Origin of the sequence: Herbidospora galbida (genome assembly GCF_005233835.1) — a bacterium.
Taxonomy (GTDB): domain Bacteria; phylum Actinomycetota; class Actinomycetes; order Streptosporangiales; family Streptosporangiaceae; genus Herbidospora; species Herbidospora galbida.
This window is the reverse complement of sequence record NZ_SZQA01000051.1, coordinates 1-42,196: the sequence shown is the minus strand read 5'-3', so window position 1 is coordinate 42,196 and position 42,196 is coordinate 1. Positions and strand designations below refer to the sequence as shown.

The 42,196-nt window shown below is 71.2% G+C and carries 42 protein-coding genes and 1 pseudogene; 21 read left to right on the top strand and 22 right to left on the bottom strand.

Going from position 1 to position 42,196, the window contains the following annotated elements; translation table 11 throughout:
• The 6 genes from FDA94_RS34760 to FDA94_RS34735 all read right to left on the bottom strand — a co-directional run.
• Positions 1-359 (bottom strand): biotin/lipoyl-containing protein (locus tag FDA94_RS34760; protein WP_342778561.1); only part of this gene is annotated, 359 nt, incomplete at its 3' end.
• Between the two features lie 29 nt (positions 360-388).
• Positions 389-1,771, bottom strand: a complete 1,383-nt coding sequence (gene lpdA / locus FDA94_RS34755; RefSeq protein ID WP_137251295.1) for a dihydrolipoyl dehydrogenase — start codon at positions 1,769-1,771, stop codon at positions 389-391.
• Positions 1,772-1,838: 67 nt separating this feature from the next.
• Positions 1,839-3,365, bottom strand: a complete 1,527-nt coding sequence (locus FDA94_RS34750; RefSeq protein WP_137251294.1) for a leucyl aminopeptidase — start codon at positions 3,363-3,365, stop codon at positions 1,839-1,841.
• 37 nt (positions 3,366-3,402) lie between these two features.
• Positions 3,403-4,179 (bottom strand): adenosylcobinamide-GDP ribazoletransferase, encoded by a 777-nt coding sequence (locus FDA94_RS34745; RefSeq protein ID WP_246060321.1) that lies wholly within the window; start codon positions 4,177-4,179, stop codon positions 3,403-3,405.
• Positions 4,176-5,147 carry a bifunctional adenosylcobinamide kinase/adenosylcobinamide-phosphate guanylyltransferase gene (locus FDA94_RS34740; protein WP_137251293.1) on the bottom strand — a complete coding sequence of 324 codons (972 nt, stop codon included), beginning with the start codon at positions 5,145-5,147 and terminating at the stop codon, positions 4,176-4,178. The genes FDA94_RS34745 and FDA94_RS34740 overlap by 4 nt, the downstream gene beginning before the upstream one ends.
• Before the next feature lie 80 nt (positions 5,148-5,227).
• The gene (locus FDA94_RS34735) at positions 5,228-5,884 is read right to left on the bottom strand and encodes an SCO2322 family protein (RefSeq protein WP_137251292.1); all 657 of its coding nucleotides are present in this window, start codon (positions 5,882-5,884) and stop codon (positions 5,228-5,230) included.
• A 117-nt stretch (positions 5,885-6,001) separates the two neighbouring features.
• Here FDA94_RS34735 and FDA94_RS34730 point away from each other — a divergent pair, with 117 nt between their 5' ends.
• Positions 6,002-6,211 carry a hypothetical protein gene (locus FDA94_RS34730; protein ID WP_081898196.1) on the top strand — a complete coding sequence of 70 codons (210 nt, stop codon included), beginning with the start codon at positions 6,002-6,004 and terminating at the stop codon, positions 6,209-6,211.
• 34 nt (positions 6,212-6,245) lie between these two features.
• Here FDA94_RS34730 and FDA94_RS34725 read toward each other — a convergent pair whose 3' ends face one another.
• Both FDA94_RS34725 and FDA94_RS34720 read right to left on the bottom strand, forming a co-directional pair.
• Positions 6,246-7,250, bottom strand: coding sequence for an aldo/keto reductase family protein (locus FDA94_RS34725; protein ID WP_137251291.1), 1,005 nt, complete (start codon positions 7,248-7,250; stop codon positions 6,246-6,248).
• Positions 7,251-7,280: 30 nt separating this feature from the next.
• Positions 7,281-7,841, bottom strand: a complete 561-nt coding sequence (locus FDA94_RS34720) for a DUF3043 domain-containing protein (protein WP_246060320.1) — start codon at positions 7,839-7,841, stop codon at positions 7,281-7,283.
• A gap of 211 nt (positions 7,842-8,052) precedes the next feature.
• Here FDA94_RS34720 and FDA94_RS34715 point away from each other — a divergent pair, with 211 nt between their 5' ends.
• Genes FDA94_RS34715 through FDA94_RS34690 form a run of 6 tightly spaced genes read left to right on the top strand, consistent with a single transcriptional unit; the run spans position 8,053 to position 12,097 of the window.
• Complete coding sequence (locus FDA94_RS34715; RefSeq protein WP_083949962.1) at positions 8,053-8,847, top strand: PspA/IM30 family protein; 795 nt, start codon at positions 8,053-8,055, stop codon at positions 8,845-8,847.
• Positions 8,847-9,125 carry a PspA-associated protein PspAA gene (pspAA, locus tag FDA94_RS34710; protein ID WP_062342430.1) on the top strand — a complete coding sequence of 93 codons (279 nt, stop codon included), beginning with the start codon at positions 8,847-8,849 and terminating at the stop codon, positions 9,123-9,125. Before FDA94_RS34715 ends, pspAA begins: the two co-directional genes overlap by 1 nt.
• A gap of 4 nt (positions 9,126-9,129) precedes the next feature.
• A complete protein-coding gene (gene htpX, locus FDA94_RS34705) occupies positions 9,130-10,023 on the top strand; it encodes a zinc metalloprotease HtpX (RefSeq protein ID WP_281286680.1) in 894 nt (297 codons plus the stop codon).
• Entirely contained in the window at positions 10,023-10,571 is a 549-nt protein-coding gene (gene pspAB, locus FDA94_RS34700; RefSeq protein WP_137251289.1) for a PspA-associated protein PspAB, read from the top strand. Before htpX ends, pspAB begins: the two co-directional genes overlap by 1 nt.
• 18 nt (positions 10,572-10,589) lie before the next feature.
• A complete protein-coding gene (locus FDA94_RS34695; protein WP_137251288.1) occupies positions 10,590-11,327 on the top strand; it encodes a maleylpyruvate isomerase family mycothiol-dependent enzyme in 738 nt (245 codons plus the stop codon).
• A 56-nt stretch (positions 11,328-11,383) separates the two neighbouring features.
• The gene (locus FDA94_RS34690) at positions 11,384-12,097 is read left to right on the top strand and encodes an SIMPL domain-containing protein (protein ID WP_137251287.1); all 714 of its coding nucleotides are present in this window, start codon (positions 11,384-11,386) and stop codon (positions 12,095-12,097) included.
• 3 nt (positions 12,098-12,100) lie between these two features.
• On the opposite strand, the gene nadA is transcribed toward FDA94_RS34690, so the two are convergent.
• Positions 12,101-13,255, bottom strand: a complete 1,155-nt coding sequence (nadA, locus tag FDA94_RS34685; RefSeq protein WP_137251286.1) for a quinolinate synthase NadA — start codon at positions 13,253-13,255, stop codon at positions 12,101-12,103.
• A 160-nt stretch (positions 13,256-13,415) separates the two neighbouring features.
• Here nadA and FDA94_RS34680 point away from each other — a divergent pair, with 160 nt between their 5' ends.
• Entirely contained in the window at positions 13,416-13,769 is a 354-nt protein-coding gene (locus tag FDA94_RS34680; protein ID WP_030450477.1) for a HesB/IscA family protein, read from the top strand.
• Between the two features lie 144 nt (positions 13,770-13,913).
• Positions 13,914-14,900 carry a carbohydrate kinase family protein gene (locus tag FDA94_RS34675; RefSeq protein WP_137251285.1) on the top strand — a complete coding sequence of 329 codons (987 nt, stop codon included), beginning with the start codon at positions 13,914-13,916 and terminating at the stop codon, positions 14,898-14,900.
• Positions 14,901-14,937: 37 nt separating this feature from the next.
• Here FDA94_RS34675 and FDA94_RS34670 read toward each other — a convergent pair whose 3' ends face one another.
• A complete protein-coding gene (locus FDA94_RS34670) occupies positions 14,938-15,228 on the bottom strand; it encodes a sulfurtransferase TusA family protein (RefSeq protein ID WP_425460194.1) in 291 nt (96 codons plus the stop codon).
• Positions 15,228-16,361, bottom strand: a complete 1,134-nt coding sequence (locus FDA94_RS34665; protein WP_137251284.1) for a cysteine desulfurase family protein — start codon at positions 16,359-16,361, stop codon at positions 15,228-15,230. The genes FDA94_RS34670 and FDA94_RS34665 overlap by 1 nt, the downstream gene beginning before the upstream one ends.
• A gap of 239 nt (positions 16,362-16,600) precedes the next feature.
• Between FDA94_RS34665 and ctaC the strand changes: the two genes are divergently transcribed.
• The 4 genes from ctaC (at position 16,601) to FDA94_RS34645 (ending at position 20,747) form a co-directional block, all read left to right on the top strand.
• The gene (ctaC, locus tag FDA94_RS34660) at positions 16,601-17,368 is read left to right on the top strand and encodes an aa3-type cytochrome oxidase subunit II (protein WP_246060317.1); all 768 of its coding nucleotides are present in this window, start codon (positions 16,601-16,603) and stop codon (positions 17,366-17,368) included.
• A 23-nt stretch (positions 17,369-17,391) separates the two neighbouring features.
• Positions 17,392-19,041: an aa3-type cytochrome oxidase subunit I gene (ctaD, locus tag FDA94_RS34655; RefSeq protein WP_425460193.1), complete on the top strand. Its 1,650-nt coding sequence runs from the start codon at positions 17,392-17,394 to the stop codon at positions 19,039-19,041.
• Entirely contained in the window at positions 19,038-19,433 is a 396-nt protein-coding gene (locus tag FDA94_RS34650; RefSeq protein WP_062342447.1) for a cytochrome c oxidase subunit 4, read from the top strand. The genes ctaD and FDA94_RS34650 overlap by 4 nt, the downstream gene beginning before the upstream one ends.
• A gap of 249 nt (positions 19,434-19,682) precedes the next feature.
• Positions 19,683-20,747 carry a L,D-transpeptidase gene (locus FDA94_RS34645; RefSeq protein WP_246060316.1) on the top strand — a complete coding sequence of 355 codons (1,065 nt, stop codon included), beginning with the start codon at positions 19,683-19,685 and terminating at the stop codon, positions 20,745-20,747.
• Here the strand turns inward: FDA94_RS34645 and FDA94_RS34640 are convergent.
• Positions 20,744-23,995, bottom strand: a complete 3,252-nt coding sequence (locus tag FDA94_RS34640; protein WP_137251280.1) for an ATP-binding protein — start codon at positions 23,993-23,995, stop codon at positions 20,744-20,746. The two genes, FDA94_RS34645 and FDA94_RS34640, sit on opposite strands and share 4 nt — an antisense overlap.
• Positions 23,996-24,076: 81 nt before the next feature.
• Here FDA94_RS34640 and FDA94_RS34635 point away from each other — a divergent pair, with 81 nt between their 5' ends.
• From FDA94_RS34635 to FDA94_RS34620, 4 genes are all read left to right on the top strand, one after another.
• Complete coding sequence (locus FDA94_RS34635) at positions 24,077-25,330, top strand: FAD-binding oxidoreductase (protein ID WP_137251279.1); 1,254 nt, start codon at positions 24,077-24,079, stop codon at positions 25,328-25,330.
• 102 nt (positions 25,331-25,432) lie between these two features.
• On the top strand, positions 25,433-28,150 hold the full coding sequence (locus FDA94_RS34630; protein WP_137251278.1) for a TIR domain-containing protein: 2,718 nt from the start codon (positions 25,433-25,435) through the stop codon (positions 28,148-28,150).
• On the top strand, positions 28,147-30,180 hold the full coding sequence (locus FDA94_RS34625; protein ID WP_137251277.1) for a serine/threonine-protein kinase: 2,034 nt from the start codon (positions 28,147-28,149) through the stop codon (positions 30,178-30,180). The genes FDA94_RS34630 and FDA94_RS34625 overlap by 4 nt, the downstream gene beginning before the upstream one ends.
• A gap of 36 nt (positions 30,181-30,216) precedes the next feature.
• Positions 30,217-30,963, top strand: a complete 747-nt coding sequence (locus FDA94_RS34620) for a phospholipase (RefSeq protein WP_212735643.1) — start codon at positions 30,217-30,219, stop codon at positions 30,961-30,963.
• Between the two features lie 61 nt (positions 30,964-31,024).
• On the opposite strand, the gene qcrB is transcribed toward FDA94_RS34620, so the two are convergent.
• From qcrB to ctaE, 4 genes are read right to left on the bottom strand one after another with little or no spacing between them, the layout of a single operon-like run.
• A complete protein-coding gene (gene qcrB, locus FDA94_RS34615; RefSeq protein ID WP_137251276.1) occupies positions 31,025-32,668 on the bottom strand; it encodes a cytochrome bc1 complex cytochrome b subunit in 1,644 nt (547 codons plus the stop codon).
• Complete coding sequence (gene qcrA, locus FDA94_RS34610) at positions 32,665-33,741, bottom strand: cytochrome bc1 complex Rieske iron-sulfur subunit (protein WP_137251275.1); 1,077 nt, start codon at positions 33,739-33,741, stop codon at positions 32,665-32,667. The genes qcrB and qcrA overlap by 4 nt, the downstream gene beginning before the upstream one ends.
• Positions 33,738-34,550, bottom strand: coding sequence for a cytochrome bc1 complex diheme cytochrome c subunit (gene qcrC / locus FDA94_RS34605; RefSeq protein ID WP_137251274.1), 813 nt, complete (start codon positions 34,548-34,550; stop codon positions 33,738-33,740). The genes qcrA and qcrC overlap by 4 nt, the downstream gene beginning before the upstream one ends.
• Positions 34,551-34,567: 17 nt before the next feature.
• A complete protein-coding gene (ctaE, locus tag FDA94_RS34600; RefSeq protein ID WP_137251273.1) occupies positions 34,568-35,188 on the bottom strand; it encodes an aa3-type cytochrome oxidase subunit III in 621 nt (206 codons plus the stop codon).
• Positions 35,189-35,314: 126 nt separating this feature from the next.
• On the opposite strand from ctaE, the gene FDA94_RS34595 reads away from it, so the two are divergent.
• The 3 genes from FDA94_RS34595 to FDA94_RS34585 all read left to right on the top strand — a co-directional run bounded on the left by FDA94_RS34595 (position 35,315) and on the right by FDA94_RS34585 (position 37,539).
• Positions 35,315-35,704 carry a response regulator transcription factor gene (locus FDA94_RS34595; RefSeq protein WP_030450462.1) on the top strand — a complete coding sequence of 130 codons (390 nt, stop codon included), beginning with the start codon at positions 35,315-35,317 and terminating at the stop codon, positions 35,702-35,704.
• A 24-nt stretch (positions 35,705-35,728) separates the two neighbouring features.
• On the top strand, positions 35,729-36,775 hold the full coding sequence (gene trpD, locus FDA94_RS34590) for an anthranilate phosphoribosyltransferase (protein ID WP_137251272.1): 1,047 nt from the start codon (positions 35,729-35,731) through the stop codon (positions 36,773-36,775).
• A 71-nt stretch (positions 36,776-36,846) separates the two neighbouring features.
• Positions 36,847-37,539 (top strand): sensor histidine kinase, encoded by a 693-nt coding sequence (locus FDA94_RS34585; protein WP_137251271.1) that lies wholly within the window; start codon positions 36,847-36,849, stop codon positions 37,537-37,539.
• Here the strand turns inward: FDA94_RS34585 and FDA94_RS39610 are convergent.
• Genes FDA94_RS39610 through FDA94_RS34560 form a run of 6 tightly spaced genes read right to left on the bottom strand, consistent with a single transcriptional unit; the run spans position 37,536 to position 41,386 of the window.
• The gene (locus tag FDA94_RS39610) at positions 37,536-37,691 is read right to left on the bottom strand and encodes a hypothetical protein (RefSeq protein ID WP_170991251.1); all 156 of its coding nucleotides are present in this window, start codon (positions 37,689-37,691) and stop codon (positions 37,536-37,538) included. The genes FDA94_RS34585 and FDA94_RS39610 overlap by 4 nt on opposite strands.
• 46 nt (positions 37,692-37,737) lie before the next feature.
• A complete protein-coding gene (locus FDA94_RS34580; RefSeq protein ID WP_137251270.1) occupies positions 37,738-38,484 on the bottom strand; it encodes an SDR family NAD(P)-dependent oxidoreductase in 747 nt (248 codons plus the stop codon).
• 39 nt (positions 38,485-38,523) lie between these two features.
• Complete coding sequence (locus tag FDA94_RS34575) at positions 38,524-38,811, bottom strand: Lrp/AsnC family transcriptional regulator (RefSeq protein ID WP_030450459.1); 288 nt, start codon at positions 38,809-38,811, stop codon at positions 38,524-38,526.
• A gap of 27 nt (positions 38,812-38,838) precedes the next feature.
• Positions 38,839-40,569 carry a DEDD exonuclease domain-containing protein gene (locus FDA94_RS34570; RefSeq protein ID WP_137251269.1) on the bottom strand — a complete coding sequence of 577 codons (1,731 nt, stop codon included), beginning with the start codon at positions 40,567-40,569 and terminating at the stop codon, positions 38,839-38,841.
• Positions 40,570-40,596: 27 nt separating this feature from the next.
• Positions 40,597-41,148 (bottom strand): GNAT family N-acetyltransferase, encoded by a 552-nt coding sequence (locus tag FDA94_RS34565; protein WP_137251268.1) that lies wholly within the window; start codon positions 41,146-41,148, stop codon positions 40,597-40,599.
• A 28-nt stretch (positions 41,149-41,176) separates the two neighbouring features.
• Positions 41,177-41,386, bottom strand: a complete 210-nt coding sequence (locus tag FDA94_RS34560) for a hypothetical protein (RefSeq protein WP_137251267.1) — start codon at positions 41,384-41,386, stop codon at positions 41,177-41,179.
• Positions 41,387-41,555: 169 nt separating this feature from the next.
• On the opposite strand from FDA94_RS34560, the pseudogene FDA94_RS34555 reads away from it, so the two are divergent.
• Positions 41,556-42,196, top strand: a pseudogene (locus tag FDA94_RS34555) (NYN domain-containing protein); the annotation flags it as partial.

Below are 42,196 nucleotides of genomic sequence, written 5' to 3'. Positions count from 1 at the left end.
AGTACGGCGGGCTCGGGGGCGGCGGCCTGGACGGGCTCGGGCTCCGGCTCGGGCTCCGGTTCCGGCTCGGGAGCCGCGGCGGGCGGCTCCTCCTGCGCGGCCGGCGCACCGCCGTTGGCGGCGTTGGCGTCGATGACGGCGAGCTCGGCGCCGACCTCGACCGTTTCGTCCTCGGAGACCAGGATCTTCGTCAGGTACCCGGCCGAGGGCGAGGGGATCTCGGTGTCGACCTTGTCGGTCGACACCTCAAGCAGCGGCTCGTCGGCCTCGACGTGGTCGCCCTCCGACTTCAACCAGCGGGTGACGGTGCCCTCGGTCACGCTCTCGCCGAGCTGGGGCATGGTTACGGAGACAGGCATGGTGAGTCTTCGTCTTCCTTAGAGGGCAGTTAGTTGTGGACGTGGAGGGGCTTGCCGGCCAGGGCCAGCATGGCCTCGCCGAGGGCCTCGGACTGCGTCGGGTGCGGGTGGATGAGCTGCGCCACGTCGCCCGCCGTCGCCTCCCAGTTGTAGATGAGCTGCGCCTCGGCGATGAGCTCGCCGACCCTGGCGCCGACCATGTGGACGCCCAGCACCCGGCCGCCGTCCTTCTCGGCGACGACCTTGACCTCGCCCTGGGTCTGCAGGATCTTGCTGCGGCCGTTGCCCGCGAGGTTGTAGCTCAGCTCGACGATGTCGTGGCCGCGCTCCCGGGCGGTGGCGGCGCTGATGCCGACCGAGGCGACCTCGGGCTCGGAGTAGGTGATGCGCGGCACGCCGTCGTAGTCGATCGGCACGACCGGCAGGCCCGCGATGTGCTCGGCGACCAGGATGCCCTCGGCGAAGCCGACGTGGGCCAGCTGCAGCGTGGGGATGAGGTCGCCCACGGCGTAGACGCCCGGGACGCTGGTCTGGCAGAACTCGTTGACCAGGACGTAGCCCCGGTCGACCGAGATCCCCTGCTCCTCGTAGCCGAGCCCGGCCGAGACCGGGCCACGCCCGACGGCCACCAGCATGAGTTCGGCGTCGAGGGTCTTGCCGCCCTCCAGGGTGACGACGACCCCGGTGTCGGTGGTCTTGACGCTCTCGAAGCGCTGACCGAGTTCGTACTTGATGCCGCGACGGCGGAAGGCCCGCTCCAGCAGCTTGGAGTTGGACTCGTCTTCCAGCGGGAGCAGGTGGGGCAGCGCCTCGACGATGGTCACCTCGGCGCCGAAGGAGCGCCACACGCTGGCGAACTCGACGCCGATGACGCCGCCGCCCAGGATGATCACCGACGACGGCACCCGGTCGAGGACCAGGGCGTGGTCGCTGGTGATGACCCGCTGGCCGTCGATGTCGAGGCCGGGCAGCGACTTCGGCACCGAGCCGGTGCCGAGCACCACGTTGCGCCCGGTGTAGACCTCGCCGTTGACGGTGACCTGGTTGGGACCGGTGAGCCGGCCCTCGCCCTCGACCACGGTGATCTTCTTGCTCTTGATGAGACCCTGCAGGCCCTTCCAGAGCCCGCTGATCACCTTGTCCTTGTAGGCGAGGACGCCCGGCACGTCGATCCCGTCGAAGCGGGTCTTCACGCCGAAGGACTCGCCTTCACGCGCCTGGTCGGCCAGCTCCGCGGCGTGCAGCAGCGCCTTGGTGGGGATGCACCCCTGATGGAGGCACGTGCCGCCCACCTTGGCCTTCTCGATGAGAACGACGCTCTTGCCGAGCTCGGCCGCCCGCAGGGCGCAGGCGTAGCCGCCGCTACCGCCGCCTAGGACAACGATGTCGAAGGGGCCGCTGCCTTCAGCCACTGGAAAGCTCCCTAATGAATACTGCCGTGGTACGGCATCTTTTCACTTGTCTTTGATGATCGTGCGCTCAGCCCGCATAGCGCTCGGCGATGGCGACGAGCGTGCGGGTGATGGCTCCGGTGCCGCCCTTGGGGGTGTAACCGTAGGGCTCGCCCTTGTTGAAGGCCGGTCCCGCCATGTCGATGTGGGCCCAGTCAACCCCTTCGGGGACGAACTCGCGCAGGAACACGCCCGCCGCCAGCATGCCGCCCCACCGCTCGGGGTGGAGGTTGGCGATGTCGGCCACCTGCGAGTCGAGCCCCTTGCGCAGCTCGGCGGGCAGGGGCATGCCCCACACGCTCTCGCCCTGCGCCCCGGCCATCTCGACCACGGCGCCGCGCAGGTCGTCGTCGTTGGTCATGACCCCGGCCGTACGCCACCCGAGGGCGACGATCTGGGCGCCGGTCAGCGTGGCGACGTCGACGATCAGGTCGGGCGAGTCCTCGGCGGCGCGGGCGATGCCGTCGATGAGCACCAGGCGTCCCTCCGCGTCCGTGTCGAGGACCTCGACGGTCTTGCCGCTGTAGGTGTGGAGCACGTCGGAGGGCCGCTGGGCGGTGCCCGAGGGCATGTTCTCGGCCAGGCACAGGTAGCCGACGGCGTTGACGTGGAGCCCGAGGCGGGAGACCGCCAGCAGGGCTCCGAGCACGGCGGCCGCGCCGCCCATGTCGGACTTCATCCAGTCCATCGACGCGGACGGCTTGAGTGACAACCCGCCGGAGTCGAACGTGATTCCCTTGCCGACGAACGCGATCGTCTTGGCGGCCTCCGGGTGGGAGTAGGCCACCCGGACCAGCCTGGGCGGCCGGGACGAGCCCTGGCCCACGCCGACGATGCCGCCGTAGCCGTTGTCCTTCAGCGCGACCTCGTCGAGCACCTCGACGGTCAGCCCGTTCTTGCCGCCGATCTCCTCGGTGATCTCGGCGAACCGGGCCGGCCACAGGTCGGACGGCGGGGTGTTCACCAGGTCGCGGACCAGCGTGACCGAGTCGGCCAGCGTGGCGGCGCGCCGGATGGCGCTCTCGGCCTCGGGGGCGGAGGTGACCAGCTCCACCTCGGCCAGCGGCGCCTTCTGCTGCCCGTTGGTCTGGTAGCGGCTGAAGACGTAGGCCCCCAGGAGGCTGCCGATGGCCACCGCCTCGACCTCTTCGGTCGTGGTGGCGGGCAGCGCGACGGCGGCCGACGCCGTGCCGGCCAGCGCGCGGGCGGCGGCGCCCGCGGCGCGGCGGAGGGTCTCCAGTTCCAGGGACTCGCCGTCGGCGGGCGGGGCGCCGAGCCCCACCGCCACGACGAGCGGCGCCGGGATCGCGCCGAACGTGGGGAACTTGGCGATCTCCTCGGGCTTGCCCGCGAAACCCATCGCGGTCAGCGTGGCGGCGAGCCGTCCGCCGAGGGCCTGATCGAGCCCGGCGGCCCCGGACGCGGCCTGTGGGCCCTGCGGGGTGGCGTGGATGCCGATAACGAGGGCATCGGTCTCTATGGAGACCGTGTCAGATGCATTGACGCGCACTGTGGTCACGTGAGCCGATGCTAGCTGTGCTTTCTCCGTACTCATAAACTCGGGTTCGTCCTACCAATAGGTTGGGGGATGTTTACGGGCCGGTGAACGTCACCGCGCCGGCGAGCAAGCACGCCGCGGTCGCGACCTCGGCGAGCGCCCCGAGCACATCCCCCGTGATCCCCCCGAGCCGCCGAACGGCGGTGGCGAGGATGACCCAGGCGACGGCCAGCCCGATTGGCACCGCGCTGACCAGCACCGGAACGTCGCGAAACGCGATCATAGCGACGATCACCAAGGTGCCAGTAGACGCCAACGCCTCCGGCGCCCGCACTGTTCCCGCGACGAGGCTGCCCAGCCCCTCCTCTCTCGCTGCCCGGAAAAAGGGCGTGCACGCCCACGTGACGGCCAGCCTTCCGGTCGCGACGGCCACGGGCAACGTCCACAGAGCGTGGGGCCCCACCTCGCTCAGCGCGCTGACCTGGAGTCCCACGCAGAAGATCAACGCGACCACCCCGAAGGGCCCGATGTCGGACCGCTTCATGATCGCCAGCGCCTCGGGCGCTCCCTTCCGGCTGCCGAGGCCGTCGGCCAGGTCGGCGAGCCCGTCGAGGTGCAGCGCCCGGGTCAGCACGGCGAGCGTCCCGACGGCGAGCAGCCCCGCCGTCACCGGCCCGAGCCCGAGCCACGAAGCGCCCTGGAAGACGAGCGCCGCGATCACCCCGAGCAGCACCCCGACGAGCGGCGCGAGCGCCATCGCCCGCCCGGCGACGCGCGGGCCGACCGGCGAATGCCGGGGGACCGGTAACACGCTCAGCAGGGAGACCGCCAGCCACCAGGCGTTCCCCCACTCGCGAAGGCGCTCCTTCACGGCAGCGGGGTGACGCGGCCCGCGACGACCAGGGCCGCCTCCTCCGACTCGTCGGCGAGGCGGCGGTTCAGCTCGCCGAGGGCGTCGCGGAAGATCCGTCCCGAGGCGTGGCCGGGCACCACGCCCAGGCCCACCTCGTCGCTGACCAGGACCACCCGTGCCCGGGTCGCCCGCCAGGCCGCGACCAGCCCGTCGCAGGAGCCACGGACGCGGCCCGGGTCCTCCCAGGCGCCGAGGTCGTCGAAGACGCCCGCCAGCCAGGTGCCCAGCCCGTCGATGAGGACCGCGCCGGTCTCGGCCGTCAGCACGTCTTCCAGGTCGCGCGTCTCCCGGGTCCGCCAGTGGGCCGGGCGGCGGTTCCGGTGGGCGGCGATCCGGTCGGTCCAGGCCGCGTCTCCCTCCGTGTCGCCGGTGGCGACGTAGAGGACGTCCGGTTCCCCGGCCAGGCGCGTCTCCGCCTCCTCCGACTTCCCCGAGCGGGTCCCGCCCAGCACGATCGTCCGGTGGGGACCCGCCGGGTCGTGGGCCGCCCGGTCGGAGGTCCGCAGCACCGTTCCGTCGGGCACCTGCGCCGCGCCCCAGTAGGCCAGCCGCCGGTCGAGCTCGGCCTCCGACCTGACCCGGTGGTCGAGCCCGACGGCCACCACCTGGGTCGCCCGGTTCACCAGGCCCCGCCCGCGCAGCGCCCCGAGCCGGAAGGGGTCGTCGAGCAGATCGATCAGCACCAGGTCGAACGCCGGCCCGGGACCCGTCCCGCCGGGCCCGTTGGCGAACAGCAGGCTGCCCCCGTCGGGCCCGACGACGATGTCTCCGTCGTCGGTACGGGTGAGCTCGTAGCCGTCGAGGGGGGCGTTGTCGTCGACGACCACGGACAGCGGCCGGCGTTCCCGCCGCACCGACCGGCACGAGGCGCACCCGTCGGACGGCCACCCCCCAGGCCCGCCGGTCCCGCTCAGCTCGACCTTCAACCCCGTCTCCCCTCATCCGCACGGCCGGACCGCCGCCCGGAAACCCTAAGGGGCCGGACGGCGGTCGCCGTGCGCGGGACTCAGCCCGACCGGCGGCGCAGGAGGAGGAAGACGCCCACCCCCGCCGCGACCGCGACCACGCCCCCCGCGACGAGCAGGACGGGAGCGCCGCCCTCCTCCGGCGCGGGAGCCGACGGTGCGCCGGCGGCCCGGCTGATCGGGAGTTCCCTGCCGGTCGCGTTGTTCTTGGCCGGGTAGCCGCTGACGGCCAGGACGTTGCCGGTGTCGTCGACCCGGGGCCGGGTCGTCTCCGACGAGAGCAGCTGGAGTGACGTCGCCGCCGAGGGGGCGACGACACAGGTCACGGTGCTCTGGGGCGGGGTGTCGCCGGGGTAGGCGTCGACCTCGCCGTCGCCGAAGTCGACCGCCAGGACGACGCGCTTCTGGCCCGAGGTCGCGGCCTGCGTGCCGCAGACGTCGTCGAAGAGGGGGACCTCGCGGGGCGAGTCGGTGCCGGCGCCGTCGGGGGAGACGCCGAAGCGCCAGCCGATGACCGAACCGTCTTCCGGCACCGCGCCGGTCTCCGGCGCGAGCCAGGCGAGGCCGTCGCTCTGCCAGAAGGTCCACTGGCGGGGGGTGTCGGGCCCCGGCTGGGGCGCGAACGCCGAGACCGCGGCCAGGGCCAGCGCGCCGAGTATGACGCGGATCAGTAGTTTGGGCAGGTGTGAGGGCAGCATGGAATGGCCTCCGTGCTCGGGTGATGACGCTCGGGGAGATCTCGGGGAGATAGGGTTCCCAGGCACCCTTCGGATTTCCCCTTGAGGGAACGACCGGCCGCGAACAGGAGCATAGGCATGACATGGCGCTGGCGTTATGAAAACGCTAATGGTGGTGAGGTATCCGCCGCCGATTTGTCGCGCGAGGTATTTCCCAGTCAGGCCGACGCGGAGTCGTGGCTCGGAGAAAGCTGGCGTGACCTGCTGGAATCCGGGGTCGAACAGGTGACCCTGCTCGACGGCGACCGGGTTGAATACCAGGGAATGTCATTGCGTCCACAGGAATGAAAAAGGCCCGCCGATAATGGCGGGCCTTTTGTTTTCAGGGGCGTTTCTTGGGAGCGTTGGTACTCGTGAGGGAGGGGTCGCGCTCGACGACCGGGCCGAGGATGTCGTCGACCTTCTTCATGACGTCGGCGCCCAGCTTGACCCCGGCCGCCTTGACGTTGTCGCGCACCTGCTCGGGCCGCGAGGCGCCGATGATCGCCGACGACACGTTCGAGTTCTGCAGCACCCACGCCACCGCGAACTGGGCCATCGACAGCCCCAGGTCGGCGGCCACCGGCTTGAGCTCCTGGACGCGGGTCAGCAGGTCGTCGTCGAGCATCCGCTTGATGAAGTTGCCGCCGCTGGGGTCGAGCGCCCGCGAGCCCTCGGGCGGCGCCTGGCCGGGCAGGTACTTGCCGGTCAGCACGCCCTGGGCGATCGGCGAGAACACGATCTGGCCGATGCCCTCCTTCTCGGACAGCGGCACGACCTCGCCCTCGATGACCCGCCACAGCGCGGAGTACTGCGGCTGGTTGGAGACGATGCGGTCGAAGCCCATCTCGTCGGCCAGCTTCAGCGCGGCGGCGATCTGGTCGGCGGTCCACTCGCTGACGCCGATGTAGAGCGCCTTGCCCTGCCGCACGATGTCGTCGAAGGCCCGCAGCGTCTCCTCGAGCGGGGTCTCGTGGTCGTAGCGGTGGGCCTGGTAGAGGTCGACGTAGTCGGTCTGCAGGCGGCGCAGGGAGCCGTTGATCGACTCCATGATGTGCTTACGCGACAGGCCCCGGTCGTTGCGGCCCTGCCCGGTCGGCCAGTAGACCTTCGTGAAGATCTCCAGCGACTCCCGGCGGACGCCCTGGAGGGCGCGGCCCAGCACCTCCTCCGCGCGGGTGCCCGCGTAGACGTCGGCGGTGTCGAAGGTCGTGATGCCCTCGTCGAGGGCGGCCTTCACGCAAGCGCGGGCGGCCTCCTCTTCGACCTGGGAGCCGTGGGTGATCCAGTTGCCATAGCTGATCTCGCTGATGACGAGGCCACTTCGGCCCAAATGGCGGAATTCCATGGGCCAACTCTAGACAACCAGAATGAAGTTCTACTTCTTGGGGGAGCTGTCGGGAACCGGTGCGCCACCCGGCTGGACGGTCGGCTTCGGGAACCGCAGCCGCCGGATCTGCGACGACCGCATGGCGGCGTAGAAGCCGACGCCCTTGAGGTCTTCGTCGGGGAACCGGGCGGCCGCGAGCTTCTTGACCTTGCCCGCGACGTAGAAGGAGCTGCCGACCACGAGCACCAGCACCACCGGCAGCGACATCGTGTAGACGGTCAGCACCCAGCGCCGGATCTCGATCGGGAACGGGATCATCGACAGCAGCATGATGACCAGCACCGCGGGCAGGAAGTACTGCCCCGGAAGCCGCCGGGCGTCGACGAAGTCGCGGGCGAACTTCCGCACCGGGCCCCGGTCACGGGCCGGGAGATACCGGTCTTCACCGCGCATCATGCCCTCTCGGGCCTTGTCGCGGAGCAACCGGTCACGCTCCCGGGCCTGGCGATAGGCCTCTTTGCGGTTCTTCGGAGCGGTGACAGGTGACCGCCGGCGCCCCTGGGCCTCCGCGCGCTTCGGCGTCGGACGGCCCTTCGCCGGGGTCGTCACAGGCTTAGGATCAACATCAGGGACGGGGGTAGCGTCCGTGGTGGTCTGGGTACGACGTCGGAACACGTTGTCCAGCGTACCGGGAGTGCAACTTAGTGACGCCCCCGTGCGTTATGCGTAGGGTGAACCCAGGCGGCCTTGGCCGCCTTTGCGGAGCTTGAAACGGCTGGGGTTACCCACGCACAACCTAAGAAGGGGACGGCCGACGCGCATGAGCGTGATGAAGAGACTTTCCATGATCTTCAGGTCCAAGGCCAACAAGGCCCTGGACAAAATGGAGGATCCGCGGGAAACCCTGGACTACTCATATCAGCGCCAGCTCGAGTTGCTCCAGAAGGTACGCCGCGGCGTGGCCGACGTGGCGACCAGCCGCAAGCGGGTCGAATTGCAGATCAACCAGGCCGAGGCCGAGGCCGCCAAGCGTGAGTCGCAGGCGAAGAGCGCCCTGGCCGCCGGTCGCGAAGACCTGGCGCGCGACGCCCTCTCGCGCCGCACCGCCATTCAGGCCCAGGTGGCCGACCTGCGCATCCAGTACAACAACCTGCAGGGTGAAGAGGAGAAGCTGACGCTCGCGAGCCAGCGTCTCCAGTCCAAGGTCGACGCCTTCCGCACCCGGAAGGAGACGATCAAGGCCACCTACACCGCCGCCGAGGCGCAGACCCGGATCAACGAGGCCTTCTCCGGCATCTCCGAGGAGATGGGCGACGTCGGCCTGGCGATCCAGCGAGCCGAAGACAAGACGGCCCAGATGCAGGCCCGCGCGGGCGCCATCGACGAACTGCTGGCCAGCGGCGCGCTCGACGACTACACCGGGCAGCGCGACGACATCCAGTCCGAGCTCGACCGCATGGGCGCCGGGGGCGACGTCGAGCTGGAGCTGGCCCGCATGAAGGCCGAGCTGGGGCAGGGCCCGGCGCCGAAGAGCGCCATCGAGCAGGGGCAGCCGGCCGCTCAGCCGCAGCCCCAGCACACCCAGCAATACCGTCAGCCGGGGGAGGCACAGTAGTGATCGTCCGAATCATGGGTGAGGGGCAGGTCCAGATCGCCGACGGCGATCTCGGCGTGCTCAACGCCCTCGACACCGAACTCGAGTCGGCCATCGAGGCCGACGACGAGACCACGTTCCGTTCCGCGCTGCACGCGCTCCTCGACAAGGTTCGCCATGTCGGGAAGCCCCTCGCGGACGATGCCCTTGAACCGTCTGAGCTGATTCTGCCCCCCGCGGACGCCTCGATCGACGAGGTCCGGGAGATGCTGGGCGACCAGGGGCTCATCCCGGGTTAGCGCCGTGTCCCGGTTCAGGCCCGACTCCGGGCTGACCCGCCGCATGGTCCTGACCATGTTCCTGCTCGGCCTGCTCTACGTCGTGTTCATGGCGGTGCTCATCGCCGTCGGGGCGCGGGCGGTCGTCGTCCTGGTCATCGCCGCGGGCTTCCTGCTGGTGCAGTACTTCTTCTCCGACAAGATCGCGTTGTACGCGATGGGCGGCAGAGAGGTCTCGCCACAGGAGGCCCCCGAGCTCCACGCCGTGATCGACCGCCTGAGCGCCCTGGCCGACATGCCCAAGCCCCGCGTGGCCGTCGCCGACAGCGACCTGCCCAACGCGTTCGCCACCGGGCGCAACCAGAAGAACTCCGTCGTCTGCGTGACGACCGGCCTGCTCCGGCGGCTCGACCCGCCCGAGCTCGAGGGCGTCCTGGCCCACGAGATGTCCCATGTGGCCCACCGCGACGTCGCGGTGATGACGATCGCCTCGTTCCTCGGCGTGGTGGCCGGGCTGATGACCCGCTTCGCCCTGTACACCGGCCTCGGCCGCAACCGCGACAACCAGGGCGGCCTGCCGATCGGCCTGATCATCGTGCTGGTCTCCACGATCGTCTACTGCGTCAGCTTCGTGCTGACCCGGCTGCTGTCGCGCTACCGCGAACTGGCCGCCGACCGGGCCGGGGCCTATCTCACCCAGCGTCCGTCCGCGCTGGCCAGCGCCCTGACCAAGGTCTCCGGCGAGATCGCCCGCATCCCGACGCGCGACCTGCGCGAGGCGCAGTCGTTCAACGCGTTCTACTTCGCGCCCGCGCTGAACCGGGCGAGCGTGGCGGCGCTGTTCGCCACCCACCCGCCGCTGGAGAAGCGGCTCGAACAGCTCGCCCGGATCTCCGGGGAACTCGGCAGGGAGGCCTGATGGGCTGGTTCGACGCGCTCCTGGGCCGGTCGAAACAGGCCAGGCCCGATCTCGACGCGCTCTTCGCGCTGCCGTCGGCCGCGGTGACGCTGCAGGTCGCGACCGCGTTCGGGCCGGCCGGGGTGGGCTCGGTCTGCTTCCGGGCCGCCGAGGGGGCCGCGTTCGCGCGGCTTCAGGACGACGTACGGGCTCTCGTCGGTACCCCCGAGATCACCCAGGACGACTACGGCTTCACGTGGCTGACCGTGCGCGACGACGAGGTCTCGTCGCTGGTGACCAATCTCCACGGGGCCAACTCCAGCCTGGAGGCCGCCGGGTTCGGCTCCTCGCTGCTGTGCACGACGGTCGTCTTCGCCGACCCCGCCGGGCGGCGGCTCGCCCTGGTATATCTCTACAAGCAGGGCACGTTCTACCCGTTCGCCCCTCTGCCGGGCCAGCGGCGCGACAACGCCCTGGAACTGCAGGCGCGCGGCACGCTCGCGGGCGACCTGCCCATCGAGGCCGACCTGTCCCGCTGGTTCGCGGTGTGGGGAGCGCCCGGACTGTAGCCGAGGACAGGGGAGCCAGTGGACCGACTGGAGTACGCCGACGCCGTCGCCGCGCAGATCACCCGCATGGCCGACGCCATCCGAGGTCACGACCTGGCCAGGCCCGTGCCGACCTGCCCCGGCTGGAGCCTGCGCGACCTGGTCGAGCACACCGGCAGCACCCATCGCAGGGCGGCCGTGGTGGCGGGCGAGGCCCGTCAGGAGCGGCTCGACCGGGCGTCTATCGACCTGGGCCTGCCCTCCGACGACGCCGGCTACGCCGACTGGTTCGCGGCCGGGGCCGAACCGCTGCGCAAGGGCCTGCTGGCCCACGACCCGTCGACGGTCGTCTGGACGTGGTCCGGTCCCCGCCCCGTGGTCTGGTGGGCCCGCCGCCAGCTCTGCGAGAACGCCGTCCACGGCGCCGACGCCGCCATCGCCCTCGGCCACACCCCGCAGATCGACGAGGCCGTGGCCGCAGACGGGGTGAGCGAGCTGCTCGACAACCTCCCCTACGCCGACTGGAAGCCCCGCGACCTGACCGGCGACGGCGAGCGCCTGTCGTGGCAGTCCGACACCGGAGTGGGCTTCCTGGTCACCCTCTACCCCGACGGCTACACCTACGAGCCGTCCGCGATGCCCGGCGAGGTCACCGTCCGCACCTCCACGGCGGCCGACATCCTGCTGCTGATGTGGGGCCGGCGCGGCTACGGCGACTACTCCGTCGAGGGCGACGCCGCCCTGCTCAAGCGGTGGGCCGACAACTCCACGATGTGACCAAGGACGCGTGGCGCGCGGGCCGCGCGGGCCGGGCCGGTGATGGGATCGCGCCCATGATCACCATCAGGTACGCGACCGCGGCCGCCTTCCTCGCCGCCGGACTGCTGACCACCCCGGCGGCGTTCGCCGCCACCCCGGCCGGGTATGCCGGGGTCGTGGCAGACGACGCGAAGATCACCGTCACCGGCAACGGCGCCGTCTCGGCGGCCCCCGACCGCATGCGCCTCCAGGCCGGCGTCGAGGTCCGCCGCGCGACGGCCGGGGCCGCGTTCGGCGACGCCCGCAAGGCCGCCGCGACCCTCCGCACCGCCCTGCTCGCCGCCGGCGTCGACGAAGACGACCTGCGCACCAGCGAGATCTCCCTCGGCCCCGAATACGACGACTACCCGAAGGTCTCCGGCTACCGCGCCGGGCAGGGCGTCGAGGTGCTCGTCCGCGACCTCGACGACGCCGACCGGGTGGTCGACGCGGTGGCCGCCGCGGGGGAGGAGGCCCGCCTGAACGGCGTCTCCTTCGAGATCGGCGACCCGAAGGCCGCGCTGGCCGCCGCCCGCGACGCCGCCTACAAGGACGCCGAGGCCAAGGCCAGGCAGTACGCCAAGCTGACCGGCCGCAGGCTGGGCCGGGTGCTGAACGTCAGCGAAGACGGCGAGGGGCGCGCCCCGATCCCGTTCGAGGGCGTCCACCTGATGGCGGCCGACAAGTCGATCTCGCCGGGCCGCCAGTCGGTGGGCGTCAATGTCAGGGTCGTCTTCGAGCTCCGCTAGCCGTCACGGCAGCGCCAGCATCCGGTCGAGCGCGACCTTGGCCCAGTGGGTGGTCTCGGGGTCGACCGTGATCTGGTTCACGACCTGTCCCGCCGCCAGCGACTCCAGCGAGCGCACCAGGTGGGGCAGGTCGATGCGGTTCATCGTCGAGCAGTAGCAGACGGTCTTCTCCAGGAACATGACCGTCTTGTCGGGGAACATCGTCCCCAGCCGCCGCACCAGGTTGAGCTCGGTGCCCACGGCCCAGGTCGAGCCGGCCGGGGCCGCCTCCAGCTGCTTGATGATGTATTCGGTCGACCCCACGTAGTCGGCCTTGGTGACCACCTCGTGGCGGCACTCGGGGTGCACCAGCACGTTCACGCCGGGGACGCGGGCCCGCACGTCGTCGACGTTCTCGGCGGTGAAGCGGCCGTGCACCGAGCAGTGGCCGCGCCAGAGGATCATCTTGGCGTTCCTGAGCTGCTCGTCCGTCAGGCCGCCGTTCGGGCGGTGCGGGTTGTAGACGACGCAGTCGTCCAGGCTCAGGCCCATCTCCAGCACGGCGGTGTTGCGGCCGAGGTGCTGGTCGGGCAGGAAGAGCACCTTCTCGCCCTGCTCGAAGGCCCAGTCGAGGGCCCTCTTGGCGTTGGACGAGGTGCACACCGCGCCGCCGTGCCGCCCGCAGAACGCCTTGATGTCGGCGCTGCTGTTCATGTACGTCACCGGCACCGTGACCCCGGCGATCCCGGCGTCCTCCAGCACCTCCCAGGCCTCCTCGACCTGGTCGAAGGTGGCCATGTCGGCCATGGAGCACCCGGCGGCCAGGTCGGGCAGAATCACCTTCTGCCGCTCGGAGGTCAGGATGTCGGCCGACTCGGCCATGAAGTGGACGCCGCAGAACACGATGAACTCGGCCTCGGGCCGGGCCGCCGCCTCGCGGGCCAGCTTGAAGGAGTCGCCCGTCACGTCGGCGAACTGGATGACCTCGTCCCGCTGGTAGTGGTGGCCCAGCACGAACAGCCGGTCGCCGAGCGCCTCCTTGGCCTTGCGGGCCCGCGCCACCAGCGCCGGGTCGGAGGCGGGGGGCAGCTCACCGGGACAGTCGACACCGCGCTCACTGTGCGGGTCGACGCCCTGCCCGAGGACGAAGAGCGGAAGACTCGTGGTCGTCACGACCACACCCCCTTCGGGGACTTATCGTCGAACTGACGACTAATAATTACACATCCGCTTTGGGAGGTATTCCCCTGGGGTGTCCGGACCGGGAATGTAGGGACAGCGCCAACGTGTTGCTAACGTTCTAGAAGGACGTCAGATACAGACGCTGGGAGTCACCAAGATGTCGGTTGAGAGCAGCGAGACCACGAAGCAGGGCCTGATCCTGACTGACGCGGCCGCCGCCAAGGTCAGCAGCCTGCTGGAGCAGCAGGGCGAGGAGGGTCTCCACCTCCGTGTCGCCGTGCAGCCGGGGGGCTGTTCCGGCCTCCGTTACCAGCTCTATTTCGACGACCGCTCGATGGACGGCGACGTTGTCTCCGACTTCGGCGGCGTCTCGGTCGTGACCGACCGGATGAGCGCCCCCTACCTGATCGGTGCGACCGTCGACTTCGTCGACACGATCGAGAAGTCGGGCTTCACGATCGACAACCCGAACGCCACGGGTTCCTGCGCCTGCGGCGACTCCTTCAACTAGGAGCGCCCGGCGAGACACCCGCGCACCCTGCTCGGGCGCGCGGGTGTCTCGCCATGTCCCGGGTCAGCCTGAATATCGCGTATTCTTGCGGGGCTCGCGATCCGGCGGGCTTCCACGCGCTGCTGACAACGAGGAGATCACCCCGTGCGCATCGCCGTCACCGGCTCCATCGCGACCGACCATCTGATGACGTTCCCCGGCCGCTTCGGCGACCAGCTGATCGCCGAGCAGCTCGACCGCGTGTCGCTGTCGTTCCTCGTCGACGAGCTGGAGATCCGGCGGGGCGGCTGCGCGGGCAACATCGCGTTCGGCATGGGCGGCCTGGGGCTGCGGCCGATCCTCGTGGGCGCGGTCGGCGACGACTTCGCCGACTACCGGTCCTGGCTGGAGCGCCACGGCGTCGACTGCGACTCCGTCCACATCTCCGAGCTCCACCACACCGCCCGGTTCCTGTGCACCACCGACCAGGACCACAACCAGATCGCGTCGTTCTACACCGGCGCGATGGCCGAGGCCCGGAACATCGAACTCGGCCCGATCGCGGCCCGCGTCGGCGGCCTCGACCTCGTGCTGGTCGGCCCCAACGACCCCGACGCCATGCTGCGCCACACCGCCGAGAGCAAGTCGCGCGGCATCCCCTTCGCCGCCGACATCTCCCAGCAGCTCGCCCGCATGCCCGGTGAGCAGATCCGCGAGCTGATCGACGGCGCGGCCTACCTCTTCTCCAACGACTACGAGAAGGGGCTCATCGAGCAGAAGACCGGCTGGTCCGACGAAGAGGTCCTCGACCGCGTCGGCGTGCGGGTCACCACCCTCGGCCCCAAGGGGTCGCGCATCGACCGCAAGGGCGAGCCCTCGATCCACGTCTCCCCGGCCCCCGAGCGCGGCAAGGCCGACCCGACCGGCGTCGGCGACGCGTTCCGCTCGGGCTTCCTCGCGGGCCTGACCTGGGGCCTGAGCCTGGAGCGCTGCGCCCAGATCGGCAACCTCACCGCCACCCACGTGCTCGAGCGCGTCGGCGGTCAGGAATACGAGCTCGGCCAGGCCGACTTCCTCGAGCGCTTCGGCGCCTGCTACGGCAAGGAAGCCGCCGCCGAGATCGGCGCCCACCTGCGCTGCCTGCGCCCGTAGTCCGCACGCGAAAGGCCGCCCTCGTGGGCGGCCTTTTTCAGTACTGCCGGCGTACGTGGATCGCCCAGCCGCCCTGGGGCAGCTCGTAGCTCTCGACGTGCTGGTGCGACTTCAGGCGGCACCAGGCCGGGATGTCGGTGAAGGCGGCCGGGTCGTCGGCCAGCACCGAGATCACCGCCCCCACGGGCACCTCGCCGACGCGCTCGGCCAGCATGATGATCGGTATCGGGCACTTGCGGCCCAGCGCGTCGATGGTCAGCGCGGCCGGCGGCACCACCACCGGCGCAGGCGCTTCGGCAGGCGGCTCGGGCGACTTCTTACGCCAGATCACTGCACCCCCAGACGCTGGCGGACGCGACGCACGATGTCGGGGAGAACGGTGAGGAACCGGTCGACATCGTCTTCGGGAATCCCACGGGGCAGCGATACCCGGACGTTTCCATGCGTAAGCACGCCCATCGCCTCCAGTACGTGTGATGGACGAAGCGTACTCGCCGTACACGAACTTCCTGACGAGACGGCGAAACCGGCCTTGTCGAGTTCGGTCAGGAGCGCCTCGCCGTCGACGTACAGACACGAGAAGGTCACCAGATGGGGGAGGCGGTCGACCGGATCACCGATCACCTCGACGTCGGGGACCCGGCGCGGGACCTCGGCGCGGATCCGGTCGACCAGCGCCGACAGGCGGGCGTTCTCGGCCGCCGACTCGGCCGCGCGGGCGCGCAGCGCCGCGGCGGCGGCGACCACGGCGGGCACGTTCTCGTAGCCCGGCACCCGGCGCAACTCGCGTTCGTCCTCCGGGTAGGGCGAGCGCCAGCGGGTGCCCTTGCGGACCGCCAGCACCCCGACCCCGGCCGGCCCGCCCCACTTGTGGGCGCTGGCCGCCAGCACCGACCAGCCCGGCGGGATCGGCAGCCGCCCGGCCGACTGGGCCGCGTCGACCACCAGCGGCACCCCCGCCGCCCGGCACGCCTCGGCCGCCTCGGCCACCGGCTGGAGTGTCCCCACCTCGTGGTTGGCCGTCTGGAGCGCCGCTGCCGCGACCCCTTCGGCGGCCACCGCCCCGGCGAAGGCGGGCAGGTCGACCCGCCCGGAGAGCGCCACGCCGACGGTCTGTACGCTGCCACCGGCACCCTCGTGGACGCCCGCCGCGTGCAGCACGCTCGAATGCTCGACCGCGCTCACCACCAGGTGGCGCCCGGCCCGCCGACGGCCCTGCAGCGCGCCGAGGACGCCCAGGTGGACGGCCTGCGTGCCCGACGTGGTGAACGACAGCTCGTCGGGCCGCGCGCCCAGCACCTCGGCGATCTCGGCCCGGGCCTGGTCGAGCAGCAGCCGCGCCCGCCGGGCCGAACCGTAGAGCCGGGCGGGGTCGGCCCACCCCACGTCGAGGGCCGCGAGCAGGGCTTCGCGGGCCGCTGGGTGGAGGGGCTCGGTCGATGCCGCATCGAGGTACGCCACAGTGAGGACATTAACGGGGGCTGGAACGAGGACCGGTGCCGGTCCGCGCTAAAGTGTCTCGGCATTGAAGTGAATCAAGTAAAGCGGGGGAGAAGATTCCCCCGGCTGTGTGGAATCCTCGAAAACCGCCCAGGGGTGTGCCCCATGGGCTTCAAGTGTGGGGTAGGCGATCCGTGAGTCCGACCCGCCGTACGACACGGCGATCGTTGGCCCGCCGCCGGCTGCCCAGTCTCGCCGGTGTGGCGGTTCTGGTCGCGTCCGCGTCGGCGTGTAGTTCAGAGGCAGCCGATCAGTGGTCCCGGCTGGCCCAGCCTGAGCCGCAGACGCGGCAGGGCAACCTGATGCTCGACCTGTGGCTGGGCTCGTGGGTGGCCGCCTTCGCGACGTTCGTCGTCGTCTTCGGCCTGATCGTGTGGTCGGTGCTGTTCCACCGCCGGCGCAAGAACTCCGACCAGCAGCTGCCGCCCCAGGTGCGGTACAACCTGCCGATCGAGATGCTCTACACGCTCGTCCCGCTGGTCATGGTGGCGGTCTTCTTCTACTTCACCGCGCGCGACGAGACCGAGATCATCAAGGTCTCCGGCACCGCCCCGGTGAAGGTCAAGGTCGAGGGCTACCAGTGGAGCTGGCGCTTCACCACCGAGGCCCAGGGCAAGACGGCGACGGTGGCCGGCGTCCCGGTCGACCTGTCCAAGCAGAGCACGACCAACCCGCAGGGCCCGCAGCTGGTGCTGCCGGTCGGCACCAAGGTCGAGTTCGCCCTCGAGTCGCCCGACGTCATCCACTCGTTCTGGGTGCCGGCGTTCCTCTTCAAGCAGGACGTCATCCCGGGCGTGCACAACAAGTTCGAGCTCGACACCCTCGACAAGACCGGGGTGTTCTTCGGACGGTGCGCCGAGCTGTGCGGCGTCGACCACAGCAAGATGTTGTTCTCGGTCAAGCTGGTTCCCCAGGCGGAGTTCGACCAGTACATGACCACCCAGTCCGCCGCGGGAGGCGCACAGTGACCGCGCACGCCGAAGGCGGGGCGATCCCACCGCGGCCGCCCTACCGCAAGGGTTCCGTCGTCGTGAAGTGGCTGACGACGACCGACCACAAGATCATCGGTCATCTCTACCTGATGACCTCGTTCGTGTTCTTCCTCATCGGCGGCGTCATGGCTCTGGTCATGCGCGCCGAGCTGGCCCAGCCGGGCATGCAGGTCGTCTCGAACGAGCAGTTCAACCAGCTGTTCACCATGCACGGCACGATCATGCTGCTGATGTTCGCGACCCCGCTGTTCGCGGGCTTCGCCAACGAGCTGATGCCGCTCCAGATCGGCGCCCCCGACGTGGCGTTCCCGCGTCTGAACATGGTGAGCTACTGGCTCTACCTGTTCGGCAGCATCATCGCCGTCGGCGGCTTCTTCACGCCCGGCGGCGCGGCCGCCTTCGGCTGGACCGCCTACGCGCCGCTGTCGAACGCGGTCACCTCGCCGGGCATCGGCGGTGACCTGTGGATCATGGGCCTGGCGCTGTCGGGCCTGGGCACCATCCTCGGCGCGGTCAACTTCATCACCACGATCATCTGCATGCGCGCGCCCGGCATGACGATGTTCCGCATGCCGATCTTCACCTGGAACATCCTGCTCACCAGCATCCTGGTGCTGCTGGCCTTCCCGGTGCTGGCGGCGGCGCTGCTGGTGCTGGAGGCCGACCGGAAGCTCGGCGCCCACGTCTTCGACGCCGCCAACGGCGGCGCGATGCTGTGGCAGCACCTGTTCTGGTTCTTCGGCCATCCCGAGGTCTACATCATCGCCCTGCCGTTCTTCGGCATCATCACCGAGGTCCTGCCGGTCTTCAGCCGCAAGCCGATCTTCGGCTACATCGGCCTGGTCGGCGCGACCATCGCCATCGCGGGCCTCTCGGTGACGGTGTGGGCGCACCACATGTTCGTCACCGGCCAGGTGCTGCTGCCGTTCTTCTCGTTCATGACGTTCCTCATCGCCGTACCGACGGGCGTGAAGTTCTTCAACTGGATCGGCACGATGTGGCGAGGGCATCTCAGTTTCGAGACGCCGATGCTCTTCGCGGTGGGCTTCCTGGTCACCTTCCTCTTCGGTGGCCTGACCGGCGTCATCCTGGCCTCGCCGCCGCTCGACTTCTCGATCTCCGACTCCTACTTCGTGGTGGCCCACTTCCACTACGTGGTGTTCGGCACGGTCGTGTTCGCGATGTTCGCCGGCTTCTATTTCTGGTGGCCGAAGTTCACCGGGAAGATGCTGAACGACAAGATCGGCAAGCTGCACTTCTGGACCCTGTTCTTCGGCTTCCACCTGACGTTCCTGGTCCAGCACTGGCTGGGTGTCATCGGCTTCCCGCGCCGCTACGCCGACTACGCGGCGGTCGACGGCTTCACCGACCTGAACATGATCAGCTCGGTCGGCGCCTTCCTGCTCGGCGCGTCCACCCTGCCGTTCCTCTGGAACGTCTGGACGACCTGGCGCAACGCGCCCAAGGTCACGGTCGACGACCCGTGGGGCTACGCCGGTTCGCTCGAGTGGGCGACCTCCTGCCCGCCGCCGCGGCACAACTTCCACCGGCTGCCCCGCATCCGGTCTGAGCGCCCGGCGTTCGATCTCAAGTACCCGCACATCACGCCTGGTCAGGCCCAGCCGGAGATCGAGGAGGTCAAGTCGTGAAGGTCCAGGGATGGATGTTCATCCTCACCGGCGCGTTCTTCGCCGCTGCCGACATCGTCTACTGGTTCTGGTCCAAGGAGGTGACCGGCACCACCGCGATGGCGATCTCGGTGGGCCTCGCCTTCATGATCGGCTACTACCTGCTCTTCACGGCCCGTCGCATCGGCGAGCAGCCGGAGGACGACAAGGAGGCCGAGATCAGTGACGGCGCGGGTGAGCTGGGCTTCTTCAGCCCCCACTCGTGGTGGCCGCTGTTCGTGTGCCTGTCGGCCGCGCTGACGTTCTTCGGGTTCGTCATCGGCTGGTGGCTCTTCATCATCGGCGTCTTCGCGGTGATCATGAGCACGATCGGGTTCGTCTTCCAGTACTACCGCGGGCACTTCTCGCACTAGTTCCCGCAGCTTGGTCCCGGTTCGCCTTGGGCGGGCCGGGACTTTTTCTTTGCCTTCGAAAGGAGTGTCGTGCGACCGAACTCCCCGTAATCGGGTAATAACTCAGAGATAGTGATCAAGGTGACCCGGGGGGAGATCCGCGTGCGAAGTCGTGGTGCGGGGGCGTTGGCCCTACTGATGGTGACCGGTTGTGCCACTACCGCCACAGCAGGGGAGGACGCGACCCAGCAGAAGGCGGCTGAAGCCGTCATGATCTTTCCGACCAACGGGGCCACGAACCTGCCGCCGGAGCTCCCCATCAAGATCTACGCGTCCGGCGCCCCGCTGGGGTCGGTCGCCGTCACGGCCGAGGGCGGCAAGGCGGTCGAGGGCGTCTACAGCGCCGACCGCACGATGTGGCGCAGCGTGCGGCCGATGATGCCGGGCACCCACTACACGGTCGCGGCCACGGCCGGGTCGGCGCGGGGGAGCAGCTCGTTCTCCACGCTGACCGCCACAAAGACGTTCGAGATCGACACGCTGCTGCCGAACAAGGACTACACCGGCCTGACGGTCGGCGTCGGCATGCCGATCATGATCAGCTTCAACACGCCGGTGAAGGACCGGGTGTCGATCGAGCGCAACCTGCTCGTGCAGGCGTCCAAGCCGGTCGAGGGCGCGTGGCACTGGTTCGACGACAAGACGATCGCCTACCGGCCCAAGAAGTTCTGGCCGCCCCGGACCAAGGTCCGGGTCACCGCCCGGATGGCCGGCGTACGCGGCGACACCGGCCTCTACGGCGGCAAGGACGTCGTCCGCGACTTCACGATCGGCCGCTCCCAGATCACCAAGGGAGACATCAGCAAGCACACGATGGACGTGATCCGCGACGGCAAGGTCATCCGGACCATCCCGTTCAGCGCCGGCAAGGGCGGCGTGTGGAAGTACCACACCACCAGCGGCATCCACCTGGCCATGTCGCGTGAGGACGTCACGGTCATGACCTCGCCCGACGCGGGTCCCGGCCAGGCGGGCTACTACCAGCAGACCGTCTACGACACCGTCCGCATCTCCAACAGCGGCGAGTACGTCCACGGCGCGCCCTGGTCGGTCGGCTCGCAGGGCAACTCCAACGTCAGCCACGGCTGCGTGAACATCAGCCCGTCCAACGCGCAGTGGTACAAGGACGAGACCCTGATCGGCGACCCGATCATCCTCACCGGCTCGCCGCGCCAGCTTGAGCCCACCAACGGCTGGGGCCACTGGCAGCCGAAGTGGAAGGACTGGCTGAAGTGGAGCCGCCTGCGCGACGCCACGACCGACCCGATGGTCTAACCGAGCCGCTCCAGGAGCGCCGCGCTGCGGCGCTCCAGGTGGGGGACGGCCAGCCTGCGGTGCACCCGGGCCGCCTCCCGCGCGTGGTCGCGGGCGCGGCCCAGGTCGCCGAGGGCCTCGTACAGGCCCGAGACGGCCTCGTGGATCGAGCCCCACGAGACGCAGCCGGTCCCGAGGGTGGCGATCTGGCCGGCGACCGGCAGCAGGGCCGCCAGCATCTCCTCGGGGGCCGGGCGGCCGAGCCGGGCGGCGACCAGGGCCCACTGCCAGGCGGAGAACTGCCAGGCCCAGTCGCGTTCCAGGGTGACGCCCCAGCGGCCGAGCAGTTCCTTGGCCCTCGTCTGGTCGCCCGACTCCCACAGGGCCAGGATCGCCGTGGGGCGCAGCAGCCGGTCTGACGGGTCTTCCGCCCGCTCCACCAGCGTGGTGACCAGGGCGGGCGGCACCGCGTTCCGCGACCAGTCGATGTAGAACTCGCTCATCAGGTCGACGACGTCGGGACCCCACAGGCTGGTGCGGCGGTACCACTCGCCGGCCAGCGAACTGTACCGCCGGGCCTCGGCCCAGTCGCCGTCGAGCACGGCGCGGCCCGAGGCGGCGTAGTTGACCTGAGCGGTGATCTCGGGGATCCGCAGCTCCTCGGTCAGCCGCAGGCAGCGGGCCAGCTCGGCGTCGTACTCGGCGATCGCGCCGTCCTGCATCAGGCCCTGCATGCGGTGCAGGCGGGAGATGACCTCGGTCAGCTTGGGCAGGCCGGGCAGGGTGAGGATCTCGGCCGCCGCGGCGAACCGCTCGGCGTCGTGCTCGGGTGACCAGGCCGCGATGACGTAGTTGTTCAGGGTCCGGGCCAGCAGTTGCGGGTCGCCGGTCCGGCGGGCCAGGGCGACCGCCTCGGCGGCGCAGGCCAGGCCCTCGGCGCGCGGGCCGTAGTAGAGCTCCACGGCGAGGGTGCCGAGCAGGGCCGCGCGGCGGGCCAGGTCGTCGGCGGGCAGCCGGCCCAGCTGGTCGCGCAGCACGTTCACCATGCGCGGGTTGACCACGCCGTAGGACCACCAGTTCCACAGCGTGACGCCGCCGAAGACGCTGGTGGCCTCGATCGCCATGTCGTCCTCGCCCAGGCGGGTGGCCAGGTCGACCGCCTCGTCGAGGGGCGCGCGGGCGCCCAGCACGTCCCCCGTGATGCGCCGGGCCCGGCCGAGCTCGATCAGCAGGCGGCAGCGGCGGGAGGTGCCCGCCGGGCCGTGGGAGGCCAGCGCGAGCTCCCAGTAGCGCACCGCCTCGTCGTAGGCCAGACCCGCGGCGGCCTGCTCGGCGGCCTTCACGGCGTAGCTCACGGCCTTGTCGGCGTGGCCGACGCGGGCGGCCTGGGCGAAGTGGTGGGCCAGCACCGGGACGCGGTCGAGGTCGCCGCCGCCGAACGACTCGGCCGCCTCGCCGATCTTGCCGTGCAGCCGGGCGCGCTGGAGGCGGGTGAGTTCGCCGTACAGGGACTCCTGGACCAGCGCGTGGGAGAAGCGGTAGTCCCAGCCGCCGTCGAGCTCGACGAGCAGGCCGGTCGCGACGGCCGGTTCGAGCAGCAGGAGCAGCCGCGCCGGGTCGATGCCGGCGGCGCCGGCCAGCACGTCGGAGTCGACGTCCCGGCCGGCCACCGACGCGGTCCGCAGCAGTGCCTGGGTCTCCTCGGGCAGGCGTGAGACGCGCTGCGCGATGACGTCTCGCACTCCGTCCGGTACGGGCAGGGCCGCGATGTCGGCCGACCGGGTCGAGGCCGCCAGGCGCAGCAGTTCGCCCAGGTAGAAGGGGTTGCCGCCGGTCCGGTCGTGGAGCACGGCCACGTGCTCGCGCAGGCCCGGGTCGCGGCCGTCGAGGTAGTCGGCGACGTCGGAGGTGGTCAGCGGGCCGACCGTGAGGCGTTCGGTGCCGCGCTGGCGGGCGAGTTCGGCGAACACGTCGACGGGCTGGGGGGCGTCGTGGTGGCGTACCGTCACGACCACCAGGAGCGGGACCCGGTGCAGGTCGGCGCCGAGGAACGTGAGGAGCTTCAGGGTGGCCGCGTCGGCCCAGTGGGCGTCCTCCAGCACGATCATGACCGGGCCCCGCGCGGCGCGCCGTTCGAGGGCGCGGGCGACCGCGTCGTGCAGCAGGAAGCGGGCGGCGTCGGGGTCGGCGGCCTCGCCGGGGGCCGACAGGCGTTCGGCCATGGGCGGGTCGAGCAGCCGCAGGGCCTGGATCCACGGCCAGAAGGCGGGGGCGTCCTCGGCGCAGCGGCTCCACGCGGTGGTGAACCCCTGCCGGGACGCGTGCCCGGCGGCGGCCTCGGCCAGGGTGGTCTTCCCGATGCCCGCCTCTCCGCCGATCAGCAGCACCCCGCCGGAGCCCTTGACGGCGTCGGCGACACGGTCGTGGACGCGCCGCAGCTGGGCCGCCCGGCCGACGAACCGGGGCGTCTCGACCTGGGCGGGCGCGGGCGCGGCGACCACGGCGACCCGGGAGGCCGGCAGCTCCTCCTGCCGCAGCACGGCCTGCTCCAAAGCCCGCAGCTCCGGGCCCGGCAGCAGCCCGAGCTCCTCGTCGAGCAGCGTCCGGCAGCGCTGGTAGGCGGCCAGCGCGTCGGCCTGCCGCCGGTCGGTGTAGAGCGCCCGGATGAGCAGCGACCAGAGCCCTTCCCGGTACGGCGCCGTCTCCAGCAGCCGCTCGACCTCCAGCGCCACCTCGGCCGCGCGACCGAGGGCCAGCCGCGCCTCGGCCCGGGTGGTCAGCGCCGTCAGCCGGGCCTCGTTCAGATGGGCGATGGTCGGCCGCAGGTACTCCTCGTCCTGCAGCCCCGTGTACGGCTCCCCGCGCCACAGCGCCAGCGCGGGGGTGAGGACCTTCTCGACCTGGTCGGGAGGGGCCGCCTCGGCCTGCTCCATGGCCCGCAGGAACCGGTGGGAGTCGATCTGGTCGGGCTCGACGTCGAGAAGGTAGCCGGGTTCGCGGGTGCGCAGGGTCCGCGCCGGGGTGCGCGGGCTCCTCTCGGGCTCCAGGGCCTTGCGGAGCTGGAAGATGTACGCCTGGAGCGTTCCGGTCGCACTGGAGGGCGGCTCGTCCTGCCAGAGGGCGTCGATGATCTGGTCGAGCGCCACGACCCTCGGGGCGTGGGTCAGCAGCAACGCCATGACCGCCCGCTGCTTGCGCGGGCCGAGGTCGACCGGCCGCCCCTCGCTGAGGACCTCCACGGGCCCGAGGACCCGGAAGTCGTGCCGCATCGCCGTTCCTCCCCGTTGACTAGGACCACACTAGGATGCCGCCTCAGCCGCATACGAGGACACCATGGGACAACCTCTCCCATGAACGAGATCTCCAGATTCAACCTCGCGGTCCGCCACCACCCCGCCCTCGTGGCCGAGGCGGAGACCGCCGCCGACGTCGCGGAGGCCCTCGCCCACGCGGCCGCCCGCGACCTGCCCGTGGCCGTCCAGGCGACCGGCCACGGAGCCGTCCAGGCCGCCGACGGCGCGGTCCTGATCCTCACCTCCCGGATGCGCTCCCTGTCGATCGACCCCGAGGAGCGCACCGCGACCATCGGCGCCGGCTGCACGTGGGCCGAGGTCGTCCGGGCGGCGGCCCCCTTCGGGCTCGCGCCCCTGTGCGGCTCGGCTTCCGGGGTCGGCGCCGTCGGCTTCACCCTGGGCGGCGGCATCGGCCCGCTGGCCCGCTCCTACGGCTTCGCGGCCGACCACGTCCGGTCGCTGACCGTCGTGACCCCCGACGGCGCGGTCAGGATCGCCGACCCCGGCAGCGAGCCCGACCTGTTCTGGGCGCTGCGCGGCGGCAAGAGCGGCTTCGGCGTGGTGACCTCGCTGACGGTCGACCTGTTCCCGCTGGCCACCGTGTGGGGCGGCGGCTTCTACTACGCCGCCGCCGACGCCCCGGCCGTGCTGCGGGCCTACCAGCGCTGGGCGCCGGGCCTGCCCGAGACGCTGACCACCTCGCTCGCCTTCCTGCGCCTGCCGCCGCTGCCCCAGCTGCCCCCGCCGCTGCGCGGGCAGTTCGTGGCCCACCTGCGGGTGGCTTCGGTGGAGCCCCAGGAGGCTCTCCTGGCCCCGATGCTCGGGGTGGCCGAGCCGGTGCTCGGCGGGGTGGGGGAGCTGCCGTACACGCAGCTCGACCGCGTCCACAACGACCCGACCGACCCGATGCCGGCCGTCGAACGCAGCACTCTGCTGCGCGAGCTGACGCCGGAGACGGTGGAGGCCCTGCTGGCGGTCGCCGGGCCCTCGGTCGAGCTGCCGATCCCGGTGGTGGAGATCCGGCACCTGGGCGGGGCGCTGGGGCGGGAGCCGAAGGAACCGAACGCGGTCGGCGGGCGGGACGGGGCGTTCAACGTGCTGGCGATCGGGCTGCCGGGGAGCGATCCCGGGGCGGTCGTGGGGGCGCTGGCGCCGTGGTCGACGGGCGGGTCGCTGATCAACATGCACGGCTCGGACCTGACGACGACCGGGCGGGCCTGGCCGGAGGCGACACGGCGGCGGCTGGCCGAGATCAGGAGAAACGTCGATCCGGGAAACCTCTTTCGCATTGGTCACACGGCTCCCCGTTAATAAGGAGTTCCAACTACATCTTTATGGACGAAATCGTGGAATAGCCATTTAAATCAAGTCTATGCTCGCAATTAGCGTTAATTGTGGCGTAGACTCCCGGCCATGTCATCGGGGGCGGAGACGGCCACCTGGGATTTCTTCATTTCCTACACGGCCGTCGACAAGGACTGGGCGGTGTGGATCGCCTGGCAGCTCGAACTGGCCGAATATCGGGTTCTCATCCAGGAATGGGACTTCGGTCCCGGGGCTCACTGGATGGCGAGCATGGACCTGGGAATGGCGAAGTCCCGCCGCACCATAGCCGTCTGCTCGGAGGCTTATATGCGTTCCGGCTGGGGCCAGATGGAATGGCACGGCGCACTGCAGGCCGACTCCTCCGGAACCGACCGCAAACTGGTGCCGATCCGCGTCGCCGACTGCGAGCTGTCGCCGCTGCTGCGGCAGGTCGTCTGGGTCGACCTGGTCGGCCTGACCGAGGGCGCGGCCCGGAACCGGCTCCTGGGGGCGATCGAACACGTCGTGACCGGGCGGGCCAAACCGTCACAGAGCCCGGCCTTTCCGGGGGTCTTGCCCACACGGGTGTCCGTGCCCGGGCTCCACCCGCCCACCCCGCCCCCGAGCTTCCCCGGGCCCGGTGGGTCGACCCTCACCTCTGCGGCGTTCCTGGCCCGCAGCGGCGGGACCCGGGTCGCGCCGCTGACCGAGCACGACCCCACCGTCATCGGGCCCTACACGCTGCGCTACCGCCTCGGCGCCGGGCTGCTCAGCACCGTCTACCTCGGAGAGGACGACAAGGGCCGGACGGCGGCGGTCAAGACGTCCGGGTCGCCCGAACGCCTCGCCCGGGAGGCCCGGCACACCCGGGCGGTCCGCAGCGTGCACGTGCCCGCCGTGCTGGGCGCCGGCTCCGCGCCTCCTTACCTGGCCACCGAGTACGCCGACGGGACGACCCTGGCCGAGCGGGTCGCCCTGCGGGGGCCGTTCACCGCGACCGGCCTGCACCAGTTCGCCGTACATCTGCTGGGCGTGCTCGCCGATGTCCACCGGGCCGGGATCGTGCACGGCGACGTGGCGCCCGGCAACGTGATCCTGTCCGCCAGCGGGCCGCGCCTGATCGACTTCGGCGCGGCCCGGCCTGACGGCGACCGGCCGCGCGGTCCCCGGGCCGAGGGCACCGCCAACGTGATGGCCCCGGAACTCTGGCGGAACTCCGTCGTCACCACGGCGGCCGACGTGTTCGCCTGGGGGTGCCTGGTCACCTACGCCGGCACCCGCCGCTGGCCGTTCCCCGGCGCCACGGAGGACGAGGTCCGCGGCCGGATCCTCGGTGCCGCCCCCGGCCTGACCGGCCTCGCCCAACCGGTGCGGGGCGCGGTGCGGGCGGCCCTGCACCGGGAACCCGCCTCTCGGCCGACGGTCGCCGACCTGCTCGGGCGCCTGACGGAGGCCCCGGCCGCCCGGCCGGTCTCCGCGCCGAGGTTCGGCCGCCGGGCCCTCTTCACCTCCGGCGGCGCGGTCCTCGCGATGGCCGCCAATGCCGGGCTGACCCGCGACACCGCTGCCGGCCCGGCCGCGCCGCCGCGTGATCCGGCCGCCCGGGCCGAGGTGGTGGCCGTGACCGCAGACCGCCTCCGGAGCCGGGACCCCGACCTCGCAGCGCGGCTCGACCTGGCCGCCTATCTGATCCGGTCGACGCCGCGCACCCGGGCGAACGTGCTTCGGCATACCGAGATGACCCGGCTCTCCCGGCACAGCGGACCGGTGAAGGGGCTAGCCTTCGACCCGTCGTCGGGGCTGCTGGCCAGCGCCGGGTACGACGGCGCCGTCCGGCTCTGGGATCCGCGCGACAACCACGCCCGGCAGGCGGCCGAGCCGCTGCGGAACGTCTCCTCCGTGCTCTGCGTCGCCTTCGGGCCGGCCGGCCTGGTGGCCTTCGGTGACGTCGAGGGCCTGGTCACCATCGCCCGGCCCGAGCGCGGCGACCCCCGGTCTGGGAGGTGGCGGCGGCGGACCTTCCCCGCGCACCCGCCGGGACAGGAGGTGCTGCGGGTCCGCTTCGGCCCGACCGGCGGGCTGCTCGCCTCCTCCAGTGTCGACGGGACCGTGCGGATCTGGAACCCGGTCGACCCCACGCTCCCGCTCAGGGTCCTCGACCACGCAGATCGGGCCGTGGACAACAAGTGGGTGTGGGGGATGGACTTCTGCGCCGGAGACCGGATGGTCGTCACCGCCGGAGACTCCAGCACCGGATCGTCGGTCAAACTCTGGAGCCTCGACGGCCTCGACGCCGACCGGCCCGACCCGGCCCCGGTTCGCCAGCAGCTCGACATGAGCGCCAACGCCTTCGCCGGCATCGGCCACGTGGCCACCGACCCGGCCGACGACCGCGTCGTGTTCGTCGTGAGCGCCCCGGTCGCCCAGGGCGGGAACAGCGACGTGCGGGTCCTTCGGCTCCGCGACGGAGACGACGGGCTGGGCCGCGCCAGCGTGATCCCCGGCCACAGCGGCTTCGCCACCCTCGCCGTCGCGCTCAGCCCCGACGGCACCCGGTTGGCCACCGGCAACGAAGACCCGCGAGGCCCGACAGTGCGGTTGTGGGACCGCGCCGACACCACGGTCTCCACCCCGTTGCCCGGGCTGGCCGACAAGGTCTGGGCCACCGCGTTCAGCCCTGACGGAGCCTTCCTCGCGGCTGGGGCCGAGAACGGGGACCTGGGCCTCTGGGCCACCGACCCGGAACGGGCGGCAGACCGACTCGAGCCGCCGACGGAGGACGAGTGGTTCCGCCTGTTCCCGTCCCTCCTCCGGCCCGTCCGGTGACCCCCGAGACGATCGGGCCCTACCTGCTCGAACGGCGCCTCGGCGAAGGCGGGATGGGCGTGGCCTACCTGGCCGCCGCACCCGGCGGGCGGCCGGTCGTGGTCAAGGTCATCCGGGCGGAACTGGCCGGCCATCCCGCGATTCGGCTGCGGTTCGCCCGTGAGATAGAGATGGCACGGCGGATGCGGAGCCCGTCGACCCCGGCCCTGGTCGACGCCGACGCGACCGCCGCGCGCCCCTACCTGGTCACCGAGTACCTGCCGGGACCGACGCTGGCCGACGCCGCCCCCCTGCCGCCGCAGAGACTGCGGCAGGTCGCCACAGACGTGCTGCGGGGGCTCGTGGAGTTCCATCGGGCCGGGATCGTGCACCGCGACCTCAAGCCGGACAACATCGTCTTGGCGCCCGGCGGGGCGCGCGTCATCGACTTCGGCCTGGCTCGCCACCTGCACGACCCCGTCGAGCTGACCCATCCCGGCGTACCTCCTGGAACGATCCACGTGATGGCGCCCGAATTGTGGCGGGGCGAGGCCGCCGGGTTCGCCGCCGACGTCTTCGCCTGGGGCGTGGCGGTGGCGTACGCGGGCACCCGCCGATGGCCTTTCTCCGGCACGGAGCAGGAACTGCGCGACGCCATCTTGGGTGAACCGCCCCAGCTCGACGGGCTGGACCCGGGTCTGCTGGCGCTCGTCACCCGGGCACTGGACAAGGACCCGGCCGCCCGGCCCACCGCCGAGGACCTGCTGCGCGGGCTCACCCGGCCGGGCCGCCGCTCCCGGGCGGTGGTGCGGGCGCTCACCGTCGCCGGGCTGGGGCTCGCGGCCGTGGCCCAGTGCCTGGTGCTGGGCGTTTTGGCACTGCCCACGGGGACTCCGACCTACGTGACGGCGGCGGTGTCGGCCGGGATCTGGTGCTCGCTGCTGGCGATCTTCTGGGGGGTCGCGCCGCCCGGTCTGGCCGTCCGTGAGACGCCGGAGGACGATCCGCGCTGGCGAGTCCACCTGCGCGTGCCCGCCCTGCTCCAGCCGGTCGTGGCCGGCGTCGCGGTGGCCGCCGTCACTACGGTCGTGTCGGGATGGGCCTACGGGCTGACCCTCGGACTCATCCTCGGCGCCGCCGCCGACCGGCGGGTCTGCGCGCGGGGCCGGTCGCCGGTGGAACTCGGGCCAGTGCCGAGAAGCGGCCGCCCGGCTGCTTTCGGCCTGGCCGCTGGATCCGGCGTGCTCGCGGGCCTGGTGACCGGCCATGTGATCGCGGGGGCGGTGGTCTTCGCGGGCTGTTCGGGCGTGGCCGCCTGGCGGACCGTGTTCGGCCCGTCGACCGGCACGCCCGCCGCCCGTCCGTCGGTCCGCACCGATCTGCTCGTCACCGCGATCGGCGCTCTCGCACTGGCGCTGCTGGCCGGGAACGCCGCCGGGACCGTGCGATACGTCGCCGGCTCCCTGCTGACCCTCGACCGCCTGCCCCGGTCAGGAGAGATGTTCGACCAGTTCTCGGCCATGTGCGCCGAGGCCCTCCCGGCGGTGGGCCTGCCTCTCGGGCTCTGGTACGTCCTCACGGGCGCCACTGCCCGGTATCTGGTGGCCACGGCCTGGCGCGCCCCTGGAGCCGTGGCCGAGCCGCGTACCCGGGTCCTGTCATGGGTGCCCGCGCTGGTGCTGCTGCCCCATCTTGCCGTCGCGCTGCCGCCCTCCGATCCGTGTGACGACTACCTGGGCCGCCGCCAGCGCTCCTCACACCTCGGGACGGACGGCCGTCTGGAACGGTTCTCCACCCCCGTGACCATCGAGACCGGCGGAGCGCGGGCCGAGTTCAGCCTGCGCTGGACCGACGAGCCCGGCTGTGCCTGGGCGCTCGTGACCAGCTCGGGGCGCCCCGCCCTGATCTGGCTGGAACGCGCGGCCGAACGGCTCGGGGAGCGGTCCGCCCTCGGCCTCTCGCACACCGAGTCCCACCCCTTCGCGGGCGGACGCGTCCGCGCCTGCGCCGAGATCGCCGGAAGGAGGGACTGCACGGCCTGGGTGCCCTGAGGGCCGTCCCCATCCCCGCCAAGCAGAGGAGAGACCTTGACCCGTTCGATTCGCCGGTTCTTGCACGTCGTGGGAGCCGCCGCCCTGACCCTCGTCGTCTCCGCCCCGCCGGTCCACGCGGACGTCAAGACCGACGTCGCCGAGACCGACAGGTGGCTGTTCAGCACCCCTCTCGACACCTTCGCCGCCGAGGCGGTGAACCGGCGCGCCTCCGCGAACGAGCCGCTCGACTGGAGCACCGACAACTGTTCGTTCATCGGCGACAGGGGGGTCTTCGACTTCCTCAAGGCCTGCTGGCGGCACGACTTCGGCTACCGCAACTACAAGAAGCAGAGCCGCTTCACCTCCGCCAACCGCAAGCTCATCGACGACCAGTTCAGAACCGACATGAACTCGATCTGCAACCGCCACCGCGGCCTGCAGTCGTACAAGGGCGTGGCCTGCCGGGCCGAGGCGCGGGTCTTCTACGAGGCCGTGCGCGCGGTCGGACGTGTCTACCCCGCCGCCGTCGTCTCCACTGGCGGGGTGGCGATCCGGCTCTACAGCAGCACCGAGGAGCCCTTCGCCGTGGGGCACATCTCGAACGGCTCACCGGGCGACTCGGTCTGGGTGGACCGTTCCTACGACTACGGCGCGAGCTGGAGCCAGCTCGGGGTGACCAGGATCCAGCGTTTCCTCGACAAGGCGATCACCGCGCCGATCTGGGCCCGCTTCACCACGGTGCGCGCCTGCGGCCAGGTGCGTGACGCCGGCATCGCGTGCACGAAGTGGGTGCGCCGCTGACGTACCCGGGGCAATGAAAAAGACCCGGAGCGAGATGCTCCGGGTCTTCTTCGTCTGATGGTCAGTGCAGCTCGCGCGGCTTGTCGCCCGCGCCGACCGCGGCGTGCTCGTCGTGGCCGTGACCGTGGCCGTCGGCGTGGCCGTCGCCGTCGAGCGGCACGTGGTCGGTGCCGTAGAACTTGCTGGCCTTGGCCCGGAGCTTGCCGATCGGACCGCGCACGCCCTTCGGCGGGATGCCGTCCTTGTCCTCGTCGCCGGGGACGATCGGGATCTGCTTCTTGCCGCGCAGGTGGTCGGCGATGTCCTCGGCCGGGGGCACGTGGACCTCGATGTACTCACCGTGCGGCAGTCGCTTGATCACGCCCGACTCCACGCCGTGGGACAGGATGTCCTGGTCGCGACGCTGGAGGCCGATGCAGATCCGGTAGGTGATCCAGTAGGCGATCGCCGGGCCGAGGAAGATGGCGAACCGGCCGATGATCGTCGTTTCGTAGAGACCGATGTGGAAGTGCGTCGAGATCTCGTCGTTGGCGCCCAGCAGCCACAGGATGCCGTAGAACGTCACCGCCGCCATGCCGATCGAGGTGCGGACCGGGGCGTTGCGGGGACGGTCGGCCAGGTGGTGCTCACGACGGTCGCCGGTGACCCACTGTTCGGCGAACGGGTAGAGCGCCAGGCCCGTCATGATGATGCCCATGGGGACCAGCGCCGGGATCAGCACGCTCAGGGGCAGCGTGTAACCCAGGAAGTTGATCTCCCAGGCGGGCATCAGACGCAGCGCGCCTTCCAGGAAGCCCATGTAGAAGTCGGGCTGTGAACCCGCCGAGATGTCGGCCGGTGTGTACGGTCCGAACAACCAGATCGGGTTGATCTGGGCGAACGTGCCGAGACCGGCGATGCACGCGAACGTGAACAGGAAGTAGGCGCCCGCCTTGGCCATGAAGGCCGGGTAGAACGGCGCGCCCACCACGTTGTGCTCGGTGCGGCCCGGGCCGGGCATCTGGGTGTGCTTCTGCACCCACATCAGCACCATGTGGGCCGAGATGAGGGCCAGCAGGATGCCGGGGATCAGCAGGATGTGCAGGGTGTAGAAGCGCGAGATGACGTCGACGCCCGGATATTCCCCGCCGAACAGGAAGAACGTGATGTACGTGCCCACGATCGGCAGCGAGATCGCCACGCCCTCGGTGATCCGCAGACCGGCGCCGGAGAGCAGGTCGTCGGGGAGGGAGTAGCCGGTGAGGCCCTCGGCCAGTGCCAGCGTCAGCAGCAGCACGCCGATGAGCCAGTTGAGCTCACGCGGCTTGCGGTAGGCGCCGGTGAAGAAGACGCGCAGCGCGTGGACCATCATGCCGGCCACGAACAGCAGGGCCGCCCAGTGGTGCATCTGCCGGATCAGCATACCGCCCCGGACCTCGAAGCTGATGTGGAGCGTCGAGGCGTAGGCCTCCGACATCATGACGCCCTTGAGGGGCTCGTACACGCCCTGGTATTCGACGTGACCCATGCTCGGCTTGAACCAGAACGTCAGGAACGTACCGGTCAGCAGCAGGATGATGAAGGAGTAGAGGGCGATCTCGCCCAGCAGGAACGACCAGTGGTCGGGGAAGACCTTGCGCAGGTTGCGCTTCAGGAAGCTGCCCGCGCCGAGTCGGTCGTCGAGGTAGGACGCGGTGCCCGCGATGGGCTTCGGAGTCTCGTTCACGACTGGTTCCCCCTGGCTTCCCGGGCGTCGGCCTCGGCGTCGCCGCGCTCCCAGAAGCTGGGACCGACGGGCACGTCGAAGTCTGCCTGGGCGATGAGGTAGCCCTGGCCGTCGACGCCGATCGGCAGCTGCGGCAGCGGCCGCGCGGCCGGCCCGAAGATGACCTTCGCGCCGTCGGTCGCGTCGAACGTCGACTGGTGGCAGGGGCACAGGATGTGGTGGGTCGTCTGCTCGTAGAGCGCCGCGGGACAGCCCACGTGGGTGCAGATCTTCGAGTAGGCGACGATGCCGTCGTAGGTCCAGTTCTTGATCGTGCCCGACTTGAGGTCTTCAGGACGGAACTTGATCAGGATCAGAGTGGCCTTGGCGAGGGCGTTGAGGTCGTGCTCGTAACCTTCGGGCACGACCGACAGGATCCCGCCCGGCGAGTCGAAGTCGGCCGCCAGGATCGGCTGGCCGGTGCCTTCGACGACCAGCTTCATGCCCTTCTTCCACACCGTGTGACGCAGTGAGGTGCCGGGCAGCGGGCCCAGGTCCTTCAGCAGCACCAGCGGGGCCAGGCCGAGAGGCGCCGCCGCCAGCAGGAGCGTGCGGCGCATCATCTTGTGCTTGACGAAGCCGCTCTCGGCGGCGCCCGCGCGGAACGTCTCGTCGACGTAGCCGCGGGTGTCGTCGTCGGAGCGCATCTCGTGGCGCTCCTGGACCAGGTTGTACTTCGGCATCATGCGCCGGACCCAGACGACCACGCCCGAGGCCAGCGCCAGCAGCGCCACCGTGAGGGTGCCGCCGAGCGCCGCGTTCGACACGGCCGTCTTGTCGAGGCTGCCGACCTGGAAGACGACGTACGAGGCGATGAAGGCGATGCCCGCCAGGAAGGCGACGAAGAACAGCAGCGTGACCGTGCGCTCGGCCTTGCGGGCGTCGGCGGGGTCGGGGAGCGTCACGCCGGGCGTCTCCACCTCGGTTTCGACCGGGCGGGTGCCGAGCACGGCGGTTCCCTGAGCCGGGGTGCCGATGACGCGACGCGGCACGCGCGCCTCGTCATCGGGGCCGGGAAGCTCGTTATCTGTCATTTTGATGTTCTCTTACGCTTCTTGGCGGTGATCCAAATGGCGGCGAGGGACATGAAGCTGATGCCGGCGACCCACACGACGAGGCCTTCGGTGACCGGGCCGATGCGGCCGAGCCCGAAACCACCCGGGTCGACCTGGCCGCGGACCTGGGTGATGTAGGCGATGATGTCGGCCTTGTTCTCCGGCTTGACGACGGAGTCGTTGAAGACCGGCATCGCCTGCGGACCCGTGGCCATCGCCTCGTAGATCTGCTCGGGCGTCGACTCGTTCAGGTCGGGGGCGTACTTTCCGTAGGTGAGCGCGCCGCCGGCGCCGACGAAGTTGTGACACTGGATGCAGTTGGCGCGGAACAGCTCACCGCCCTTGGCCGCGTCGCCCCCGGAGACCATCTCCTTGGTGGGGATCGTGGGACCGCCACCGAGGGTCTGCACATAGGCGGCCAGCTGCCTGACCGCCTCGGGAGTGACCCACTCGCCGAGCGGCTTGCGCGGAGCCTGCGCGCTCGGGTCGGCCGCGGGCATGCGGCCCGAGCTGACCTGGAAGTCGACGGCGGCGGCGCCCACGCCCACGAGGGTCGGGCCCATGGAGGTGCCCTCGGCGCTCAGGCCGTGGCAGCTCGCGCAGTGAGCCACGAACAGGCTCTTGCCCTCGGCCACGTCGTCGGCCTTGCCCGACGCGACCGCCGCGTCGGCGGTGCTGTCACTGGGCGCCGCGACGGCGTATCCGCCGCCCAGCAGGCCCAGCGCGAGCGCCACGACCGCGAGGCGCGCGAGGGGATGCCGCCGCCGTCGCGCGGTGATGGAGTTCACCGAAATCCCCGTTCCGATCATTTGATGATGTAGATGGTCGCGAAAAGGCCGATCCAGACGACGTCGACGAAGTGCCAGTAGTAGGACACGACGATCGCGCTGGTGGCCTGCTCATGCGTGAAGCGCTTCGCGGCGTACGTGCGTCCCAGGAGGAACAGGAACGCGATCAGACCACCCGTCACGTGAAGGCCGTGGAAGCCCGTGGTCAGGTAGAACACCGAGCCGTAGGCGTCGGAGGAGAGGGTCGTGCCCTCCTTGACCAGTTCGGCGTACTCGATCAGCTGCCCGGCGACGAAGACCGCGCCCATGAGGAAACTGACGAAATACCAGAACCGGAGCTTCTTGACCTGGCCCTTCTCCGCGGCCCACACGCCGAACTGGCATGTCACCGAGGACAGCACCAGGATGATCGTGTTGACCGTCGCGAACGGGACGTTCAGATGGGCGCCGGGCCAGCTTGCCGGGTCCTGGCCCACGCTCACCGAGCGGATGGTGAAGTACATCGCGAACAGCGCCGCGAAGAACATGAGCTCAGAGGACAGCCAGATGATCGTCCCTACGCTGACCAGGTTGGGCCGGCGCGACGAGTGGGCTGTCGTCGTCGTAGTAATTGCGGATGCTGTCGCCACGCACGTCATTATTGCGGCTCGTGGGGCCGGGTCGCCGCACGGCCCCCCAATAGGGGGTGCGAGCCGGGATGTCGACGGCCACTCCGGGCCGATAGCATCCCTGGTGGACCCTACCCGGTGACTGGAGTGCGCAACATGAAGGTTCTCGTCTACAGCGACGACGCGGCCACCCGTGAGAAGGTGCGGCTGGCCCTCGGCCGCCGTCCCGCGGCCGACCTGCCGCTGGTGGAGATCGTCGAGTGCGCGACCCAGGCAGCCGTGGTCCGCAAGCTCGACTCGGGGGAGATCGACATCGCGATCCTCGACTCCGAGGCCGCGCCGGCCGGGGGCATGGGCATCGCCAAGCAGGCCAAGGACGAGGTGCACGACTGCCCGCCCATCTGCCTGATCATCGCCCGGCGCGACGACCGCTGGCTGGCCAACTGGTCGCGCGCCGACGCCGTGATCTCCCAGCCGCTCGACCCGATGGTCGTCGCCGAGACGATCGCCGGGCTGATGCGCGGGCGGCTGCCCGCCGTCTCCTGACATCCACAATCCGTAAGGACCGCCATGGACGCCCGTACCACCTGGCCCTCGCTGCTCAACGCGCTGCTCGCCGGTGAGCACCTGACCGCCGACGAGACCTCGTGGGCGATGGGCGAGATCATGTCGGGCGCGGCCACCCCGTCCCAGATCGCGGCGTTCGTCGTCGCGCTGCGGGCCAAGGGGGAGACCGTCGCCGAGGTGTCCGGCCTGGCCCGGCACATGTTGTCCATCGCCACCCCGCTCGCGATCGAGGGCCCGGCGGTCGACGTCGTCGGCACCGGCGGCGACCGGGCCCACACGGTGAACGTCTCGACGATGGCCGCCGTCGTGGTGGCCGCGGCGGGCGCCCGGGTCGTCAAGCACGGCAACCGGGCCGCCTCCTCCAAGTGCGGCGCCGCCGACGTGCTCGAGCACCTCGGCGTCGTGATCGACCTGTCGCCCGCGGCGACCGCCCGGGTGGCCGAGGAGGCCGGCATCGCGTTCTGCTTCGCGCCGGTCTACCACCCGTCCATGCGGTACGCCGGGCCGACCCGCAAGGAGATCGGCGTCCCGACGGTCTTCAACTTCCTCGGCCCGCTGACCAACCCGGCCCGCCCGTCGGCCCAGGCCATCGGCGTGTTCGACGAGCGGATGCTGCCGGTCGTGGCGGGCGTGTTCGCCGAGCGCGGGGTCTCGGCCCTGGTCTTCCGGGGCGACGACGGCCTCGACGAGCTGTCCACGGCCGCTCCTTCGGTCGTGTACGTCGTCCGCGACGGCCAGGCCGTCAAGACGACCTTCGACCCGGCCGACATCGGCATCGCCCGCTCCCAGCCCGGCGACCTGAAGGGCGGCGACGTGGTGTTCAACGCGGGCGCGGTCCAGGACCTGGTCCGGGGCAAGACCGGCCCGATCCGCGACGCGGTGCTGCTCAACGCCGCCGCCGCGCTGGTCGCCCACGAGGGCCCGACCACCGACGACCTGCCCGGACGCATCGCCGCCGCCTACGCCACGGTCGGCCAGGTGGTCGACTCGGGCGCCGCCGCGACGCTGCTCGACCGCTGGATCGAGGTCTCCCAGGGGCTGCGCGGGTAAGCCTCTGGGCTGATCCGCGTTCACCTCCTGGGAGGACGCCCACGGGCCGGGCGGCGGCTTATCTTTCCGGCATGACGCGCCTCATCGCCCGCCTGGCCCAAGTGACGGCCCGCGTGACCCGACGCCGGTCACCGGACCCCGCCGACGCCGTGACCAGGGAACGGCTCAGGATCGCCGAGGAGCTCCACGACGTGGTGGCCCATGACCTGAGCGTGCTCACCCTGGGGGTGGGGGCCGGCCGGGTCATCATGGATCGCGACCCCGAGCGGGCCCGGCAGACGCTGCGCGACGCCGAGGAGGCCGGCCGCCAGGCCCTGACCGATCTGCAGCGCGTGGCGGGCCTGCTGCGGTCGGGGAGCGCGACGACCACCGGCCCCCAGCCCACCCTGGCCGCCCTGCCCGCCCTGTTCGACCGGTTCCGGTCGGCCGGGCTGGCGGTCGGCTTCGATGAGGAGGGCCGGCGGCGCCCCGGCCCCGTGCTGGAGCTGTCGGCCTACCGCATCGTGGAGGAGGCGCTGGTCAACGCCCTGGAGCACGGCGCGGCCCGGAAGGCCTGGGTGACCCTGCGCTGGCAGAGCGGCCTGATCGAGGTGGGCGTCCGCGACGACGGCGGTCCCCGCGAACGCCTGCTGGGCATCTGGGAACGCGCCGCCCTGTTCGGCGGCTCGGTGACGGCCGGACCGGTGGGGGGCGGGTTCGAGGTCCGCGTGAGACTCCTGACGGGCGGCCGGACCCGGGCTCTGAGCGGGGAGCGCACGGGCTAGCGCCCGGCGCCCTTGCAGGCGACGTGGAGCGTGGCCCGATCCGACGACATGGAGACCGCGGGGGCCTGGTCGGGCGGCACGGTGAGCGCAGGGACCAGGCCGGGCGGCTTGGCGACCGTGGAGCCGATCAGATGACGGCCTGCGGGCCGCATCCGGCTGTGCGGGCCCGCGGCAGGTGGCAAACGGTCGTCCGGACGGTCAGGCGAGCTCCAGGCCCCCGTCCACGGTGAGGATCTGGCCGGTCAGCCAGGTCGCCGACGGGTCGGCCAGTCGCAGGATCCAGGTCGCCACCTCGTCGGGGTCGCCGCGGCGGCCGAGCGGAATGCGGGCGGCCTCGTCGGACTTGATCCGCTCCACGGTCGCCGCGGGCAGGCCCGCGGCGGTGAGGGCCTCGCTCTCAGTGGGGCCGGGCGCGACGGCGTTCACGCGGACCCCGTCGGCGGCCAGTTCCAGGGCCCAGCTCCGGGTGAGCTGCTCCACGGCGGCTTTGGACGCGGCGTAGTGGGCGCCACCGGGCAGGGGCCGGTGGCCGTAGGTGCTGGAGACGTTGACGACGCATCCCTGCGAGGCGCGCAGGTGCGGCAGGGCGTGCCGGGCGAGCAGGCTCGGCGCGGTGACGTTGAGGACGAACAGCTCGGCGATCCCGTCGGCGGTCGTCTCGGCCAAGGGCATGATCCTGGTGGCCCCGGCGTTGTTCACCAGCACGTCGATCCGCCCCCAGCGGGCCACGGCCGCCGCGACGACCTCCTCGGGCGCCGCCGGGTCGCGCAGGTCGGCGACGTGGGCACTGATCGCCTCGTCGCGGCCCGCCGTCTCGGCGAGGGCCTCGCGGCGGCGTCCGACGCCCAGGACGAGCGCGCCCGCTTCGGCGAACAGCCGGGCGGCGGCGCGGCCGATGCCCGATCCCGCGCCGGTGACGACGACGGTGCGGCCGGTGAAGTCCATGATCCCTCCGTGGTTCGACGTCGGGGGGACGATGGAAATCTAGTCGGCGTCGGGCAGGCCGATGGAGAAGGCGGCCTCCAGGTCGTGGCGGCTGTAGGTGCGGAAGGCGATGTGGGTGTCGGTCGCCAGCACGCCTTCGATCTTGTTGAGCCGCCCCGGCACGACCTCGGCGATCTCCTCGTAGCGCGCGACCCGGACCATGGCCATCAGGTCGAACTCGCCGGTGATCGAGTAGACCTCGCTGACGCCGGCCAGCCCGGCGATCGCCTGGGCGACCTCGGGGATCCGGCTGACGTCGGCCTTGATGTGCACGATCGCGGTGACCAAAGCGTGCTCCTTTCCGAGGGTCCCAACCTATCGCAGCGGTCTGCCCTCCCTCGCTGAGCGGGAACCTCCCTGGTCGTACGCCCGGTCGATGCGCTGCTTGAGCCGGGCGGCCCCCTGGGCGGGCAGGCTCCAGCCGCCCTCGACCCGCACCAGCCGGACCCCCGGCGACTCGAGCCAGCGCAGGATCGTCTCGGTCTCCTCGGCGCTGGCGGCGGGGGTCGGGCCGGGCCCGGGGTGGACGGTCTCGGCGGTCGCGACCAGGGCCTCGACGTAGGGGACCGGGTGGGCGCCGCGCGGCATCACCCCGGCGGCGGTCAGCCGGCCGTGGCGGATCACGTGGATGTCCCAGGCGCCGTCTTTGCCGGGGCCGGCGGCCACCATCTGGGTGATGGCGGTCAGGCCGGCGAGCCGCTGCATGCGGGCGGCGGCGCGGACGTAGGCGGCCAGCCGGTCGCGGTCGACGGCGGCCTCCTCGTAGCGCTGCTCGGCCGACAGGCGGTCCATGCGGGCCTCGACGGCGGAGAAGACCGAGCTGCCGTCGAGCAGCATGGCGTGGCGGGCCGCCGCGACGTGGCGGGCGTAGTCGTCGTGGCTCTCACGGCCCTCGCAGGGGGCGCCGCACTTGCCGATCTCGGCCAGCGCGCACGCGCTGCGCCGGACCGTGAGCGACAGGCGTTCGGTGCACTGGCGCAGCGGGAGGGCCTCGTGGATGGCGGTGCGGGCGTCGTCGGCGGTGCGGCTGCTGCCGAACGGGCCCAGGTAGGTCGCGCCGTCGTCTTTCAGGTCGCGCACGATGCTCAGGCGGGGGAACGGCTCGTCGGTCAGCTTCAGCCAGACCACCCGCTCGGGGAAGCGGGACCGCCGGTTGTAGCGGGGCTTGGTCTCGCCGATCATGCGTAACTCGCGGATCTCGGCCTCCAGCGGGGTCGCGCACACGATGTGGCGGACCCGCTCGGCGATGCCGATCATCTCGCGGACCCTCGGCCGGGTCTCGCTGGCGGTGAAGTAGCTGCGCACGCGGGTGCGCAGGTTGGAGCTCTTGCCGACGTAGAGCGCCTCGCCGCGGGCGTCTTCGAAGACGTACACCCCCGGCTTGTCGGGCACGCCGTCGGCCAGGTGGCGCTTGCCGCGCTGTTCGGGGGTGGGCATCCGGACGAAGCCCTTGAGCTCCTCCAGGGAGTGGACGCCCAGGTTGCCGACCCGGCCGATGAGGCCGTGGAGCACGTCGACCGTGGCGCGGGCGTCGGCCAGGGCCCGGTGGCAGGGTTCGGTGGCGCTGCGGAAGTGGCGGGCCAGCGTGGACAGCTTGCAATTGGGGGTCTCGTCGCGGGTGAGCACCCGCCGGGCCAGGTCGGCGGTGTCGACGACCGCGTTGACCGGCGGCGGGTAGCCCTGCCGGGCGCACTCGGCCTTGAGGAACCCCATGTCGAAGGGGGCGTTGTGGGCCACCAGGGCGGCGCCCTTGACGAACTCGAGGAAGCTCGGCAGCACCTCGGTCATCTTCGGCGCCGCCACCACCATGGCGTCGGTGATGCCGGTCAGGACGGAGACGAACGGCGGGATCGGGCCGCCCGGGTCGACGAGCGTGGCGAACTCGCCCAGCACCTCGCCGCCGCGCACCTTGACCGCGCCGATCTCGGTGATGGCGCACTCGGCGGGGGAGGTGCCGGTCGTCTCGAGGTCGAACACGACGAACGTGACGTCGACGAGGGGGGTTCCGAGGTCGTCCAGCGTGCCCTGTTCCACGCTGACGACCATAGAGACCCCGACCGACAGTTCAGCGCGTCAGTGCCATTCGCGCCGCAGCATCGCGTAGACGATCTCGTCGGTCCACTCGCCCTTGACCATCTCGTTCTCCACCAGGTGGGCCTCCTTGCGCATGCCGAGCCGCTCCATCACCTTGGTGGAGGCCGTGTTGCGGCCGTCGCAGCGGGCCGTGACGCGGTGCAGGCCCAGGCCCTCGAACCCCAGGCGGAGCATCTCCCTGGTCGCCTCGGTGGCGTAGCCCTTGCCGTGGTGGTCGGGGTGGAAGACGTACCCGACCTCGCCCTGGAGGTGTTCGCGGCTGCGCCAGAACAGCAGGGCCTCGCCGATCAGGGCGCCGGTCTCGCGGAGGGTGACCGCCAGGCACAGCGCCTGCCCCTCGTCGGTGAGCTCGGCGGTGGCCGCCTTGTCGGTCAGCACGGTGCGCACCTGTACGAGATCACGCGGCTCCCAGTAGAGGAACCGGGCGACGTCGGGGCGCGAGTAGATGGAGTGGAGCTCGGTCAGGTCGTCGGGGGTGAACAGCCGCAGGATCAGGCGGGAGGTCTCGATCGGCAGCACGGGTCGGAGCATCCGCGCAGACTAAACCTGGACAAATGACTCAGGCGAGTTCTTTTTCCTTGTGTGCGGCCAGCAGTGTGGCCTCGGCCGTCAGGGCGGCCAGCAGGGTGCGGTGGCGGTAGAGCTCGGCGTCGAAGCGCATCGCCGCCGGGCCCGTCCACCGGGGGAAGGCGCGCAGCGCCCAGACGGGGTCGAGCACCTCTTCCATCTCGGCCGCGAGCCGGCGCAGATGGTCACTTGCAATCGTCACGTCCGTCATTGTGACATCACGTGAGCAGATCTTGACGTAACGTGAGCGATTTATGAGACAAGTGGTTCGTGTCCTACTTGCTCCCCGTTCACGTCGCTGAACGTGATGTAGTGGACTCGCAGAGCCGTACCCTTGAATGAACGACCAGGACAGGAAGAGAGCAGCAGGGATGAGTTCAGCCGGAGAGGGCCTGTCTCGTCCCCTGCCCGAGCAGGTGCGAACACACGTCGTCGAACTGGCGGCTCAGGTGTTGGGGACGATGCCCGCCGCGGGCGTGCCCGCGCCGCTGCGCGCCGTCGCCAAGTTCGAGCCGCGCAAGCGGGCCCGTCTGGGGTCGGCGCCGATAGCGGCCCAGCTCGAGAACGACAAGAAGTTCCGGGAACTGGTCGCCGAGGCGCTCACCCAGGCCTGGCCAGAGCTGGTCGCCTCGCTCGCCGAGGAGACGATCCCGCCCGCCGCCGAGCCCGTGCTGGTCGCGGCGGCAGCCTATCTGACCCGGCCGCCCGGGTGGGCCGGGATGGTCGAACTGGCGCGCGAAGACCTCGACCAGGCCGCCGCCCTCGACACCCAGCGTGAGCAGGCCGAGGGGCGGCTCAAGGAGCAGCTCGCCCAGCAGCGCACGGCCGCCAAGGAAGAGGTCGACCGGGTCCGCGAGCAGCTCAAGGCCGCCCGCGCCGAGAACACCGACCTGCGCCGCAAGCTCCACGACGCCCGCGAGCGGGCCAAGGCCGCCGAGCAGCGGGCCGGCGAGCTCGAGGCGGCCACCGCCGACGCCCGCGCCCGGGTCGCCGGGGCCGGGGCCGCCGCCGA

What these genes read in the sequence shown, in the direction of transcription:
- FDA94_RS34750 (WP_137251294.1), bottom strand. Translation starts at nt 3,365, where the DNA reads ATGAGTACGGAGAAAGCACAGCTAGCATCGGCTCACGTGACCACAGTG.
- FDA94_RS34735 (WP_137251292.1), bottom strand. Translation starts at nt 5,884, where the DNA reads ATGCTGCCCTCACACCTGCCCAAACTACTGATCCGCGTCATACTCGGC.
- FDA94_RS34730 (WP_081898196.1), top strand. Translation starts at nt 6,002, where the DNA reads ATGACATGGCGCTGGCGTTATGAAAACGCTAATGGTGGTGAGGTATCC.
- FDA94_RS34725 (WP_137251291.1), bottom strand. Translation starts at nt 7,250, where the DNA reads ATGGAATTCCGCCATTTGGGCCGAAGTGGCCTCGTCATCAGCGAGATC.
- FDA94_RS34715 (WP_083949962.1), top strand. Translation starts at nt 8,053, where the DNA reads ATGAGCGTGATGAAGAGACTTTCCATGATCTTCAGGTCCAAGGCCAAC.
- pspAB (WP_137251289.1), top strand. Translation starts at nt 10,023, where the DNA reads ATGGGCTGGTTCGACGCGCTCCTGGGCCGGTCGAAACAGGCCAGGCCC.
- FDA94_RS34690 (WP_137251287.1), top strand. Translation starts at nt 11,384, where the DNA reads ATGATCACCATCAGGTACGCGACCGCGGCCGCCTTCCTCGCCGCCGGA.
- FDA94_RS34680 (WP_030450477.1), top strand. Translation starts at nt 13,416, where the DNA reads ATGTCGGTTGAGAGCAGCGAGACCACGAAGCAGGGCCTGATCCTGACT.
- FDA94_RS34645 (WP_246060316.1), top strand. Translation starts at nt 19,683, where the DNA reads ATGATCTTTCCGACCAACGGGGCCACGAACCTGCCGCCGGAGCTCCCC.
- FDA94_RS34640 (WP_137251280.1), bottom strand. Translation starts at nt 23,995, where the DNA reads ATGCGGCACGACTTCCGGGTCCTCGGGCCCGTGGAGGTCCTCAGCGAG.
- FDA94_RS34635 (WP_137251279.1), top strand. Translation starts at nt 24,077, where the DNA reads ATGAACGAGATCTCCAGATTCAACCTCGCGGTCCGCCACCACCCCGCC.
- FDA94_RS34630 (WP_137251278.1), top strand. Translation starts at nt 25,433, where the DNA reads ATGTCATCGGGGGCGGAGACGGCCACCTGGGATTTCTTCATTTCCTAC.
- qcrA (WP_137251275.1), bottom strand. Translation starts at nt 33,741, where the DNA reads ATGACAGATAACGAGCTTCCCGGCCCCGATGACGAGGCGCGCGTGCCG.
- ctaE (WP_137251273.1), bottom strand. Translation starts at nt 35,188, where the DNA reads ATGACGTGCGTGGCGACAGCATCCGCAATTACTACGACGACGACAGCC.
- FDA94_RS34595 (WP_030450462.1), top strand. Translation starts at nt 35,315, where the DNA reads ATGAAGGTTCTCGTCTACAGCGACGACGCGGCCACCCGTGAGAAGGTG.
- trpD (WP_137251272.1), top strand. Translation starts at nt 35,729, where the DNA reads ATGGACGCCCGTACCACCTGGCCCTCGCTGCTCAACGCGCTGCTCGCC.
- FDA94_RS34585 (WP_137251271.1), top strand. Translation starts at nt 36,847, where the DNA reads ATGACGCGCCTCATCGCCCGCCTGGCCCAAGTGACGGCCCGCGTGACC.
- FDA94_RS39610 (WP_170991251.1), bottom strand. Translation starts at nt 37,691, where the DNA reads ATGCGGCCCGCAGGCCGTCATCTGATCGGCTCCACGGTCGCCAAGCCG.
- FDA94_RS34580 (WP_137251270.1), bottom strand. Translation starts at nt 38,484, where the DNA reads ATGGACTTCACCGGCCGCACCGTCGTCGTCACCGGCGCGGGATCGGGC.
- FDA94_RS34570 (WP_137251269.1), bottom strand. Translation starts at nt 40,569, where the DNA reads ATGGTCGTCAGCGTGGAACAGGGCACGCTGGACGACCTCGGAACCCCC.
- FDA94_RS34565 (WP_137251268.1), bottom strand. Translation starts at nt 41,148, where the DNA reads ATGCTCCGACCCGTGCTGCCGATCGAGACCTCCCGCCTGATCCTGCGG.